Source organism: Streptomyces sp. AP-93 (genome assembly GCF_022808175.1).
Taxonomy (GTDB): domain Bacteria; phylum Actinomycetota; class Actinomycetes; order Streptomycetales; family Streptomycetaceae; genus Streptomyces.
This window is the reverse complement of the sequence record NZ_JALGBX010000002.1, coordinates 451,285-505,681: the sequence shown is the minus strand read 5'-3', so window position 1 is coordinate 505,681 and position 54,397 is coordinate 451,285. Positions and strand designations below refer to the sequence as shown.

Genomic DNA, 54,397 nt, shown 5'->3' with positions numbered 1-54,397 from the left:
GCACCCGTGGTGCCGGTGCCGGCAGGACCGGTCGCACCCGTCGCGCCGGTCGCACCCGTGGCACCGGTCGCGCCGGTCGCACCCGTGGTGCCGGTGCCGGCAGGACCGGTCGCACCCGTCGCGCCGGTCGCACCCGTGGCACCGGTCGCGCCGGTCGCACCCGTGGTGCCGGTGCCGGCAGGACCGGTGGCGCCCGTGTCACCCTTCGGACCGGTCGGACCCGTGGGACCTGTCGGACCCGTCGGGCCGGTCTGGCCCTTGCAGTTGTCGTCGTGCCCGTCGTGGGGGTCGCGCCCGTTGTCGTCCCAGCCGGGGCCGTCACCCTCGTCCCCGCCGCCCAGGTACCTGTCCAGCAGCGCGGCGTGCGGCGGCTTGCCGTGGGGCCCGTCGTGGGGCCCGTCGTGGGGTCCGCCGTGCGGCCTGCAGTCGTCGCCTCCGCCGCCCGACGGTGCCGCAGCTCTCACGGCCGAGACGGTCGGCTTGACCGCCGCGACGACGGGGCTGGCCATGCCCACGAGGACGAGGGAGAGCGAGGCCAGGGCGCCTCCCGCAATCCAGGCACGGTTGCGGGGGATGGGGCCAAGTGCCATGGCCTTGGTGCGGTGCTCACGACTCATGTACAGCGCTCCTTTGAAACAGAATGCGAGCCGGCACGGGTGACGCCCCGGCTCCAAGTCCGAGGTTCCTCCGGGGGCTACGGACGACAACTGGGGTGCCTTGAGTGTTTTTGGACCACATCAACAGATCGGCCTATCACGCCCCTACCAATGGATGCGTCTACCAGCGCGCAACGGTGCCTCCATCGGCGTGCCGCCACCCAATCGGTCGCCTCACTCCCTAAGGTCGCCCGCGATCCGTCCGACGAGAGGGTGCTGCGGTGAGGCCGACCATCTGCCTGAACATGATCGTCAAGAACGAGGCGCCGACGATCCGGAAGTGCCTGGAGTCGGTACGCCCCCTGATCGACACCTGGGTGATCGTGGACACGGGCTCGACCGACGGCACCCAGGACGTCATCCGGGACTGCTTCGCCGACCTGCCCGGCACTCTCCACGACCGGCCCTGGAAGGGCTTCGACGGCAGCCGCACCGAGGCGATCGAACTCGCACGCTCCAGCGCCGACTACCTGCTGTTCATCGACGGCGACGACGAAATGCAGATTCAGCACGGCTTCCGCATGCCGGACCTGACGCTCGACGCGTACCAGGTCGCGCTGCACGACGGCCCGATCGTCCACTGGCGGCCGGCGCTGGTCTCCACCCGGCTGCCCTGGCGGTACGTGGGCGTGCTCCACGAGTACATCGAATCCGGCACCGAGTACAGCCGCGGCGTGATCGAGGGCTTCAACATCCTCTCCGTCGGAGGTGGGGGCCGCCTCCGGGCGGAAGGCCAGCGGGCGAAGTACCTGCGCGACGCGGAGGTACTCACCGAAGGCCTCGCGAAAGAACCCGACAACGCCCGTTACGCGTTCTACCTCGCCCAGAGCTGGCGCGACGCGGGCGAGCCGGAGAAGTCCCTCGACGCCTACGACCACCGGGTGGCCATGGGCGGCTGGGCCGAGGAGACCTACTGCGCGCAGCTCTACGCCGCGCGGCTCGCGGTCACCCTCGAAAGGCCGTCGGGCGAGGTGATGGACCGCTACCTCCGCGCACACGAGAGCCGTCCCTCACGCGCCGAGGCCCTCGGCGACCTCGCCCGCTTCTGCCGCCTCGAAAGCCGCTGGCCCCTCGCCTACGTGTTCGCCCGGCAGGCCGTACGGGTGCCGTACCCGGACGACATCCTCTTCGTCGAATTCGCCTGGCACGACTGGCGCGCACTCGACGAACTCGCCGTGGCCGCCTACTGGACCGGGGAGTACCAGGAGTCATCGGACTGCTGCGAACGCCTGCTCCAGGACGGCAAGCTGCCCGACGACCAGCAGGACCGGATCCTCGCGAACCTCGAGTTCTCGCGGCGCAAGCTGGGCCTGGGCTCCCGGGCGTTCGCCTGACCGACCGTCCGCCCTCGTCACGCCCTCGTCACGCCCTCGTCAGCTCGATACCCGGAGAGCGCCCATGACCGTCACTGCCTCGACCCGTGCCGCATCACCCCTGCTAGACCTGGTGCAGCCGACCCGTCCGACCCACGTCGTCGACGTCGGCGCCAACCCGATCGACGGAGACCCGCCGTACCGGGGCATGCTCGAGGCCGGCCTGTGCACAGTGACCGGATTCGAGCCTCAGCCCGATGCCCTGGAGACGCTGCAACGCCGCAAGGGCCCGTACGAGACCTACCTGCCCCACGCCCTCGGCGACGGTGGCACCCACACGCTCTGCGTAGCCACCAGCTCCGGGATGACCAGCCTCTTCCGCCCCGACGCGAACCGGCTCGGGCTCTTCAACGGCTTCAGCGAATGGGGCCGGATCCGCGAAGAGGTCCGGGTCTCCACCCGACGACTGGACGACGTCGAAGCGGTCGGCGCCTTCGATCTACTGAAGATCGACATCCAGGGGGCCGAGCTGATGGTCTTCCAGGGCGCCCGGGAAAAACTGGCCGAGGCCGTGGCCGTGCACACGGAGGTCTCCTTCGTCCCGCTGTACGAGAACCAGCCGGTGTTCGGCGACGTGGACCAGGAGCTGCGCGGCCAGGGATTCATCCCGCACGCCTTCGCAGCCATCAAGCGCTGGCCGATCGCCCCCGTGGTCTTCGGCGGCGACTTCCGCACGGCCCGGCACCAGCTCCTCGAAGCCGATGTCGTGTACGTGCGCGACTTCGGACACCCCGAGTCCATGACCGACGAGCAACTCAGGCAGCTGGCCCTGGTCGCCCACCACGTCTACGACTCGACCGACCTCGCCTACTACTGCCTCAACCAGCTGAGCATGCGGAATCTCGCCGCCCCGGACGCACCGAACCGCTATCTCGCCGCGCTGGGCTGACACGACGTACCCCACAGCGGCCCGCGACTCCCCCCCCCCTCGGCGTCGCGGGCCGTCCGTGTGCCGGGACGGAGGGTCAGTCCGCCAGCGGCAGGTACACGCGGTTGCCCGCGGCCGCGAACTCGGCGGACTTCTCCGCCATGCCCGCCCGGATCTCATCGGCCTTCAGGCCCCAGCCGTCTCACGGCGAATATCCTGCGAGATGTTCATTGAGGAAAACATCATCAGAGCAGACATAAACTGGCTAGGCTGTTGCTCCCACCGCATCAGAACCACTCACGGGGAGCGGAGTTGAGCGACCGGGAAGCCATCGTCGGCCGGCACCAGGGAGTGCCGGACGGCCTGCCGACACCTGCCGACGTACGCGCCAAGCTGGCAGCTGACCCCACCCTCAAGTGCGTGGTGGCCTACGCCCGAATCTCCTTCGACGGCCGGAAGAAGGACGCGCACGGCATCGAGGACCAGCACCGCGAGATGACCGCCGCCGCCCGCTCGTTCGGCTGGCTGCTCGTCTACCGCTACACGGACAACGACAAGAGCGCGAGCCGCGAGGACGTCGTACGCGACGACTTCGAGCAGCTACTCAACGACCTGCGCACCGGGCAGACCCCGGAGGGCTACCCGATCCACGGCGTGATGGCCGCCAACGACGACCGCCTGTACCGGCGCCCCGCCGACTGGGAGCGCTACCTGAAGGCGTTCACCACCCACGAGGGCCGCGTCTATCACGACTCCAACGGCGTCCAGGATCTGTACGCGGAAGGCTTCGAGATCAAGGGCCTGGTCGGCGTGGCCATGTCCCTGGCCGAGACGAGGAAGAAGCAGCGCCGCGCCAAGCAGAGCCACCGCAGCCGCGCCATGCGCGGCGAGTCCGTGTCCGCCTGGCGTCCGTTCGGCTGGGACGACGACAAGATGACCCTGCGCCCCACGGAGGCCGACGCCATCCGGACCGCCGTCCACGACGTCATCAGAGGTGCATCGGTCGGGGAGATCACCGCCCGGTGGAAGGAAGCCGGGTTCATCACTGCCCGGAGCAACGCGTTCCAGTACAACAGCGTGAAGCAGGTGCTCACGAGCGCCCGCCTCTGCGGCTACCGGGAGATCAAGGGCGAGCTCGTCCGAGACGGCGACGACCAGCCGGTCGTGGGTGAATGGGAAGCCGTCATCACCCCGAAGCAGTGGTATGCGGTGAAGGCCACCATCAAGGAACGCGGCCGGGGAAGTGGAATTCCCACCGGCGGCACGGTCCACAAGTACTTGCTCACAGGAATCTTGCGCTGCGGGGCCACGCTGGACGACGGTTCCATCTGCAACAACAAGATGATCGGCATCAAGGCGAACGACTGGCTCACGTACAAGCACGCGTACATGTGCAAGAAGAATGTGGACGGCGGCTGCAACAAGACGTACAAGCGCGGAGACGAGACCGACAAGCACATCAAAAAGCTGGTCATCGCCAAGCTGGAACTCCAGGCCGCCGCAGCCGCGAAGGACATTCCGGAGTGGGGCCGCGCCGATGAACTGGAGCAGGCCCTGAAGCGCCGCAGCGAACTGGAGGGCCGCTGGCAGGCCGGCGAGGTCGAGGACGATGTCTTCTACCGCAACCTCCCGGGCCTGGACACCCGGGTCAAGGAGCTACGGGCGGAGCAGGCCAAGCACCTGGCCCTGAAGGCCGCCGCCGAGGAGGCGACGGCCGACGTGGCAACCGCGTGGGAGTCCCGCACGCTCACCCAGAAGCGGGCACTCATCAAGAAGACCCTGACCACAGTCATCGCGGAGCCTGGCGGCAAGACCGGTCGGGCGAAGTTCGATGTGGAACTCCTCACCCCGGTATGGGCTGCTAGCGGTCTTACGGGCGTGACTGACGTCTAGCAAAAACGAGCCGGCCCGCGACTCCCCCCTGAGGTCGCGGGCCTGTTTGGTTCGTCAGGTTCAGTCGGCCAGCGGCAGGTACAGCCGGTTGCCCGTGGCCGCGAACTCCGCCGACTTGCTGAGCATCCCCGCCTGGATCTCCTCATCAGTGGCCGAGTCGTCTCCACCGAACTGCTCTGTGATGCTTCTACTGATCTTCATGGAGCAGAACTTCGGACCGCACATGGAGCAGAAGTGCGCGGTCTTGGCCGGCTCGGCCGGGAGGGTCTCGTCGTGGAACTCACGGGCCGTGTCCGGGTCGAGGGCCAGGTTGAACTGGTCCTCCCAGCGGAACTCGAACCGGGCGTCCGACAGGGCGTCGTCCCATTCCTGGGCGCCCGGGTGACCCTTGGCCAGGTCCGCCGCGTGGGCCGCGATCTTGTACGTGATGACACCGGTCTTCACGTCGTCGCGGTTCGGCAGGCCCAGGTGCTCCTTGGGCGTGACGTAGCAGAGCATCGCGGTGCCCCACCAGGCGATCATCGCGGCGCCGATGCCCGAGGTGATGTGGTCGTACGCGGGCGCGACGTCGGTGGTCAGCGGGCCGAGCGTGTAGAACGGCGCCTCCTCGCAGATCTCCTGCTGAAGGTCGATGTTCTCCTTGATCTTGTGCATCGGGACGTGCCCGGGGCCCTCGATCATCGTCTGCACGTTGTACCGCTTGGCGATCGTGTTCAGCTCGCCCAGCGTCTTCAGCTCCGCGAACTGCGCCGCGTCGTTGGCGTCCGCGATGGAACCGGGGCGCAGGCCGTCACCCAGCGAGTACGTGACGTCGTACGCCGCGAGGATCTCGCAGAGCTCCTCGAAGTTCGTGTAGAGGAAGTTCTCCTTGTGGTGCGCCAGGCACCAGGCGGCCATGATCGAACCGCCGCGCGAGACGATGCCGGTCTTGCGGCGGGCGGTCAGCGGCACGTACGAGAGCAGCACGCCGGCGTGGACCGTCATGTAGTCGACGCCCTGCTCGGCCTGCTCGATGACCGTGTCCTTGTAGATCTCCCAGGTCAGGTCTTCGGCGCGGCCGTCGACCTTCTCGAGCGCCTGGTACAGCGGCACGGTGCCGATCGGCACGGGAGAGTTGCGCAGCACCCACTCGCGGGTGGTGTGGATGTTGCGGCCGGTCGAGAGGTCCATGACCGTGTCGGCGCCCCACTTGGTCGCCCAGGTCATCTTGTCCACCTCCTCCTCGATCGAGGAGGTGACCGCGGAGTTGCCGATGTTGGCGTTGACCTTCACCAGGAACCGCTTGCCGATGATCATCGGCTCGATCTCGGGGTGGTTCACGTTGACCGGCATGACCGCGCGACCTGCGGCGATCTCCTCGCGGACGACCTCGGGGGAGACGTTCTCGCGGATCGCGACGTACTCCATCTCCGGGGTGATCTCGCCTCGGCGGGCGTACGCGAGCTGCGTGACCACGGCGCCGCCACGGCCACGGCGGGGCTGGCGCGGACGGCCCGGGAAGACCGCGTCGAGGTTCTTGAGGCCACCGCGCGGCGAGGTGTGCTTGATGCCGTCGTCCTCGGGGCGCACGGGGCGGCCCGCGTACTCCTCGGTGTCACCGCGGCTGATGATCCAGTTCTCGCGCAGCGGCGGCAGGCCGCGGCGCACGTCGGTCTCGATCTGCGGGTCGGTGTACGGCCCGGACGTGTCGTAGAGCGTCACGTCCTTGCCGTTGGTGAGGTGGACCTGGCGAACCGGCACCCGGATGTCGGGGCGGGAGCCCGCCACGTATCCCTTGTGCCAGCCAGGCTGGCGCTCGGTCTGGCCATCGGCGTCCTGGCTGACGGCAGGCGTGCGTGCGTCCTGAATGGTCATGAGACCTAATCTCCCTACGCCGGCATTACCCGGTAACAGGTTCGGCGGTCGACGCAGCCTCCTCCCGTACGCATATTCGAATGCGAACGATGATCAGCGCCCTCTCAGCCCGGTGCTCCGAGCTCCCGCGTTGTGCAAAGTAGCCCCCACGCTAGCGTCATGTGTGGCGTGCTGAACAGTGGGCCCCCTCATCTGTTGCGATGATCAGTCAGTGACGTCCTCGCCGCAGCCCCCCATCGAGCCCACGGATCCCGCTGGTCACGCCGGCCACTCAGGCCACGCGCACGCAGACCCCGGTCACTCGCCCGACCCGTCTGCGGGGCACTCCCACGGCCATTCGCACAGCCATGGTCCGGCGGCCCCCGTCTCGAAGCACCTGCGCAAGGTGATCGCGGCCGTTCTGATCCCCTTCGCCGCCGCCGTGGTGATCGGCATGGCGGTGCTCTGGCCCGGTGGCGCGCCGGGCCACGAACGCACCGGGGTCGGCTTCGACCGGCAGACCCAGCAGGCCACGGTCGTCGCGCTCCAACACGTCGACTGCAAATCCGTGAACGCCGCGCAGGTGCCGGCCACCGGCGACACCTCCACCCCCGAGGGGCGCGAGGCCCTCGCCTCGCAGACCGGCGAGTGCAAGAAGGCCACCATCAGGGTCGGCAGCGGCCCCGACAAGGGCCGCGAGTTCGTCGAGATCGTCCAGCCCGGCGCGCCGAGACAGTTGACGGACGGCCAGGACGTGGTGGTCGCCTACGCCCCGGACGCGCCCCGGGATCTCCAGTACTCCGTGATCGACGTGAACCGCAAGCTGCCGATGGCCCTGCTCGCGGGCATCTTCGCCCTCGCGGTGGTCCTCGTCGGGCGGATGCGCGGGCTGTTCGCGCTCATCGCCCTCGCCGTCAGCTTCGCGGTGCTGACCCTCTTCATCCTCCCCGCGATCCTGCAGGGGTCGAATCCGCTGGTCGTGGCCGTGGTCGGAGCCAGCGCGATCATGCTGATCGCGCTCTACATGTGCCACGGGCTGACGGCCCGCACCTCGGTCGCGGTCCTCGGCACCATCATCTCGCTGCTGCTGATCGGCCTGCTGGGCTCGCTGTTCATCGACTGGGCGTTCCTCAGCGGCAACACGGACGACAACACCGGGCTGATCCACGGGCTCTACCCGGACATCGACATGAGCGGTTTGCTGCTTGCGGGTGTCATCATCGGATCGCTCGGCGTACTCGACGACGTGACCGTCACTCAGACCTCGGCGGTGTGGGAACTCCACCAGGCAGACCCGTCAATGGGCCCGCGCGGGCTCTACCGGGCGGGCATCCGCATCGGGCGCGACCACATCGCGTCGGTGGTGAACACCCTGGTACTGGCGTACGCGGGCGCGGCGTTGCCACTGCTCCTCTTGTTCTCGATCGCGAACAGCAGCATGGGTTCGGTGGCCAACAGCGAGCTGGTCGCGGAAGAGATCGTACGAACCCTCGTGGGCTCGATCGGACTGGTCGCCTCGGTACCCGTGACGACGGCACTGGCCGCGCTGGTGGTGTCCGCCGACCGCGCGGGATCCCCGGCGGCCACAGCGGCCTCGGGGCCGCTCCGCGCCGGCCGGGGTCGGCGACGCAAGCGCTGAAAGGCGGACCGGCGGGCGCGACTGGTCAGTTCGCGCGCACGGCCGGTCGTGAGGAACGGCAAGGTGGAGCGCTCAGCGCGTCGGCACGCTGAGCCGTGGTGCGTAGATGCAGTGATGCAAGTGGTGCAGTGGTGCAGGTGGTGCGGTGATGCAGTTGGTGCGTGCCGGCAGGCCCTGGTCAGCAGGCGTCCGGCCGGGCTCCGGTCAGCCCGCGTTCTGCTCGTTCTGCTGCGACTCGGCGAGGATCTTGTCGAGCGCCTCGTCGAGGTTCTCCTCGAAATCCCCGAGGTTGCGCTCCTGGCCGAGCGGGACGATCCGGTCGGTGCGGTCGAGGAACGCCACGAGTGGCGCCGCGCTCGCGCGGAAGAGTGCCCGGTCTGCGCCTACTTGCAGCCGGATGTGGACATCGGACAGTTCCTCCGGATCGGTCGGGGCGATGTGGACATCGCCGTCACCGCACGGCTTGTTGATGCCGTCCAGAAGGAGCTCCCGGCCGAACGCCCAGGTCACGGGCGCATCTCCGGGAAGGTGGAACGTCAGGCGGACTGCGTAGGGGTCACGAGCGTCGTACCGGAGTTCCACCGGGATCCGGAACGAGAGCTCCTCGGAAACGAGGAAACTCATCATGACCTCTGCCTGTACCGACTCGCGCATTGCCTACCCCGCTGTAGTGGAAGTGGCCAGGAATGATCCCCCAAGGCCCTCTTGACAAGAGTGGTGGAAGCGCTTGCAGATCACAAGGAGTGAGTTTTCAGATACTGATAGAGAACGAGAGGGTGCTCAACAGCGCGCCTACTTCACTCCGTAGCCGATCGACCGCATACAGCAATCGGTCTTCTTGGTTCAGAGGAAGAGAAATCGCCATGGTCGCGGCGGTGTCGCCGGCCGTGATGGGGATGGCCGCGCACACCGTGCCCAGGGCGTACTCCTGCCGCTCGGTCACCGGTTGCATCCGCTCCATGGAGCCGATCCGCTGCTCCAGAGCCGCCAGATCCCGCACGGTGTAGGCGGTGATGGCCTCGACCGGGTGACGGTCGTAGTAGTCCTTGCGGGCCTTCTCGTCGAGCTGGCCGAGCAGGCACTGCCCGATCGCGTGCGCGTGCCCGGTCTCGCGGAAATCGGCCCACTCTTCGCACGCCGGGTTCGCCGGGGTGTCCGAGACACCCACGACCTCGATTTCACCCTCGCGGTAGACCGCGAAGTAGACGGGGGCCCCGACCGCGTCGCGGAAGTGTGCGAGGGAGTCGACGATCATGCTGCGACGTTTCTGCTGAAGCCCGCCACCGGCCAGACGGCCCGCGGCGTCCCCCAGGACGAAGACCCCGCTCTCCCGTCGCAGATAGCCCTCGTGCGTCAGGGTGCGCAGCAGGTGGTACGCGGTGGGAAGCGGGAGCCCGGCCTCGCGCGCCAGTTGTTTCGCCGGGGCTCCCTCACTATGGGAACCCACCGCTTCGAGCAGCCTCAGTGCCCGCTGCACCGAACCGATCAGAGTCGGCACACCGGCATTGTGAACCGAAGACAAAGCTCACCCCCAGGCGTGGCGGCGAGCCTTGGGGGGGCCCGCCCTGCGGGGGCCGCCCCCGCGTGTGCCGTGACTCCTGGGGGTCGTGCTCGGCGGCTGTAACAAAGAACCGCAGGTCAGAGCGGCAGTACCGGCGTTCGGTGCCCAGGGAACGGCACAGATTGCCACTCTATCCGCCGATTCCCGGGCTGTGAGCGGTTTAGCGCTTCGCGTTCCCTCAGCTGGGTTAATCCCACTGTGACCCTGGTTGCGCCAGTTCTACCACTCCCCGGCGGAGGACTTCGACTCGGTGCCCTTGAACTTCCGGACGACGAAGATCAGGCCTCCGACGAGGGCCACGAGGAGCAGCGCCTTGAAGAGGAAGCCGATCAGCGCACCGATGATGCTGGTGATCACACCACCGAAGACGAACAGCACCAGCAGCGGGACGGCGACCCACTTGACCCACCAGGGCATGCCCTCGAATATCCCTCGGATGCCTTCCATGTCCTCGACCTCTTCTTCCTAGTCCGTCTAGCCGGTGAACTCCTGCTCTCGATGCTAGGAGGCCACGGCCCCCGGCGGGGGCCCGCGAGCCCCCGTAGTCCCCTGATCCGACCCCTAGGGGGACGGGGCCCCGGACCCTCAGCCCCGAGTCCGTTCACCCTTCCGGCGGAGAGAAGACGACCATTACCTTCAGGTTCTCGGTGATGTGGTGGAACTTGTGCGGCACCCCGGCCGGCACGTAGACCACGCTCCCGTTGGCGACCATCGTCGTCTCCTCGCCGACGGTGATCGAAGCCCGGCCGCTGACGACGAAGTACACCTCGTCCTGGCCGTGCGGCTGTTGGGGATCGTTCTGCCCGGCGTCCAGCGCGTACAGCCCGACCGACATGTTCCGCTCGCGCAGGAACTGCAGGTAGGCACCCTCGTTCGCGGCCCGCTCGGCCTCGAGCTCGTCCAGCCGGAAGGCCTTCATCCTCTTCGTACCCCTTGTGCTCTCTCGTCCGGCGAGCATCCGCAGATCAGCTGATGTTCCACCGGGACCTTCTCTGCAACGATCAGACACATGACGAATTTCGTAGTCAAGACCCTCGCCAACGCGGCAGCCCTGGGCGTCGCCATCTGGCTCGTCTCAGGCATCACGCTGGACGACGACAGCAGCACGGGCCACCAAGCGCTCTCCCTGATCCTGGTCGCGCTGATCTTCGGCCTGGTCAACCTCATCGTCAAGCCCGTGGTGAGGCTGCTCTCGCTGCCCCTGTTCGTCCTCACCCTCGGCCTCTTCACCATCGTGGTGAACGCGGCGATGCTGCTGCTGACCTCATGGCTGGCGAAGCAGTTCGAACTCAGCTTCCACGTCAACGACTTCTTCTGGTCGGCGATCGTCGGCGCCCTGATCATCTCCGTCGTCTCCTGGGCCCTGAACATGGTCCTGCCCGACAAGAACTAAAGCCGGGCGCCCATGTACCGCGTGTGCTTCGTCTGCACCGGCAACATCTGCCGCTCGCCCATGGCCGAGTCCGTCTTCCGCTCCCATGTGGCGGACGCCGGGCTCTCGGGCCTGGTCGAGGTCGACAGCGCCGGCACCGGCGGCTGGCACGAGGGGGACGGGGCCGACCCGCGCGCCGCAGCCGTCCTGGAGGCCGCCGGGTACGAGCCGGGCCACCGGGCCCGGCAGTTCCGGGCCTCCTGGTTCGCCGGCCTCGACCTCGTCATCGCACTCGACGCCGGGCACCTGCGCGCCCTCAGAGCGCTCGCCCCCACCCCTCAGGACGCTGCCAAGGTCCGGCTGCTGCGGTCCTACGATCCGGCCGCCTCCGCCACGCAGACCGACGTACCTGACCCCTACTACGGCCCCCTCGACGGATTCGAGGAGTGCCTGCACCTGGTCGAGTCGGCGAGCCCCGGCCTGCTGGCCGCCGTAAGCGAAGCCGTGAAGGAGCACACCCCATGAACGCCCCCGGCCCCGTGCCCGCGACGTCCGAGCGGCTCGGCGACGGCACCGTCGCCGTCCGCGCCGGTCTGCCGGAGCCCGTCAAGAACGAGCCGCCGCTGCCCGGCCCCGTCTTCGCCGCCCACTTCCACCTTCCCGGCGACGTCGAGGGCCCCTACGCCTACGGCCGTGACACCAACCCCACCTGGACCCTGCTGGAGCGGGCCATCGGGGAGCTGGAGGCCCCCGGCCTGGACGGGGTGGACACGGTCGTCTTCGCCTCCGGCATGGCCGCCGTGTCCGCCGTCCTGCTCTCCCAGGCACGCGCCGGCGACACCGTCGTCCTGCCCGACGACGGCTACCAGGCGCTGCCCCTCGTACGGGAACAGCTGGAGGCCTACGGGGTCCACGTGCGCACCGCCCCCACCGGCGAGGACGCCCAGCTCGCGGTTCTCGACGGAGCCCGGCTGCTGTGGCTGGAGACCCCGTCCAACCCGGGGCTCGACGTCTGCGACGTACGACGCCTCGTGGACGCGGCGCACGCCGGCGGAACCCTCGTCGCCGTCGACAACACCCTGGCGACCCCGCTCGGACAGCGCCCCCTCGAACTGGGTGCCGACTTCTCGGTGGCCAGCGGCACCAAGGGCCTGACCGGCCACGGCGACCTGCTGCTCGGGTACGTCGTCTGCCGCGATGCCGGGCTCGCCGCGGGCATCCGCCGCTGGCGCAAGGTGGTCGGCGCGATTCCCGGCCCCATGGAGGCCTGGCTCGCCCACCGGTCCCTGTCCACCATCCAGCTGCGCGCCCAGCGCCAGTGGGCCAACGCGCTCGCCGTCGCCGAGGCCCTGGCCGACCGCGGCGACGTCACCGGGCTGCGCTACCCGGGCCTGCCGGCGGACCCGTCCCACAAGACGGCCTCGCGACAGATGCGCGGCTTCGGCTCCGTGGTCTCCTTCACCCTGCCCGACCGGGCCCACGCGGAACGGTTCATGGCCGCCCTGCGGCTCGTCGAGGACGCCACCAGTTTCGGCGGGGTGCGGTCCACCGCGGAGCGCCGCCGACGGTGGGGCGGCGACAACGTTCCGGAGGGCTTCATCCGCTTCTCCGCCGGGGCCGAGGACACCGAGGACCTGGTCACGGACGTCCTGCGGGCACTCGACCTGGCGGCCGCGAAGAGCTGACCGCAGGCCCGAAGGCGGTCCGAGAACGCCGTCCTGCGGCTCGGACCGCCCGGATCCCCGCCCGGCGGGTTTCACCGGCACGCGTTTCAGAAGCGGAAGTCTGGGCCACTCTTCTCCCATGACCGAACGTCCAGTGGTCAAACGCACCGCCCGCGCGATCCTGCTCGACGGTGGCGACCTGATCCTCATCAAGCGGACCAAACCCGGCGTCGACCCGTACTGGCTCACCCCCGGCGGGGGCGTGGAGCCCTCGGACCTGACCGTCGTCGACGCCCTCCACCGAGAACTCCACGAGGAACTCGGCGCGAAGATCACCGATGTCGTGCCCTGCTTCGTCGACACCATCGAGCACATCGCCGACGGGGGAGTGACCGGCGTCAAGGTGCAGCACTTCTTCGTCTGCCATCTCGAATCCATGGACCCCAGTCAGCGGCACGGCCCCGAGATCGACGAGCCGGAGGGCGAGTACGAGATCGTCCGCGTGCCCTTCAGCCGCGTAGGCATCGCCGCGGTACATCTCGTCCCGCTGTCCCTGCGCCACTACCTCGACGGCAACATCGAGGGCGTGCGCGCGATGCACGCCCCCGACCTGGGCTGACCCACCGCACGCGGGCGCCGCCGTCGGAATCAGCCGGCGACGCCCGCCAGTTCCTCCACCTCGTCGTGCCGGATCCGCTCCCCGGGGATCCCGATCCTCTTCAGCGCGTCCACCCCACTGCGGATCATCGCGGCCGGCCCCGAGACGAACGCGTCGTACGAGCTCCAGGGCCCGTGAGTGCCGACGGCCTGGGGCAGTTGTCCGGCCAGGCCCTCGTCGCAGACCACCGGGCGCACCGACAGCCAGGGGTGCGAGCGCTGCAGCCTCAGCAGCGTGTCCTTGTCGTACAGGTCGTCGTCGCTGCGCGCCCCGAAGAACACCTCCACCGGGCGCCGCTCTCCGTGCTCGGCCACGTCCTCGATCAGCGCTTTGATCGGGGCGATGCCCGTGCCGCCACCCAGGCACAGCATCCCGTTGTCGGTGCTGTGGTCCACCACCATCGATCCCGCCGGGGGCCCGAGCCGCAGCACGTCGCCGGGGCGGGCGTGCCGGACGAGCGCGTTGGAGACCCATCCCGCCGGAACGGCCTTGACGTGGAAGGACAGCAGCCCGTCCGCGCGCGGCGCCGAGGCGAAGGAATAGTGCCGCCAGACCCGCGGCCACCACGGCGTCTCCAGGCTCGTGTACTGGCCCGCGAGGAAGGGGTAGGGCTGGTCGGGGCGGACGGTGAGCACCGCGATGTCCGAGGTGCGCAGATCGTGCGAGACCACCTCCGCGTGCCACCACGGCGGCGCCTTGGGCTCGTCCTCGGCCGCCGCGTCGATCATGATCTGGGAGATCGCGGTGTACGCCCGGACCCAGGCGGCCTCGGTCTCCGGCCCCCAGGTGGCCTCCGCGTACTTGGCCAGCGCCGCGATCAGGGCCTCTCCCACCGGCGGATAGTGCTCGGGCCTGGTTCCGTACTTGCGGTGCCCCGTGCCCAGCCTGCGCAGGTAGGCGGTGAGCACCTCTGGGTTGTCGATGTGCTCGGCGGCCGTCAGCAGCGCCTTCAGCAGCCGGTCGCGCTGCACGTCCATGGCAGCCGGGAACAGCCCCCGGAGGTCCGGGTATCCCGTGAAGACGACGGCGTAGAAGTAGGAGGTCACCTTGTCGGCGACGGGTGCGATCTCCGCGAGGGTCCGGCGGATGAGCACGGCATCGGGGGAGGGCTCGGGCGCCCCGTCCCCGGACGGTATCCGGGATGACCCCCGTCTTGCCGATCTGGTGGGCGGAGCGTCCATGCGGTGCCTCGCTTCGAGCATCTCGGTAGGTCTGCACGCGCCACGGCCTTCGAATCCGTGGTTCCGGGTTCCACAGCGTGCCAGTCCGCCCCAGAGCTTGCGGGGAAATGCGGGAAATCCGCGTTTCGAACCCACTTTCCCCTTAAGATGCCTCAACTCCCGTGCGCGCCACCCCTGTCAGCTGGTATGCCTCGCGCAGGTCCCGGCCCTCGTAGACGTGCGTCGCCCGCTCCACCAAGTAGGGCCGGGCGTTCACCGCGACCGAGAGCGGGACCGCTGCGAAGAGCGCCACGTCGGTGCTGGAGTCCCCGTACGCGACACAGTCGGCCCGCGTCACGCCGAACCGCGCGCACAGCCGGTCGGCGACCGTCACCTTCCCCTCCGGAGTCAGGATCCCGGCCACGTCCACCGGCCGGGTGAAGGGCACGTCCGGGAAGACCGAGCCGTGCGCGGCGTGCGCGCCCCACTCCAGCAGGAGTTCCACGAAGAAGGACGGCGACAGCGAGATGACCGCGCAGTAGTCCCCGCGCTCCCGGATCTCCTGCCAGACCTCCCGGATCCCCGACAGCCAAGGAGCCCCGTCGAACGCCGCCCGGACGTGTGCCGGAGTCAGGTCCGACCAGAGCTTCTGCGCCGCCAGCGCGAACTGGTGCGGCTGGAGCTCCCGTGCGGCGAAGGCCCGCTCCAGCTCGGCGATCTCGTCGGACAGCCCGAGCTGCCGCGAGATCTCGACCGGCGAGGCCGAGCCGTACATCAGCGTCCCGTCGAGGTCGAACAGGTGAAGGAGGGTCATAACCGTCGAGGCTAGTACGTTCGTTTCACGTGAAACAGTGGATGCCTCCCACCGGACCTCGCGTGGATGTTTCACGTGAAACATCCACCCCAAATCCCCTGGACCGGGTCACCTTCGATGAACCAGTCTGGGGCCGTGACACCACCACACCTCACCTCTCTCCCGATCCGCGCACTGACCGTGGACGACCTCCGCCACTGCGCCGATCTCTCCGAAGACCGCGGCTGGCCCCGCGAGGACCACAAGTGGGGCCTGCTGCTCGCCGCCGGACACGGCTACGGCATCGACGCCCCCGACGGACAGGGACTGGCCACGGCCTGCGTGGTCACCCGCTACGGACCGCCGATGGCCGATCCCGAGCTCGCCTCCATCGGCATGGTCCTCGTCGCCGAGCGCTACGCCCGCCAGGGTCTGGGCCGGCGCCTCATGACATACATCTGCGACGAGGTCCTCAAGGGCGTTCCGCTCACCCTGCACGCCACCCCGTACGGCCGCCCCCTCTACGAGGAGCTCGGCTTCGAGAGCACCGGCCGCGCCGAGATGCTGCGGGGCGCCTTCAGCCCGGATGCCGGCGCACCCGCACCGGACGCCGTCCGCGTCCGGCCCGCCGGCGCCGAGGACATCGCGGGGATCCTCCGGCTGGACGCCGAGGTGTTCGGCGTCGACCGGACCCACCTGATCACCCGGCTGCCCGCCTTCACGGATCGGCTGCTCGTCGCCGAGGACCCCTCCGGCGACCTGATCGGCTACGGAGCGATCTGGCCGAACATGGACACCCATGTCATCGGACCCCTGGTGGCCCGTGACACCGGCGCGGCCAGGGCGCTGGTCACCGCCCTCGCGGCGGCCACCGACCGGCACCTGCGCACCGATGTCGACGTACGCCACGAAGAACTGCTCGGCTGGCTCAAGGACCGCGGTCTCGGCTCCGTGGCCTTCAACACCGTCATGACCCGGGACATCCCCGGCCTGCCCGGTGACTGGACCCGCCGGTGGGCCCCGCTCACCGTGGCGGCCGGCTGAGCAAGGAGCACCAGACCATGACCGACAGCGACTCCGGCCTCCTCATCCGTCCCGCCACCGAGGAGGACCTGCCCGCGATCGTCGCGATGCTCGCGGACGACCCGCTCGGCGCCACCCGGGAGTCCCCGGACGATCTCACCCCCTACGCGGTGGCCCTCAAGCGGCTGACGGACGACCCCCACCAGCACGTGGTCGTCGCCGTCCGCGCGGGCCGCGTCGTCGGCACCCTGCAGCTGACGATCGTCCCCGGACTCTCCCGCAAGGGCAGCATCCGTTCGATCATCGAGGGCGTACGGGTCCACGCCGACGAACGCGGCAGCGGGCTGGGTACCCGGTTCATCGAATGGGCGATCGAACGATCCCGTGCCGAGAACTGCCAACTCGTCCAGCTCACCTCTGACGTGACCCGCACCGACGCCCACCGCTTCTACGAGCGGCTCGGCTTCACCGCTTCCCACGTCGGGTTCAAGCTCCAGCTCTGAGGCCCCGTGCGTGGGCCGGGTCGCTGTCGGCTGCCCGGCCTACGATCGGGAGGATGAGCAGCCTTCCCCTCCTCAGCACGGCGGAGCGCCGCCGACGCCTCGGCCACAGGCACCGCCTGTCCCCGTCGGCACACGCCACCACCGTGTCCGAGGCCGCGGACGCCGTCGTCGCCCTGCACGCCACCGATGCCGCGACCGTCTTCCTCTCCGCCCGCGCCAGGCTGAGCGAAGGCTCGCCCGCCGCGATCGAGCAGGCCCTGTACGAGGACGTGACCCTCGTACGGCTGCTCAGCATGCGCAACACGCTCTTCGCCGTCTCCACCGAGCTCGCCCCATACGTCGACGCCTCCACCGCCCGCGGCATCGCCGTGAAGGAGCGCCGCACCTTCCTCAAGCACCTGGAGGAGGACGGTCAGGGCCTCGACGCGGACTGGCTGGCCCACGTGGAGAGCTCCGTGCTGGACGCACTCGACGCCCAAGGCCCCTCCACCGGCAGCCAGCTCTCCGCCGCCGTCCCCGCACTGCGCCGGAAGTTCGTCTACGGCCGCGGCAAGAAGTACGAGACCGGGGTCGCCACGCGCGTCATCCGCCTGCTGGCCGCCGACGGGCGGATCCGCCGGGACCGGCCCCGGGGATCGTGGGCCTCCAGCCAGTACCGCTGGGTCCACACCGAACCCTGGCCGGCCGTGCCCGCGGCCGAGGCCCGCGCCGAGATCGCCCGGCGCTGGCTCCACTCCTACGGTCCGGCCACTGAGGCCGACCTCAAGTGGTGGACGGGCTGGACCCTCACCGAGGTCCGCAAGGCCCTCGCGGCCGTCGGCCCCGACGAGGTCCGGCTCGAAGACGGCACCACCGCGCTCGTCTGCCCCGGGGACACCGGGACCGAACCCGGCCAGGAGCCCTGGGCCGCCCTGCTGCCCGCCCTGGACCCGAGCGCGATGGGCTGGGCGGACCGGAGCTTCCACCTCGATCCCGCCCACCGCCCGCCGCTCTTCGACCACTCCGGCAACATCGGCCCCACCGTGTGGTGGAACGGAGAGATCGTCGGCGGCTGGGCCCAGCGCGGCGACGGCGAGATCGTCCACCGGCTGCTGGGCGACCCCGGCAGCGAAGCCGAGAAGGCCATCGCCGACGAGGCCGTCCGGCTCGCCGCATGGTTGGGGGCCGACCGGATCACCCCGCGCTTCCGCACCCCGCTGGAGCGCGAACTCGTAGCGGGGTGAGGACGGTGCGCTAGCCGATGCCCCGCCAGCCCTGCGGGTCGACCCCGCCGGGCACCGGGGACTTCGGGTCGTAGGGCTCGCGGGTGAACACGAACGAGGCGAGGTCGAGGTGGCTCACCGATCCGTCCGGCCGCCGTACGGCCCGCAGCGACTCACCCGCGTAGTAGCCGCCCAGTCCGGTCCAGCTGCCGTCCGGCTCCGGCCGGAAGCGGGCGGCCCGGCCGGTCGCGCCCACCGGACCCAGCTCCAGGAATCCGTCGTAGGTCAGCCGTACGGCCTGGGCCGACGTGCCCCAGTACCAAGGGCCGCACAGCTCCAGCGCGACGGGATCGGCCTCCCGCAGCGGCCGCCACGGCTCGGGGATCCGCGGCTCGGCCTCGGCGACGATGCCCACCAGATCGGCCGCCAGCGTCGAGACCGCCAGCCCCGACGTGCAGTTGGCCAGTGCCACCGCCGCCACGTCGTCCTCCTCGCTCAGCCACAGCCCGGCGAGGAAGCCCGGCAGCGAGCCGCTGTGGCCCGCGAGCCGGCGCCCGCCGCTCTGCGTCAGCTGGATCCCGAGCCCGTATCCGAGGTCGGCGATGCCAGGCTCCGGGGGAGTGGCCGACGTCCGCATCTCCCGTACGGACTCGGCGCTCAGCACGCGCGCGTCGCCCCGTACGAGGAAGGCGGCGAACTTCGCCAGATCACCGGTGGTGGACCACAGCTGGCCCGCCGGGGCCATGAGCCCGAGGTCCTCCAGCGGTTCCGGCATCATCACGTCCGCCCACGGGTGCACCGCCCAGCCGCCCGCGTGCGGGGCCACCGGCTGCGCCGTCGTGCGCTCCAGCCCCAGCGGCTCCAGCACCTCGGCGCGGAGCGCCTCCGCCCAGGGCCTCGCACGGACGGCCTCGACGAGCGAACCGAGCAGTGTGTACCCGGGGTTGGAGTAGTGGTGGCGCCGACCGGGCTCAAAGCGGAAGGGCTTCTCGCCCAGGACGTCCGAGAGCTCCGGGCGCAGCGTGCCCGCCGTGCGCTCCCACCACTCACCGGGCGTCTCCGCCGCCAGTCCGGAGGTGTGGGACAGCAGTTGTCCCACCGTCACCTCGCCGGCTCCCGTACCCGGAAGGAACTTCTCGATCGGATCGCCCAGTTCCAGCAGGCCCTCGTCCCGCAGCCGCATCACCAGCACGGCGGTGAACGTCTTGGTGATCGACCCGATCCGGTACTGCACGTTTCCGTCGGGACCGTGCCCCTCGACCATGGTCCGGGACCCCTCCCAGACCACCTCGCCACCCCGCACCACGGCCGCCACCAGGGACGGAGTCCGGCCTTCGCGCTGCGCGACCGCGATCCGGTGGCTCAGCGCACGCCGGGTCGCAGGCAGGAGGACAAGATCTTCCAGTGCGGTATCCATGCTGCGGATGCTACGTGTTGGCCATGTCCACGAACCGCGAATAGTGGCCCTGGAAGGCCACGGTGATGGTGGCCGTCGGACCGTTACGGTGCTTCGCCACGATCAGGTCCGCCTCACCCGCGCGGGGGGATTCCTTCTCGTACGCGTCCTCGCGGTGCAGCAGGATCACCATGTCGGCGTCCTGCTCGATCGAGCCGGACTCACGCAGGTCGGAGACCATCGGCTTCTTGTCGGTGCGCTGCTCGGGACCACGGTTCAGCTGGGACAGCGCGATCACCGGGACCTCCAGCTCCTTCGCCAGGAGCTTGAGGTTTCGGGACATGTCCGAGACCTCCTGCTGGCGGCTCTCGGGCCGGCGCGAGCCGCCCGACTGCATCAGCTGGAGGTAGTCGATGACGACGAGCGACAGGTCGTTGCGCTGCTTGAGGCGGCGGCACTTCGCCCGGATCTCCATCATCGACAGGTTCGGGGAGTCGTCGATGTAGAGCGGGGCGGCGGAGACGTCCGGCATCCGGCGGGCCAGCCTGGTCCAGTCGTCGTCCGTCATCGTGCCGGAGCGCATGTGGTGCAGGGCCACCCGCGCCTCCGCCGAGAGCAGGCGCATCGCGATCTCGTTGCGCCCCATTTCGAGGGAGAAGATGACGCTGGGCAGGTTCGCCTTGATGGAACAGGCACGGGCGAAGTCGAGCGCGAGGGTGGACTTGCCCATGGCGGGTCGGGCCGCGATGACGATCATCTGGCCCGGGTGCAGGCCGTTGGTCAGCGAGTCCAGGTCGGTGAAGCCGGTCGGGACGCCCGACATCTGGCCGCTGCGCGAACCGATCGCCTCGATCTCGTCGAGGGCGCCTTCCATGATGTCGCCGAGCGGCAGGTAGTCCTCGGAGGTCCGCTGCTCGGTGACGGCGTAGATCTCGGCCTGGGCGCTGTTGACGATCTCGTCGACGTCCCCGTCGGCGGCGTAACCCATCTGCGTGATCTTCGTACCGGCCGCGACCAGCCGGCGCAGGACCGCCCGCTCGTGGACGATCTCCGCGTAGTACTCGGCGTTCGCCGCCGTGGGGACCGACTGGACCAGGGTGTGCAGGTAGGGGGCGCCGCCGACCTTGCTGATCTCACCGCGCCGGGTCAGCTCGGCGCTGACGGTGATCGGGTCGGCCGGCTCTCCCTTGGCGTACAGGTCGAGGATGGCCTGGTAGATCGTCTCGTGCGACGGACGGTAGAAGTCGTGCCCCTTCAGCACCTCGACCACGTCGGCGATGGCGTCCTTGGACAGCAGCATGCCGCCCAGGACGGACTGCTCTGCGTCGAGGTCCTGGGGCGGGACCCGCTCGAAGCCGCCGCCACCGCCGTCCCAGGAGCCGCCCTCGCGGCCTCGGTCGCTCTGTTCGTCCCCGCGGCCACGGCCTTCGCCGTTGCGGCGCGTACGGGCGGGCAGACGGTCACCTGGACCGCTGTCGGCCCAGGGGTCGTCCATGGGCTCGGACATGCTCACCGGGCCGCCTCCTCCCGTCCGCAACGCGGACCTTGCCGTGTCACTCTTTCTACGACACGGCTCTGACATTTGGGGCACCCGAATCGGCTCTCGGCGAGTCGGACAACGAACAACGTTAGGGCCGGGAGCGACGTCAGCCAATCCTGTTATCCACAGGCTGTGTGGATGAGGTGTGGATGACGGCGCCAATGCTGTGGGTAACTCCCCGGAAGCTGTGCACGGACCGGGGGACGGCGCTGTGGACAAAATCACCTGGACCACCCGCTCACACCACCTGACCTGGGATTTCCCCCTCCACCGACTGTGGGGGAGAAAATTTTTGGCCACGGTCCCGAGATCGCCTCCAATGAGGTGGGACGAACGCTCGAATCGACGCATCGGTAAGGATCCAAGAGCCCTTGCGTCTATTACCTGTGGAAGATTAGATTGAGCACATGAGACTGGCCCCCACCGCACCGAAGGCTGCCCCGAGACGGCACGACCGCGAGATCCTCGCACTCGCCGTCCCCGCCTTCGGCGCCCTCGTCGCCGAACCCCTCTTCGTGATCGCCGACAGCGCCATCGTGGGCCACCTCGGCACACCCCAGCTGGCCGGTCTCGGCATCGCGGCCGCACTGCTCACCACGGCCGTGAGCATCTTCGTCTTCCTCGCCTACGCCACCACCGCGGCCGTGGCCCGCCGCGTCGGCGCGGGCGACCTCCAGGCCGCCATCCGCCAGGGCATGGACGGCATCTGGCTCGCCCTGCTCCTCGGCGCGGCCGTCGTCGCCGTCGTACTGCCCACGGCGCCCACCCTGATCTCCTTCTTCGGGGCCTCCGACACCGTCGCCCCGTACGCGATCACCTACCTGCGGATCTCCGCCCTCGGCATCCCCGCGATGCTCGTGGTGCTCGCCGCCACGGGCGTCATCCGCGGCCTCCAGGACACCCGGACCCCGCTCTACGTCGCGATCGGCGGCTTCGCCCTCAACGGAGTCCTGAACGTCGCCCTCGTTTACGGAGCCGGCCTCGGCATCGCCGGCTCCGCCTGGGGCACGGTGATCGCCCAGTGCGCCATGGCCGCCGCCTACCTCGTCGTGGTCGTCCGGGGCGCCCGCCGGCACGGCGCCTCCCTGAGGCCCGACGCCGACGGCATCCGGGCCTGCGCCCAGGCCGGTGCGCCCCTGCTGGTCCGCACCCTGTCCCTGCGGGCGGTCCTGCTGATCGCGACCGCTGTGGCCGCACGCCTCGGGGACGCCGACATCGCGGCCCACCAGATCCTGCTCGCCCTGTGGAGCCTGCTCGCCTTCGCTCTCGACGCGATCGCGATCGCCGGGCAGGCCATCATCGGCCGCTACCTCGGCGCGGGCGACACGGAGGGGGCCAAGGCAGTTTGCCGCCGCATGGTGCAGTGGGGGATCGTCTCCGGCATCGTCCTGGGCCTCCTCGTGATCGCGGCCCGCCCGGTGTTCATCCCGCTCTTCACCAGCGACCCCGCCGTCGAAGACGCCCTGCTGCCGGCCCTGCTCGTCGTGGCCGTCTCGCAGCCCGTCTCCGGCATCGTCTTCATCCTCGACGGCGTCCTGATGGGCGCGGGCGACGGCCGCTACCTGGCCTGGGCCATGCTGCTGACCCTCGTCGTCTTCACTCCGGCCGCCCTGCTCGTACCGTCCCTGGGCGGCGGGCTGACGGCCCTCTGGTGCGCCATGACCCTGATGATGCTGGTCCGCATGGTCACCCTCCAGCTGCGCGCCCGCTCGGGCCGCTGGCTGGTCGCCGGAGCCACCCGGTAGACCGAGGCGGCCCGCGGCAGACCGCCGGTTCCCGCTGTCGGCCTGGAGCGATGTTTCACGTGAAACAGGGCCGATGAACAAGCCCGTGTTTCACGTGAAACAACGAAGAAGGGCCGCACCCCCACAGGGGTGCGGCCCTTCATGCGCAGCCCTTAGGCGGCGACGACCTCGATGCCCACGGTCGCGGCCACGTCAGCGTGCAGACGCACGGAGACCTGGTACGAACCGAGGGTCTTGATCGGGGAGCCCAGCTCCACGCGGCGCTTGTCGACCTTCGGGCCACCGGACGCCTCGATCGCCGTGGCGATGTCGGAGGGCGTGACGGAACCGAAGAGACGACCGGCGTCACCCGCGCGGGTGGCCAGACGGACCTTGACGTTCTCGAGCTTGGCCTTGAACTCGTTGGCCTGCTCGATGGTCGCGATCTCGTGGATCTTGCGGGCGCGGCGGATCTGCGCCACGTCCTTCTCGCCACCCTTGGTCCAGCGGATCGCGAAACCACGCGGGACCAGGTAGTTGCGAGCGTAACCGTCCTTGACGTCGACGACATCGCCGGCGGTGCCGAGGCCAGAGACCTCGTGGGTCAGGATGATCTTCATTATTCGGTCACCCTTTCCTTATCGCGCGGTGGACGTGTAGGGCAGCAGTGCCATCTCACGGCTGTTCTTGACTGCCGTGGCGACGTCACGCTGGTGCTGCGTGCAGTTGCCGGTAACGCGGCGGGCACGGATCTTGCCACGGTCGGAAATGAACTTCCGCAGCATGTTCGTGTCCTTGTAGTCCACGTACGCGGTCTTGTCCTTGCAGAACGCGCAGACCTTCTTCTTAGGCTTGCGCACAGGCGGCTTCGCCATTGTGTCTCTCCTGTGAAATCAAGAAGTGGGGGTGCGAGCTGCCCTAGAAGGGCGGCTCGTCCGAGTAGCCACCGCCGGAGCCGCCGGAGCTTCCGCCCCAACCGCCACCGCCGCCGCCCTGCTGCTGGCCACCGGCCGGCGCACTGGACGCCCAGGGGTCGTCGGAGGGAGCTCCGCCGCCCTGGGGGGCGCCGCCACTGGGGGCTCCGCCCCAGTTGCCACCGCCGCCGCCCTGCTGCTGACCGCCGCCACCGCCGCCGTATCCACCCTGACCACCGCGACCAGTGGTCTTGGTGACCTTGGACGTGGCGTTCTTCAGGCTGGGGCCGACTTCCTCGACGTCCAGCTCGTAGACCGTGCGCTTGACACCCTCACGGTCCTCGTACGACCGCTGCTTCAGCCGGCCCTGCACGATGACGCGCATGCCCCGGGTAAGGGACTCGGCGACGTTCTCAGCCGCCTGGCGCCAGACCGAGCAGGTCAGGAACAGGCTTTCGCCGTCCTTCCACTCATTGGTCTGCTTGTCGAAAGTGCGGGGAGTGGACGCGACACGGAACTTCGCGACCGCCGCACCCGAGGGGGTGAAGCGCAGCTCGGGGTCGTCGACGAGATTGCCGACGACCGTGATGACGGTCTCGCCTGCCATGGATGAACCTCTCGGCGGGGATTGCTGCTGGGCTGCTGTGCTACTCGGTCCCGATTACCGCTGAACCGAAGTTCAGTGGGTCTCGGGGCGAAGGACCTTGGTCCGGAGAACCGACTCGTTCAGGTTCAGCTGTCGGTCAAGCTCCTTGACGACCGCAGGCTCGGCCTGGAGGTCGATGACCGAGTAGATGCCCTCGGGCTTCTTCTTGATCTCGTAAGCGAGACGACGACGGCCCCAGGTGTCGACCTTCTCGACCTTTCCGTTGCCCTCACGGACGACAGAAAGGAAGTTCTCGATCAGCGGGGAGACAGCGCGCTCCTCGAGATCGGGGTCGAGGATGACCATCACTTCGTAGTGACGCATGTGGAACCCACCTCCTTTGGACTCAGCGGCCACGGTCGTTCCGTGGCAGGAGGGTCGTGATGCGTGCGCACGGCATCTGCAGAGCAGACACCGCGCAGCTGTACAGACTACCTCCTCGACTCCTTCCGGTTGAAATCCGGCGCAAGGAGGCCACAATCTGTATGCATCGGGTGTGCTCGGTGCTAGGCCCCTGCTCCTGCCGGAGCCGGCCCCGCAGCACCGCTCTGCTGCAGCCAGGAGGTGCCTTCCGATGGCACAGGCAATGCGATCTCAGTCCTCCATCTCGCTCTTCGCGACCGACGGCAAGCCCCATCCGCTCCAGGACACCCTGGTGGCGGTCACCCTGGTCCTCGGCGCCGTGGCGTTCGTCACGGCCTTCTTCCACAACCTGCACCTGCTCAGCTCGTGGACCGGGCTGATCGGGATCGTCACCGGGCTCTACGGCCAGTTCATCTCCGCCACGACACGCGAACGCACAGCACTGATCATCGGCCTCGGAGCCGCGGCCATCGGCTTCTTCCTCGGCATGGCGCACGGCGGTCTCTTCGGCGGCTGGCTGGGCTGACCGGGTGCCTCCGCGACGGGGCGCCGGCCTCCACCGGCCCAGGCCCGGCCTGTCCCCCAGATGGGTGGCGCCCCCGTCGCAGTAGGCTTCGCGCCATAGCCAGCGAAGCCGCCGAGGAGACGCCCCGCATGAGCCTGTCCCTGAGGACCATCAGCCGAGAGCAGCACCTGGGCTACCTCCAGAGCCTGCCCTCGGCTAGCCACTGCCAGGTCCCGGCGTGGGCCGACGTGAAGAACGAGTGGCGTTCCGAGAACCTCGGATGGTTCGACCAGTCCGGCGAACTCGTCGGCGCCGCACTCGTGTTGTACCGGCAGCTGCCCAAGGTGAAGCGGTACCTCGCGTACCTCCCCGAGGGCCCGGTCATCAACTGGTACGCCCCCAACCTCGAAGAGTGGCTCCAGCCGATGCTGGCGCACCTCAAGCAGCAGGGCGCCTTCACCGTGAAGATGGGCCCGCCCGTCGTGATCCGCCGCTGGAACTCGACCGCCATCAAGGCCGGTATCCAGGACCCGGAGGTCAAGCGCCTGCGTGACGTGGAGGCCTCCGTCATCGAGCCCCGCGCCTTCGAAGTCTCCGACAAGCTGCGCCGGATGGGCTGGCAGCAGGCCGAGGACGGCGGCGCCGGCTTCGGCGACGTCCAGCCCCGGTACGTCTTCCAGGTACCCCTGGCCAACCGCTCGCTGGACGACGTCCTCAAGGGCTTCAACCAGCTGTGGCGCCGCAACATCAAGAAGGCCGAGAAGGCCGGTGTCGAGGTCGTCCAGGGCGGTTATGAGGACCTCCCGACCTGGCAGAAGCTGTACGAGGTCACGGCCGAGCGCGACAAGTTCCGCCCGCGCCCGCTCAGCTACTTCCAGCGCCAGTGGACGGCCCTCAACTCCGAGGACCCCAACCGGATGCGGCTGTACATCGCCACGCACGAGGGGGAGCCGCTGGCCGCCGCCACGATGCTCACCGTCGGCCAGCACGTCTGGTACTCGTACGGCGCATCCGCCAACCACAAGCGCGAGGTCCGTCCTTCGAACGCGATGCAGTGGCGCATGCTGCGCGACTCCTACGCGCTCGGCGCAAGCGTCTACGACCTGCGCGGCATCAGTGACACCCTGGACGAGAACGACCACCTGTTCGGCCTCATCCAGTTCAAGGTCGGCACGGGCGGCGAGGCCGTCGAGTACGTCGGCGAGTGGGACTTCCCGCTCAACAAGCTGCTGCACAAGGCACTCGACATCTACATGTCGCGTCGCTGACCCCGCCCCACCCACACACACCGCACCGCTGCACCACGCAGCTCATCGAGAGAGGCTCCGGACGGGCATGGCGCTCACGCTCTACGTCGACACCGCGCGCTGGCGTGCGCACCAGAAGCAGATCCAGGACCAGTTCCCCGGGATGATCCCCGTCTGCAAGGGGAACGGCTACGGCTTCGGTCACGAGCGGCTCTGCGAGGAGGCGACCCGGATGGGCGCCGACGTCCTCGCCGTCGGGACGACGTACGAGGCCGCCAGCATCAAGGACTGGTTCGGCGGTGACCTGCTCGTCCTCACCCCGTTCCGGCGCGGTGAGGAGCCGGTGCCGCTGCCGGACCGGGTCATCCGCTCGGTGTCCTCGCTTGACGGGGTGCGCGGCCTGGTCGGCGCCCGTGTGGTCATCGAGTGCATGAGCTCGATGCGCCGGCACGGGATCTCCGAGCAGGACCTCGGCCAGCTCCACACGGCGATCGAGGACGTCCGGCTGGAGGGCTTCGCCCTGCACCTGCCGTTGGACCGCCCTGACGGCTCCGATGCCGTCGAGGAGGTCATCGGCTGGATGGACCGGCTGCGCGCCGCCCGGCTGCCGCTGCACACGATGTTCGTCAGCCACCTGAAGGCCTCGGAGCTGGTGCGGCTGCAGCAGCAGTTCCCGCAGACGCGCTTCCGGGCCCGCATCGGCACCCGGCTGTGGCTGGGCGACCACGAGGCGACCGAGTACCGCGGCGCGGTACTCGACGTCACCCGCGTCGCCAAGGGCGACCGGTTCGGCTACCGGCAGCAGAAGGCCGCCTCCGACGGCTGGCTGGTCGTCGTCGCCGGCGGCACCTCCCACGGAGTCGGCCTGGAGGCCCCCAAGGCCCTGCACGGGGTGATGCCGCGCGCCAAGGGCGTCGCCCGCGCCGGACTCGCCACCGTCAACCGGAACCTGTCGCCGTTCGTGTGGGCGGGCAAGCAGCGCTGGTTCGCCGAGCCGCCGCACATGCAGGTGTCCATCCTGTTCGTGCCGTCGGACTCTCCCGAGCCGAAGGTCGGCGACGAACTGGTGGCGCACCTGCGCCACACCACCACGCAGTTCGACCGGGTGCTCGACGCCTGAGTCACTCCCCGGGGCGCGCGCCCCACTCCACCCGCTGACCCTCCGAAGGCGCCGCGTCCTGCGGCGCCTTCGGCGTCCGCGAGAGCGTGAAGACGTCCTCGGCGCCGTCCAGGACGCCCCCGGAGGGGTCGTCCGATCCGTCGCGCCGCACCACGTCCCGCTCGGGCAGCAGGATGTCGCGTACGACCACCGCGCACAGGTAGAGCGTGCACAGCAGGTGGGCCGCGATGGCCAGCTGGTAGCCCTCCAGGGGCAGGCCCTGGTGCTTGTCCCCGCTGGTCGTGTAGGCGAGGTAGAACCAGATCCCCAGGAAGTAGACGACCTCGCCGGCCTGCCAGATCAGGAAGTCCCGCCAGCGCGGCCTGGCCAGCGCGGCGAGCGGGATGAGCCAGAGCACGTACTGGGGCGAGTAGACCTTGTTGACCAGGATGAAGGCCGCCACCAGCAGGAAGGCCAGCTGTGCGAAGCGGGGGCGGCGGGGCGCGGTCAGGGTGAGCAGCCCGATGCCCGCGCACAGCAGCAGCGTCAGGCCCGTCGCGTAGGTGTTGGCGCCTTCGAGGGGGTTCCCGGAGCGCTGGGAGATCAGCAGCCACACGGATCCGAAGTCGATGGGCCGCTCCTGGCTGAAGGTGTAGAACTTCTGCCAGCCCTCCCAGGCGAAGAGCATCACGGGCAGGTTCACCACGAGCCAGGCGACCAGAGCGCCGCCGACCGCCTCGCCGAACGCACGCCACTTCCCGGCCCGCCAGCAGAGCACGAACACGGCCCCGAGCAGCAGGACGGGATAGAGCTTGGCCGCGGTGGCCAGGCCGATCAGGACGCCGAAGGACCGCGCCCCGCCCCGCGACCACATGAGCATCGCGGCGGCGGTCAGGGCGATGGCCAGCAGGTCCCAGTTGATGGTAGCGGTGAGCGCGAAGGCGGGTGCGAGGGCGAAGAGCAGCGCGTCCCACGGCCGCCGGCGGTGGGTGCGGGCCACGCACACCGCGATCACGGCGGCGCAGACCATCAGCATGCCCGCGTTGACCATCCAGTACATCTGCTCCCGGTGCTGCATGGAGCCGCTGCCGGGGGTCATCCAGGAGGCGATCTCCATGAAGAGCCCGGTGAGCACCGGGTACTCCAGGAACTGCATGTCGCCGGGGATCCGGTCGAAGTACGGGGTGAGGCCGTCGGCGAAGCCGCGTACGACGTAGAGGTGCGGGATGTCCGAGTAGCAGGCGTGGGTGTACTGGGAGCCGGCCCCGCGGAACCACGCCCAGTCGTAGCAGGGCAGCTTCTGCACCATGCCGAGCGCGAACATCCCCAGGGCGACGAGCACGACGACCCGCACCGGGGTCAGCCAGTGACCGCCCAGCCGGGCGTAGCGGCCCAGCGGCCCGCCGATGAACTCGCTCCCCGCGGCGGCCACCTCGTCCTGCTGGGTGGGCAGTACGGGGCTGTCCTCGTGCACCTTCGTCATGCGCACATCCTGCCGTACGGCGCCGCCCTCTCCCATGGGACAGGGGAGAGGGCCGCCGCACTGGGTGCGACGGCCCTCTCCGTCCGTGCGTGGGGCGTCCGGTCAGCCCCCCGTAGAGCCCCCTATCGGGAACTCTCCGGTACCGCCGCTCGGCCTGTCGCGCGTCTTGCTGGGCGAGGGCGAGGGCGACCGGGACGAACTGGGGCTGGGGTCCGGCTCGCAGATGGCCCACGGCTTGCAGGTCGGCTTGCCGCCGCCGCGCGTAGGACTCGGGCTGGGGGACCGGGACGGGGACGGGGACGGGGAGTTCGACGGAGACGGCGAGGGGGAGGGGGACATGGAGGGGGAGGGCGACGGAGCGCCCGAGGCGTCCGCGACGACACCGAGCTCGTCGGGCTCCGGGAAGTCCGACTTCGCGACGCCGTTCAGCGCCTCCTTCATGTACTTGGTCCAGATCTCTGCCGGGATGTCACCACCGTGGAGGGAGGGAATGCCCGCCACGCCCCTCATCGAGATCAGTTCCTTCTTCTTCGCGCTCGGGTCCGAGCGGAACAGGGCCACGGAGGTCGACAGCTCGGGGGTATAGCCGACGAACCAGGCCGACATGTTCTTGTCGGTGGTGCCGGTCTTGCCCGCGGCGGGCCGGCCCAGCTTCTTGGCCTTGGTACCGGTGCCCTTCTCGACGACGTTGCGCAGGACCTTGGTGATGTTGTCCGCGATGGAGTTGTCCATGGCCCGCGAGCCCTTGGGGGGCCCGAAGCCGGGCAGGTCCTTGCCGTTCTTCTGGACGCTGCTCACCGAGTACGGATCGTGGTGGATTCCGGAGGCGGCGAAGGTGGCGTAGGAGTCGGCCATGCGGATGGCGCTGGGGGTCGAGGTGCCCAGAGCGAAGGAGGCGTTGTCGTTCGGGTCGAAGGACTCCGGGAGGATGCCGGTCGACTCGGCGACTTCCTTCACCTTGCTGTGGCCGACGTCGAAGACGAGCTGGGCGAACGGCACGTTGATGGAGTCCTCCATCGCCTTGTTCAAGGTCACGTAGCCGTAATCCTGCGGGCTCTCGTTCTTCTGCCGGAACGGCTTGCCGGAGCCGTCGCGCAGCGGCTGGCCCGCACGGTTGTTGATCACCGTGAGGTCGCTGGCCATGTACTTGCTGTCGGCCGAGATCCCCTCGCCGTCCGAGTTCTGCGTGCCGTACTGCATGGCCGCGGCCAGCACGAACGGCTTCCAGGTCGAGCCGACCTGGACGCCCGAGGTGTTGGCGTTGTTGTTGAAGTGCTTCTTGTCGATGCCGGGGCCGCCGTACAGGGCCACGAGGGCGCCGGTCTTGACGTCCACCGAGGCCGCGCCGAACTGGACGAAGGTGTCCGTCTCGGGCCGCTTCTTCTCGTCGAGCATCCCGTCCCGGGTCCCCTCGACGGCCTTGACCAGCGCGTCCACCTTCTTCTTCTGGAAGGTGGTGTGGATCCGGTAGCCGCCCTTGGCCAGGTCCTCGACCTTGATGCCCTTGGTCTTCGACAGGTAGAGGTTGGCGGTATCGACCAGGTAGCCGATCTGCCCGGACATGCCGGCGGCCTGAGCGGATTCGATCAGCTGGGGGAAGGTTTTGAACTGGTCCCGCTCCGCCTGCTGCATGCGCCCGACCTTGACCTCGCGGTCCAGCACCCATTGCCAGCGGTCATGGGCCCGCTTGGTGTTCTGCTCGGGCGTGGCGGTGGCGCCGATGCCGCCGTCGGGGTTGTAGAGGTTCGGGCCCTTGAGCACGGCGGCGAGGAAGGCGCTCTCGGAGGGGTTCAGCTTTTCGCTGTCCTTGCCGAAGTAGGCGCGCGCGGCCGCCTGGATCCCGTAGGCGTCGCGGCCGTAGTAGGCGGTGTTCAGGTAGCCGGCGAGGATCGTGTTCTTCTCCTCGTTGACACCCAGCTTTATCGAGATGAAGAGCTCGGTGACCTTTCGCTTGAGCGTCTGGTCCGAGTCCAGGTACTGGTTCTTCACGAACTGCTGGGTGATCGTCGAGCCGCCCTGGGTGGATCCGCCCTTGGCCATGTTCCACACGGCGCGGGCGATGCCCATCGGGTCGACGCCCTTGTCCGACTCGAAGGACTCGTTCTCCGCCGCGATCACGGCGTTCTGCATGGACCGGGGGATCTTTCCGATGGGGACGATCTGGCGGTTGACGGACCCGCCGGTCGCGACCATCTGGGTGCCGTCCGCCCAGTAGAAGACGTTGTTCTGCGCCTTGGCCGTCTTGTTCACGTCGGGTGTGCCCACCGAAGCGATGCCGATGCCGGCGCCGGCCGTGATGATCGCGCAGAAGCCCAGGGCCGTACCGCTGACGAGCTTCCAGGAGGGGACGAAGCGCTTCCAGCCGGCCTTTTCCCCGCGGGGATAGTTGATGAACCGCTTGGGACGGCCGGCGCCCGCGGCCGCGGCGGCGCCCCTGCCCCGTCCCGCCGAGCCGCGGCCGGCGGATCTCCGGGCGTCCGACCGGCTGCCGTGACCCGGCTGCGGTGCATACGGCCCGCTGGGTGACGCGGTGGGGACGTCACGCCCGGAACCGGCGCCCCTGGCAGGGCGCTGCTGGGCAGCCTTGCGGGCGGCGGCGCGGCCACCGCTCTGGGGCTGTTGCGGTTTGCGGCGGTGCTCGCTCATCGAACGACTACTCCTCGGGCAGGCGAGTGGCCTGGAAGCGGCAGGTGAGTTCCGGTCCCCCCGGTGTCATGGCGCACAGACTACGCACGCCCAAAAGCCAATCAGTGCCGAAGTTCACCCCAAATCAGGCAACTTACCTCGCGCAAATCGGTGATGTGACGCCGGTCACCGTGTCACCACTTGTAGCTGAGGGCTACCCGTTCTATCGTCTGGATGTATCGAGCCGATACATCAGCTCGACATAAAGACTCCGAGACTGGGGAAGGGCAAGCGGATGAGCAGGCGCTCAGGCATCCTCGAGTTCGCTGTTCTCGGCCTGCTTCGCGAATCCCCCATGCACGGTTACGAGCTGCGCAAGCGGCTCAACACCTCGCTGGGGGTGTTCAGAGCGTTCAGCTACGGGACGCTCTACCCCTGTCTCAAGACGCTCGTCACCAACGGCTGGTTGATCGAAGAGCCGGGCAATGCCCCGGAAGACGCTCTCGCCGCTTCACTCGCAGGGCGCCGCGCCAAGATCGTCTACCGGTTGACGGCAGCAGGTAAGGAGCACTTCGAGGAGCTCCTCTCCCACACGGGCCCCGATGCCTGGGAGGACGAGTCCTTCGCCGCCCGCTTCGCCTTCTTCGGTCAAACCGAACGAGAAGTGCGCATGCGGGTGCTGGAGGGCCGTCGCAGCCGCCTTGAGGAGCGCCTGGAGAAGATGAGCGCCTCGCTGGCTCGCACACGCGAGCGGCTCGACGACTACACGCTCGAGCTGCAACGCCACGGCATGGAATCCGTGGAGCGCGAAGTGCGCTGGCTGAACGAGCTCATCGAGAGTGAGCGGGCGGGACGGGATCAGAGACGACCCGGTCCGTCCGACGAAACGACACAGTGAGGTCTGCATCTCGCAGGCCTCGTCCGAGAACAAACAGGGAGCAACCGGAATGGGTTCGGTTCGCGTAGCCATCGTCGGCGTAGGCAACTGCGCCGCCTCGCTGGTGCAGGGCGTCGAGTACTACAAGGACGCCGACCCGGCGGCCAAGGTCCCCGGTCTGATGCACGTCCAGTTCGGCGACTACCACGTGCGCGACATCGAGTTCGTCGCCGCGTTCGACGTCGACGCGAAGAAGGTCGGCCTCGACCTTTCGGACGCCATCGGCGCCAGCGAGAACAACACCATCAAGATCTGTGACGTCCCGAGTGCGGGCGTGACCGTTCAGCGCGGCCACACCCTGGACGGTCTGGGCAAGTACTACCGCGAGACGATCGAGGAGTCGGCCGAGACCCCGGTCGACATCGTCCAGACCCTCCTGGACCGTCAGGTCGACGTCCTGATCTGCTACCTGCCGGTCGGTTCCGAGGCTGCGGCGAAGTTCTACGCCCAGTGCGCCATCGACGCCAAGGTCGCCTTCGTCAACGCCCTCCCGGTCTTCATCGCCGGCACCAAGGAGTGGGCCGACAAGTTCACCGAGGCCGGTGTCCCGATCGTCGGCGACGACATCAAGTCGCAGGTCGGCGCCACCATCACGCACCGCGTGATGGCGAAGCTGTTCGAGGACCGCGGTGTCCGTCTTGAGCGCACCATGCAGCTCAACGTCGGCGGCAACATGGACTTCAAGAACATGCTGGAGCGCGACCGCCTCGAGTCGAAGAAGATCTCCAAGACTCAGGCCGTCACCTCGCAGATCCCCGACCGCGAGCTCGGCGAGAAGAACGTCCACATCGGCCCGTCCGACTACGTCGCGTGGCTCGACGACCGCAAGTGGGCCTACGTCCGCCTCGAAGGCCGCGCCTTCGGCGACGTCCCGCTGAACCTCGAGTACAAGCTCGAGGTATGGGACTCCCCGAACTCCGCCGGTGTCATCATCGACGCCCTGCGCGCCGCGAAGATCGCCAAGGACCGCGGCATCGGTGGCCCGATCCTGTCGGCTTCGAGCTACTTCATGAAGTCCCCGCCGGTGCAGTACTTCGACGACGAGGCCTACGCGAACGTCGAGAAGTTCATCAAGGGCGAGGTCGAGCGCTAGTCGAACCCAGGCGTCCTTAAGGACGCCTGGACTTCGGCTGTTCTTCCGCGGAGGGTCCCCGGGCAATGTGCCCGGGGACCCTCCGCGTGTGTGACCCTTTCCCTCATGGCCGTCGTACGTGATCTGCGCGTACTCCTGCGTCTGCGGGACTTCCGCAACCTGCTCGCCGTACGGCTGCTCTCCCAGGCCGCCGACGGGGTCTACCAGGTCGCACTGGCCGCCTACGTCGTCTTCTCCCCGGAGAAGCAGGCCTCTCCCGCGGCCATCGCCTCCGCCATGGCGGTGCTCCTGCTGCCCTATTCGGTGATCGGCCCCTTCGCGGGAGTCCTGCTGGACCGCTGGCGCCGCCGCCAGGTGTTCCTCTACGGGAACCTGCTGCGGGCCTTCCTCGCCTGCGTCACCGGCATGCTGATCGTCGCGCGCGTCCCCGACTGGCTCTTCTACGCCTCGGCCCTGTCCGTGACCGCGGTCAACCGCTTCATCCTGGCCGGGCTCGCCGCCTCCCTGCCGCGGGTCGTCGCACCCGGCCAACTGGTCACCGCGAACGCACTCTCACCCACTGCGGGAACGCTCGCCGCCGTCGCCGGCGGGGGCCTGGCCTTCCTCGTCCGTGTAGTGGCCGACGACTCCGACGCCCTGGTCGTCCTCCTCGGAGCCGGCCTCTACCTGTGCGCGGCCCTGGTCTCCCTGCGCATGGCCGTGGATCTCCTCGGACCCGACCACCCTCCCGGCCGGATCAACCCGACGGTCCGCCAGGGGATCGCCCTCACCGTGCGGGGCCTGGCCGAGGGCCTGCGGCACTTGGCCTCCCGGCGCGAGGCGGCCCGGGCGCTCACCGCCATGACCGTCATGCGGTTCTGCTACGGGGCCCTGTTCGTCATGCTGCTCATGCTCTGCCGATACGCCTGGTCGGACAACGAGGCCGACGGGCTGGCCCTGCTGGGGCTCACGGTCGGCGTTTCCGGGGCCGGCTTCTTCGCAGCCGCCGTCATCACTCCCTGGCTGGCGGGCCGGCTGGGCGCCCTGGGCTCGATCACCCTCTGTGCCGCGAGCGCCGCGGTGCTGGTGCCGGCGCTCGGCCTGTTCTTCGCGCCCGGACCGATGCTGGCAGCCGCCTTCGTGCTGGGCCTGGCCACCCAGGGGGCCAAGATCTCCACCGACACCATCGTGCAGTCCCAGGTGGACGACGCCTTTCGCGGCCGCGTCTTCTCCGTCTACGACGTGCTCTTCAACGCCGCCTTCGTCGGCGCCGCCGGGGTGGCCGCTCTCGTGCTCCCCCTCGACGGACACTCCGTCCCCTTGATCCTCGGGGTGGCGACGCTCTATGCCGCTACCGCGGCTCTCCTCATGCGTCAGGGCGATGTTTCACGTGAAACATCGCCCTGACCGGAGCACGACCGGGTCTCCGTCCCGATGTTTCACGTGAAACATCGGCACGCTCAGACCTTCAGACGCTCAGAGCTTCAGGCGCTCAGGCCTTCAGCCCTGTGCGGCCCACCACTCCTTGAGGGCGGCGACCGCCGCGTCGTGCTCCATGGGGCCGTTCTCCAGCCGCAGCTCCAGCAGGAACGCGTAGGCCTTGCCGATCACCGGGCCGGGACCCACGTCGAGGACCCGCATGATCTCGTTGCCGTCGAGGTCGGGCCGGATCGCGTCCAGCTCCTCCCTCTCCTGCAGCTGCGCGATGCGTTCTTCCAGCCCGTCGTAGGTACGGGAGAGCGCGCTCGCCTTGCGCTTGTTGCGCGTGGTGCAGTCGGAGCGGGTCAGCTTGTGCAGGCGGTCCAGCAGCGGACCGGCGTCGCGGACGTAGCGCCGCACGGCCGAGTCGGTCCACTCCCCGTCCCCGTAACCGTGGAAGCGCAGGTGCAGCTCCACCAGCCGGGACACGTCCTTGACCATGTCGTTGGAGTACTTGAGCGCGGTCATGCGCTTCTTGGTCATCTTCGCGCCCACCATCTCGTGGTGGTGGAAGGAGACCCGTCCGTCGCTCTCGAACCGGCGGGTCCGGGGCTTGCCGATGTCGTGCAGCAGTGCCGCGAGCCGCAGCACCAGGTCCGGGCCGTCCTGCTCCAGCGCGATCGCCTGCTCCAGCACGATCAGCGAGTGGTCGTAGACGTCCTTGTGCCGGTGGTGCTCATCGCTCTCCAGACGCAGCGCCGGCAGCTCCGGCAGCACGTGCTCGGCCAGCCCCGTGTCCACGAGGAGGCCCAGGCCCTTGCGCGGGTGCGCGGACAGCAGCAGCTTGTTCAGCTCGGCCTGGACCCGCTCGGCCGAGACGATCTCGATGCGGCCGGACATCTCCGTCATCGCCGCCACCACGTCCGGGGCGACCTCGAAGTCGAGCTGAGCGGCGAACCGCGCCGCCCGCAGCATCCGCAGCGGATCGTCGGAGAAGGAGTCCTCGGCAGTGCCCGGGGTGCGCAGCACGCCCGCGCGGAGGTCCTCCAGGCCGCCGTACGGGTCCACGAACTCCTTCTCGGGGAGCGCGACGGCCATCGCGTTCACCGTGAAGTCGCGGCGGACGAGGTCTTCCTCGATGGAGTCGCCGTAGGAGACCTCGGGCTTGCGCGAGGTCCTGTCGTAGGACTCCGAGCGGTACGTGGTCACCTCGATCTGGAAGCTTCGCTCAGCGTCTCCGACGCGGGCGTCCTTCTGCGCACCGACCGTGCCGAAGGCGATGCCGACGTCCCACACCGAGTCGGCCCACGGCCTGACGATCTTGAGAACGTCCTCGGGGCGGGCGTCGGTGGTGAAATCGAGATCGTTGCCGAGGCGCCCGAGCAGCGCGTCGCGGACGGACCCGCCGACCAGGGCGAGGCGGAATCCCGCCTCCTGGAAACGGCGGCCGAGCTCGTCGGCGACAGGGGCGATCCGCAGCAGTTCACTCACCGCGCGGGCCTGCCCGTGATTCAGGACACTGGGGTTGTCTTCGTTGGCGTTCGGCACAACAGAAAAGGGTACGTGCCCGGCCCGCCCGGAGCTCCCGTGTTTTGCGGCCACCCCGGCCCGCGGCCCCTCCGGGGCGGACCCGATCATGTGGAGCAAGGCGCGGCACTCGCGCACAGCGGGCCTCGTTACCATGCGTGGACGCACAAACGACGACCACTGACACTTCGAGGGACGGGCGAGCGCGTTGGCCGAGGCGGCAGACATCCAGGGGGCACCGCTCGCTCCTGCCCGGCGACGCTGGCTGCGGCGCGCGGTCGTCCTGCTCGCCGGGACACCGGTACTCGCCGGCCTGGTCTACTCGCACGCCCCCGAAGCCCAGGCAGCCGAAACGGCGGCCACCGCCGTCGACGTCCAGCTCGACACCATGACACCGAGCGCCCCGGTCAAGGGCGACACCCTCACCATCTCGGGCGCCGTGATCAACAACGGCCCGGAGGAGATCACCGACGCGCACGTCGGCCTGCGGGTCGGGCCGGCCCTCGGGGACCGCAGCTCCATCGACGAGGCCGCGGAACGCGGCCGGTTCCGGGCGGGTACCGACCCGGCGGAGGTCGGTGCCGAGTTCGCCGTGAAGATCGATTCGCTGCCTTCGAAGGTCAGCCAGCCGTTCACCCTCAAGGTTCCGGTGAACAAGCTGGAACTGGACGAGGACGGCGTCTACCAGCTCGGCGTCTCCCTGTCCGGGGAGACCGAGAGCCGCCAGTACGAGCAGGTCCTCGGCATCAAGCGGACCTTCCTGCCCTGGCAGCCGGAGGCGGCCGCCAAGCGGTCCCAGCTCGCGTACGTGTGGCCGTTGATCTCCACCACGCACTTGACCTCGGAGACCGGCTCGGACGAGGTGCAGACCCCCGTCTTCCTCGACGACGGCCTCGCCGACGAGCTGAGGCCGGGCGGCCGTCTGGAACAGATGGTCACCCTCGGCAAGGACCTCCCCATCACCTGGGTCATCGACCCGGATCTGCTCTACACCGTCGACGCCATGACCAAGGGCTACCGGGTCCGCACCCCGGACGGCCGGACCGTCCAGGGCAAGAACAAGGCCATCGCCGAGCAGTGGCTGAGCTCGCTGGAAAGCGCCGTCCAGGGCAAGAAGGTCGTCGCACTGCCCTTCGCCGATCCGGACATCGCCTCGCTCGCCCACCGCGGCAAGGACGTGTCCGGCACCCTGGGACAGCTGCGGCCGGCCACCGACAAGGCGAAGCAGGCCGTCGAGACGGTCCTGCACGTGCCCGCGAGCACCGACTTCTCCTGGCCCGTGGACGGGGCGATCGACCCGTCGATCGTCAACGTCGCGACCTCGGCCGGCGCCCACAACGTCCTCACCCGCAGCGACAGCCTCCAGGAGACGGGCGCCCTCGGCTACACCCCGTCGGCCGCCCGGCCCATCGGCGCGGGCACCACGGCGGTCGTCGCCGACGCCGATCTCTCCACCGCCTTCGAGGGCGACGTGCTCCGCTCGGGGAACTCCACCCTCGCGGTGCAGAAGTTCCTCGCCCAGACCCTCGCCCTGAACCTGCAGGAGAGCGACAGCCAGCGCAGCTTCGTCGTCGCCCCGCAGCGGATGCCCAGCGCCAGCCAGGTACAGACGATGGCCGCCGCCATACGGGGTCTGCAGGCGGGCCGCTGGAGCCAGGCCGTGGACCTGGAGGCGGCGGCCGCCGCGACTCCCGACCCCCGCGCCGCGACGCAGGTCCCGGGAGCCGGCCAGTACCCCGAGGCGCTGAGCAAGCAGGAACTGCCGGTCTCCGCCTTCGAGAAGATCCGCACCACCGAGACCACCCTCGACGACTTCAAGGTGATCCTGACCGCGCCCGACCGCGTCGAGATCCCCTTCGGCAACACCACCAACCGGGAGATGTCCGCCTCCTGGCGCGGCCGCCCCGATGCTGCGTGGGACTACCGGGACCAGGTGCAGCGGTACCTGATCGGGCTGACCGAGAAGGTCAAGATCATCCCCAAGTCCGATGCCACGCTCTCCGGACACAGCGCGACCATCCCCGTCAGTGTCCAGAACAGCCTCGTCCAGGACACCCACAACCTGGTCCTCCGGGTGCGGTCCGCCAACCCGACCCGGCTGATGTTCGGCGACAGCGGGGAGTCCCAGCAGGAAGTCGCGGTCCAGGGCGGGCACAGCCAGACCGTGAAGTTCCCCGCCAACGCCACCGCGAGCGGCCCGGTCGAGGTGACGGCCCAGCTCTTCACCACCGACGGCGTGGCCTACGGGAAGGCCCGCACGTTCACCGTCGAAGCCACCGAGGTGACCCCGACCGTCATGCTCGTCATCGCGGGCGGTGTCCTCCTCCTCGTGCTGGCCGGCATCAAGATGTACGCCAGCCGCAAGCGTGTCGCGGCACGTGCCGCCGCCGAGGAGAGCACGCAGCAGAGTGACGAGTCCCCGGACACCGGACCGCAAAGCGCGGACCCGTCCGGCACGGGTGAGACAGTGGACCGTTGAGCGATGCCGTGGCCGGTCGGCCTGGGGACGATGAGGTGGGGTTTCGATGAACGCGCCGTACGAAGGTGACCGTGCGCAGGGCACTGGCGGGCCCGCGCCCTCCCAGGGCACTGCCCCCGGCACCCCGGTGCCGGGACAGGTTCCCGCGCCCGCACCTGCGCCGGACCACGACCCCTATGTCCAGGACGCCTACGCCTACGACCCGTACCGGGCTCAGGACCTGTCCGCCCAGGACCCGGTGGCAGAGGTCCTGTACGACCGGGCCTCGCACCCACCGCCACCGCCCGGCACCTTCCAGGAGCCCGGGCCGCTCTACGCGGCCCCGCCGGCTCCCGCGTACGCCCCGGACCCCCGGGTATGGGCCCAGACCCCGCCGCCGGAGCCGGACGGTCCGTCACGGCACCTGCCCTACGGCGACCACGCCACGACCACGCAGTTCGTCGGCGTGGACTCCCTCGTGACCAAGGCCGCCGACGAGGACCCCCGCCCCGACGCCTTCGCGCACCTCTACCGGGACCAGGACGCGGCACCCCGCACCCCCGCCGAGGACGCGCCCGTGGCCGCCCCGGCACCCAGCAAGCCCGCCGGACGCGCCTCCAGCCTGCTCAAGTCCAGCGCCCTGATGGCCGCCGGCACCATCGTCTCCCGCATCACCGGCTTCATGCGGACCCTGGTGATCGCCGGAGCCATCGGCGTCGCCACCCTCAACGACAGTTACCAGGTCGCCAACACCCTGCCGACGATGATCTACGTCCTGGTCGGCGGCGGCGCCCTCAACGCCGTCTTCATCCCGCAGTTGGTACGCGCGATGAAGAACGACGAGGACGGGGGAGAGGCGTACGCCAACCGGCTGCTGACCCTCGTCATGGTCCTGCTGGGCGCCGTCACCGTGGTCTGTGTGCTCGCGGCCCCGCTGTTCATCGGCATGATGTCGCAGACGATTGCCGACGACCCGCAGCGGCTGGACGTCGCCGTCGCCTTCGCGCACTACTGCCTGCCCACCATGTTCTTCATGGGTGTGCACGTGGTCCTCGGTCAGATCCTCAACGCCCGCGGCCGGTTCGGCGCGATGATGTGGACCCCCGTCCTCAACAACATCGTCGTCATCGCCACCTTCGGCGCTTTCATCTGGGCCTTCGGCGGCTTCACCACCACGGGCGTCACCGAGGCCGGCATCACTCCCGAGGGCGTCCGGCTGCTGGGCCTGGGCACCCTGCTCGGCCTCGTCGTCCAGTCCCTGGCGATGCTTCCCTACCTGCGCGACGCCGGCTTCAAGCCGCGCCTGCGGTTCGACTGGAAGGGCCACGGCCTCGGCAAGGCCGCCGGCCTGGCCAAGTGGACGTTCTTCTTCGTCCTCGCCAACCAGCTCGGTCTCATCGTCGTCACCCAGTTCGCCACCTGGGCGGGCGAGCTGGCCGACAAGCAGGGCCACGGCGGTACCGGCATCACCGGCTACAACTACGCCCTGCTGCTCTGGCAGATGCCGCAGGCCATCATCACCGTCTCCGTCATGACCGCCGTCCTGCCGCGCATCTCCCGGTCCGCCCACGACGGCGACGCCGCCGCGGTCCGTGACGACATCTCCTACGGACTGCGCACCTCCGCCGTCGCGATCGTGCCCTGCGCCTTCGCGTTCCTCGCCCTGGGCGTCCCGATGGCCGGCCTGCTCTACGCCGGTTCCGGCGCGGAGAGCGCCCAGAACATCGGTTTCATCCTGATGGCCTTCGGCCTCGGACTGATCCCGTACTCCGTCCAGTACGTGGTCCTGCGCGGCTTCTACGCCTACGAGGACACCCGGACGCCCTTCTACAACACGGTCATCGTGGCCGCCGTCAACGCGGGCATGTCCGCCGTCGCCTTCTTCGTGCTCCCATCCCGCTGGGCCGTCGTCGGCATGGCCGCCGCCTACGGCCTCGGCTACGCCGTGGGCGTCGGTGTCGCCTGGCGCCGGCTGCGCACCCGCCTCGGCGGCGACCTCGACGGGGCGCACGTGATGCGCACTTACACCCGGCTCATCGGCGCCTGCGTCCCCGCCGCCGCCGTGGCCGGCGCCGTCGCCTACGCCGTCCTGCACTTCATCGGCAGCGGAGCCCTCGGCTCCCTCACCGCGCTGGTGGCCGGCGGCATCTCCCTGGCGGCGGTGTTCCTCGTCGCCGCCAAGCGGATGCGCATCGAAGAACTCAACGCCATGGTCGGAATGGTCCGCGGACGCCTGGGCCGCTGATGCGTACAACCATCCTGCTCCCTGGCGTGTCGTGCAGATCGGTGGACTGTGGGCACAATTGGCATGGCTTCGCAGACTGGCCGACAGCGCGCAACGGATGGGGAGGCGGGGACGACGGTGGCGGAACGTAGCACGGCTGCCGTCGACGTGGCCGACAACGGCGGCGACGAGCCGCTGGCCGCGGAGACGGCCCAGGCCACGGCCGACGGGGTGGACACCCAGAACGGACGAGCCGCGGACGGAACCATGCCCGAAACGGACGGCGATCGCAGGAACGCGGCACCCGCTGCCGCGCCCGAGCTGCACAGCGGCCACAAGCTGGCCAGGCGCTACCGGCTCGAAGAGTGCGTCACCCGTCTGGACGGATTCAGCAGCTGGCGTGCGATGGACGAGAAGCTGCGCCGGGCCGTGGGCGTCCACCTGCTGCCCGCCGACCACGCGCGGGCCCGCGCCGTCCTGGCCGCCGCCCGCTCCTCGGCCCTGCTCGGCGACCCCCGGTTCGTCCAGGTCCTGGACGCCGTGGAGGAGAACGACCTCGTCTACGTCGTCCACGAGTGGCTCCCCGACGCCACGGAGCTCACCGCGGTCCTCGCCGCCGGCCCCATGGAGCCGCACGAGGCCTACCAGCTCGTCAGCCAGGTCTCCCAGGCCATGGCCGCCGCGCACCGCGAGGGCCTGGCGCACCTGCGGCTGACCCCCAGCGCGATACTGCGCACCTCCACGGGCCAGTACCGCATCCGCGGCCTCGCCGTGAACGCCGCCCTGCGCGGCATCACCAGCGAGACCCCGCAGCGCTCGGACACCGAGGCCATCGGCGCCCTCCTGTACGCCTCGCTGACCCAGCGCTGGCCGTACGAGAGCGACGCCTACGGCCTCACCGGCCTGCCCAAGGGCGTCGGCCTGATCGCCCCCGACCAGGTCCGCGCGGGCGTGCACCGCGGTCTGGGCGAGCTGGCCATGCGTGCCCTCGCCAACGACGGGGCCACCGCATCGCGGCAGGAACCCGCCTGCACCACCCCGGAAGAGCTCTCCAAGGCCGTGGCCGCGATGCCCCGCATCCGGCCGCCGGAGCCCACCTTCACCGCGCCTCCGGAGTACCAGCACACCACCTACCAGCAGGGCAGCTACGGCAGGCCCCAGGGCCCCGGCATGCCCACCGCGCAGGTCCTCACCGTCGTTCCCCCGCCGCCGCCCCTGCAGAGCCGTACCGGCCGCGTCCTCAAGTGGGGCGTAGCAGCCCTGCTGATCGCCGCCCTCGGACTGGGCAGCTGGCAGCTCGCCGACACCCTGCTCAACCGGAACAACCAGGGCAGCACCAGCGGCAGCCAGACCACGCACGAGAAGACCGACGGCACCCCGGAGAAGAAGGAGCCGGTCCAGCTCGGCATCACGGATGCCCGCGAGTACTACCCCGACGGCACCGCCCAGGACCAGGCAGGCGTCAAGAACACCTTCGACAAGGACGTCACCACCTTCTGGAAGACCAGGAGCTACTACGACGGCCCAGAAATGAAGGCGGACTTCAAGGCGGGCGTCGGCATCGTCTACGACGTCGGCTCCGAGCAGGACGTCAGTGGCGCCTCCGTAGCGCTCAAGTACGCCGGCAACCACACCACCATCACGCTCTACAGGGCTCCCTCTTTGTCCTCGTCGACTCCGGTCTCCGCCATGCAGAAGATCGCCGGCAACAAGACCTCGACCAGCACGCTCGCGCTGACCGCCGAAACTCCGGTCAAAGCACGCTTCGTCCTCCTCTGGATCACCGCGATGCCGGAAGCGGGCAGCGATGCGTTCAGCGGCGGCACGTTCAAGCAGGCCATCTCGGACGTGAAGTTCACGGGCTGACGGACAGCAGGGGAGGGGGCCAGCGTTGGACGAAGCCACACCCGGCCGCAGCGACCAGGAACTCCTGGCGCTGCACGCCGCCGGAGATCCGGACGCCTTCGGCGAGCTCGTACGCCGGCACCGCGACCGGCTGTGGGCCGTGGCCCTGCGCACCCTCGGCGACCGGGAGGAAGCCGCCGACGCCGTGCAGGACGCCCTGGTCTCCGCCTACCGGGCCGCGCACACCTTCCGCGGTGAATCCGCCGTCACGACCTGGCTCCACCGCATCACCGTGAACGCCTGTCTGGACCGGGCCCGCAAGGCCGCCTCCCGCAGGACGTCCCCCCTCGACGACACGGACCGCCTGGAGCGCCTTCTGGAGCCCCACGAGTCCGCCGAGGCACCCGCGGAGCGCCAGGACCTCCACCGGCAGCTGCTGGCGGCCCTGAGCACCCTCCCGGCCGATCAGAAGGCCGCTCTGGTCCTCGTCGACATGCAGGGCTACCCCGTCGCCGAGGCCGCCCGCATCCTCGACGTCCCCGTCGGCACCGTGAAGAGCCGGTGCGCACGCGGCAGGGCGAAACTCGTCCCGCTCCTCACTCATCTGCGCACGCCCACCGGGGATAACACCGACACCGAGCGGGGAAGGAACCGGACACCGGGGACAACCGTCCCACCGACGGCAGACCGCGGGGTCCCGGCCCCGGACCCCAACGCAGTGAAGGGCGGAGGTGGACGAGCGTGAACCCCACAACCGGCGCGACCGGCACGATCGGGCACCCCGACGTCTCGGAGATCTCCGAGCTGGCGGAAGGCCTCCTCTCCCCGTCCCGCACGGCGGAGGTCCGCAGCCATCTCGGCGACTGCCCCCTGTGCGCGGACGTCCGTGCCTCCCTGGAGGAGATCCGGTCCCTCCTCGGCACCCTGCCCGGGCCGGCCCGGATGCCCGTCGACATCTCCGGCCGGATCGACGCGGCCCTCGCCGCCGAGGCACTCCTCGACTCCACCACCCCGCACGGGAAGTCCGGACCCGGCCACCCGGACCGGCCGGCCACAGGGGTCCCCGGTGCCGATCTTTCAGCCGATGTTTCACGTGAAACCGCCCCCGGACCGCTCAGTGAGACCGGCGCCCTGCGGCCCTCCGGTCACCCGGCCGGCCCAACCGGCCCCGGACGGCGTCGCGCACGCCGCCGGATCGCTCTCGCGGGCGGACTGCTCGCGGCGTGCGCCGCCGGCGTCCTGGTGGCCGGCCTGATGTCCGGCGACCGCCCCGCGCAGGACATGTCCGCGCGGAGCGAGGCGTCCGCCGCCCAGCCCAGGTCCGCCGCGCCCGAGTACACCGCCCAGGGGCTCCCCGCCACGGTGCGCGAGCTCCTCGCGTCCGGCGGCCCGGGGGACAAGGCCGCGGGGGAGGGGAACAACACCTTCGGGGTGGAGAACAGCCCTCCGGCCCAACCGAGCCCCGCCCCTGCCGATGGCTGGGCGCTCGGGGCACCCGCCTGCGTCCAGGAAGCCACCGGCCGCACCGAGACCCCCCTGGGCTTCGAACCCGGCACCTACGAGGGCAAGGACGTCTTCCTCATCGTCCTGCCGCACCCCGGCGACTCCACCGTCGTGGACGCCTATCTCGTCGGCTCCGCCTGCGTCACCGACCCCTCGGCCGTTCCCGGAAAGCCCCTGCTCACCCGCACCTACCCGAGGAGCTGAGCGGCCGGGAAGCCCGGGGGGACAACTCGGGAATGCGGGCGCCGTAGGATCCGTTGGGTGGGGTGAGAGTCCACACCGGCCCCCCGGTAGGCAGCAGGCAGTCCGCAGAGACGAGGAATCAACCCGTGAGCGACGTACGAAACGTGATCATCATCGGCTCCGGGCCGGCCGGTTACACCGCCGCCCTGTACACCGCACGCGCTTCGCTCAAGCCCCTGGTCTTCGAAGGCGCCGTCACCGCCGGTGGCGCACTGATGAACACCACCGAGGTCGAGAACTTCCCCGGCTTCCAGGACGGCATCATGGGGCCGGACCTCATGGACAACATGCGTGGCCAGGCCGAGCGCTTCGGCGCCGAGCTGATTCCGGACGACGTCATCGCCGTGGACCTCACCGGTGAGATCAAGACCGTCACCGACACCGCCGGCACCGTGCACCGCGCCAAGGCCGTGATCGTGACCACCGGTTCCCAGCACCGCAAGCTCGGCCTGCCCAACGAGGACGCACTCTCCGGCCGCGGCGTCTCCTGGTGCGCGACCTGCGACGGCTTCTTCTTCAAGGAGCACGACATCGCCGTGGTCGGCGGCGGTGACACCGCGATCGAGGAGGCCACCTTCCTCTCCCGGTTCGCCAAGTCCGTGACGATCGTCCACCGCCGCGACTCCCTGCGCGCCTCCAAGGCCATGCAGGACCGCGCCTTCGCCGACCCGAAGATCAAGTTCGCCTGGGACAGCGAGGTCGCGGAGATCCACGGCGAGCAGAAGCTCACCGGCCTCACCCTGCGCAACACCAAGACCGGTGAGACCTCCGAACTGCCCGTGACCGGCCTCTTCATCGCCGTCGGCCACGACCCGCGCACCGAGCTGTTCCAGGACCAGCTCGACCTCGACGCGGAGGGCTACCTCAAGGTCGACGCCCCCTCCACCCGCACCAGCCTCACCGGTGTGTTCGGCGCGGGCGACGTGGTCGACCACATCTACCGTCAGGCCATCACCGCCGCGGGCACCGGTTGCTCCGCGGCCCTCGACGCCGAGCGCTTCCTCGCCGCCCTCGCGGACGCCGAGAAGGCGCACGCAGCGGTCTGACACCCTCAAGCAGCACCACACCCCACTCCCCGCAGGAAAAGAAGGAGGCCGCTGTGGCCGGCACCCTCAAGACCGTCACCGACGCAAGCTTCGATGACGACGTCCTCAAGAGCGACAAGCCCGTCCTGGTGGACTTCTGGGCCGCCTGGTGCGGTCCGTGCCGCCAGATCGCTCCGTCCCTCGAGGCCATCGCCTCCGAGTACGGTGACGAGATCGAGATCGTCAAGCTCAACATCGACGAGAACCCGGAAACGGCGGCCAAGTACGGCGTCATGTCCATCCCGACGCTGAACGTCTACCAGGGCGGCGAGGTCGTCAAGACCATCGTCGGCGCCAAGCCGAAGGCCGCCATCCTGCGCGACCTCGACGCCTTCGTCACCATCAAGGCCTGACGCACCCGCGTCCGAGACCGGACGCGATCGCGTGACACGGGGCCGCCCCCTGCCAGGGGCGGCCCCGTTCGCATGTCATGCGCGTCCGGGAGCAGGCTGCTCCCGTCTCACAGCGGACGCAGCGCCGGTTCCTTCCGGGCCGCGCCCAGCAGCCGGTCCAGGGCCAGTTCCACGTCTTCCTTCCACGACAGCGTGGAGCGCAGCTCCAACCGCAGCCGGGGACGCGTCGGATGCGGGCGTACCGTCTTGAAGCCCACCGCCAGCAGATGGTCCGCCGGCAGCAGACAGGCCGGGCCCTCCCACCGGGCATCGCCGAACGCCTCGATCGCCCGGAACCCCCTGCACAGCAGATCCTTCGCCACCGTCTGGACCATCACCCGCCCCAGCCCCTGGCCCTGGTACCCCGGCATGATCCACGAGGTGATGAGCTGTACCGCGTCCGGGGACACCGGGCTGGTCGGGAACGCCGTCGCACGCGGCACGTACGCCGGCGGCGCGTAGAGAACGAACCCCACGGGAACCTCGTCCACGTAGACCACCCGGCCGCACGAGCCCCACTCCAGGAGGACGGCGGAGATCCACGCCTCCTTCTCCTCGGCAGCGTTCCCCGCCTTCACGGCGGCATCGCCGCTGACGGGGTCCAGCTCCCAGAAGACACAGGACCGGCAACGCCGGGGCAGGTCTTGGAGGTTGTCCAGCGTGAGCGGTACCAGCCGACGACCCATGACCGCATCGTATCCACAGCTCGAATCACCCGAAACCGCAACAAGGCAAAGGGGGCGGGCCGCACCGGTTCACACCGGCACGACCCGCCCCCGGGCTGTGGGTTACTCCCCGGCAGCGCCTTCGCCCAGCACCTTGCCCTCGCCCGGCGCCAGAGTCCCCAGGATCCGCTCCAGGTCCTCCATCGACGCGAACTCGACGGTGATCTTGCCCTTCTTCTGGCCGAGATCCACCTTCACCCGCGTCTCGAACCGGTCCGACAACCGCGTCGCCAGCTCACTGAGCGCCGGGGCGACCCGGGCACCCGCCCGCGGACCCTTCGGCTTCACCGAACTCGGCGACTCCGACCCCATCAGCGCCACGATCTCCTCGACCGCACGCACCGAGAGGCCCTCGGCCACGATCCGGTGCGCCAGCCGGTCCTGCTCCTCGGAGTTGTCCACCGACAGCAGGGCCCGCGCGTGCCCCGCCGACAGCACACCCGCCGCCACCCGCCGCTGTACGGGCGGGGAGAGCTTCAGCAGGCGCAGCGTGTTCGAGACCTGCGGACGGGAACGCCCGATCCGGTCCGCCAGCTGGTCGTGCGTGCAGTTGAAGTCCTGGAGCAGCTGGTCGTACGCGGCCGCCTCCTCCAAGGGGTTCAGCTGCGCCCGGTGCAGGTTCTCCAGGAGCGCGTCCAGCAGGAGCTTCTCGTCGTCCGTGGCCCGGATGATCGCCGGGATCCGGCCCAGGCCGGCCTCCCGGCACGCCCGCCAGCGCCGCTCGCCCATGATCAGCTCGTAGCGGCCGGGGCCGGACTGGCGCACGACCACCGGCTGGAGCAGGCCCACCTCCTGAATGGAGGTCACCAGCTCGGCCAGCGCGTCCTCGTCGAACACCTCACGCGGCTGCCGCGGGTTCGGCGTGATCGAGTCCATCGGGAGCTCCGCGAACGTAGCCCCCGCCACCTCACCGGCCGCCGGAGCGGCAACCGGCTCCGGCTCGCTCACGGACACGGCGACCGGCGATGTTTCACGTGAAACATCGGCCTGCGCCAGCGAAGCCAGCTTCGCCGCCGCGATGCCCCGCTCCGAAGGCAGCACCGGAACCGCCGACGGAGACGTCGACCCGGCACCGATCACCGGCGGCACCTTCTCCTGGGGAGCAGCGGGAATCAGCGCGCCGAGCCCCCGCCCCAGACCCCTACGTCGCTCACTCACTGGATCCCCTCCGCCATGCTTTGCGTGTTGTTCATGCCCGCACCCTGATGGGGATGCTGGGGGTCGTACTGGAATCCGGCCCCGCGCAGCGCGATCTCCCGCGCCGCCTCCAGGTAGGAGAGGGAACCGCTGGAACCGGGGTCGTAGGTCAGCACCGTCTGCCCGTAGCTCGGAGCCTCGGAGATGCGGACCGACCGCGGGATGCTCGTGCGCAGCACCTCCTTGCCGAAGTGGGTGCGCACCTCCTCCGCCACCTGCGAGGCCAGCCGGGTCCTGCCGTCGTACATCGTCAGCAGGATCGTGGACACGTGCAGCGTCGGGTTCAGGTGCGCCCGCACCAGGTCCACGTTGCGCAGCAGCTGACCGAGTCCCTCCAGTGCGTAGTACTCGCACTGGATCGGGATCAGCACCTCCGCGCCCGCGACCAGGGCGTTCACCGTCAGCAGGCCCAGCGAGGGCGGGCAGTCGATCAGGATGTAGTCGAGCGGCTGCTCGTACGCCTGGATGGCCCGCTGGAGACGGCTCTCCCGTGCCACGAGGGACACCAGCTCGATCTCGGCACCCGCCAGGTCGATCGTGGCCGGCGCACAGAAGAGCCCCTCCACGTCGGCCACCGGCTGGACGACCTCCATCAGCGGCCGGCTGTCCACGAGCACGTCGTAGATGGACGGCACGTCCGCGTGGTGGTCGATGCCCAGCGCCGTCGAGGCGTTGCCCTGCGGGTCGAGGTCGACCACCAGGACCCGCGCACCGTGCAGGGCCAGGGATGCGGCCAGGTTCACGGTCGACGTGGTCTTGCCCACGCCGCCCTTCTGGTTGGCCACCACCATGATCCGGGTCTTCGGGGGCCTGGGCAGGCCCTCGCCCGCACGTCCGAGGGCCTCGACCGCGATCTGGGCGGCACGGCCGATGGGCGTGTCTTCGTTGTCCACTAGGGGCGGGGCCGATGTTTCACGTGAAACATCGTCGCCCGGGAATTCGGAGCGGGGACCGGGGACCGGATCGGCCATCGGCCCCGCAAGGTTGGCGTCTGACCGCACGGTGTCACTCTCCTCGGCATCAGGCTCGCGATGAACAGAGCCTGCCATGTCACCGGGGCTGCGAACCAGCGGGGCCCGTACTCCTGTGGATGAATCCACCGATGTGGACAACTCCGTCCCCCCTTCGCCCTTGCGGAGACGGGGGGACGTGGCCGCACGACCGCGGCTGATGATTCCGTGCAGCAGAGAGCGACGTTTCACGTGAAACACGATGCCCGGACGGAGTCATCCGGCCGCTACGACACTCCGAAATCCATACCTATAGGGCTCAACACCCCTGCGATACGCCTGCGAGCCCTGCCCGGCAGGGGCTCAGCGACGGCGGCGTGTACGGCTCGTACGGGCGGCCTTGGCCCGCTTCGCCGCGAACCGCACCCCGCCGGGGCTTTCCCCGACCTCGACCCGCACCACGGTGGAGAGCGGGTCCACGATCCCTTCGCCGACGTGCAGCACCGAGGTCTTCACCACACCGAGTTTGGTCAGCGCGGCCTTCGCCGCCACCAGCTCCTCCTCGGCGGTGTCGCCCTTCAGCGCCAGCATCTCGCCGTACGGGCGCAGCAGGGGCACGCCCCATCCGGCGAGCCGGTCCAGCGGAGCCACCGCGCGTGCCGTCACCACGTGCACCGGCTGGAGCTTGCCGAGGACTTCCTCGGCCCGCCCGCGCACGACCGTCACGTGGTCGAGCCCCAGCAGCTCCACGACTTCCTGGAGGAAGTTCGTGCGGCGCAGCAGCGGCTCCAGCAGCGTGATCTTCAGGTCCCTGCGCACGAGGGCCAGCGGAATGCCGGGGAGGCCGGCACCCGAACCCACGTCGCACACGGTGACGCCCTCGGGCACCACTTCCGAGAGCACGGCGCAGTTCAGCAGGTGCCTCTCCCAGAGCCGCGGCACCTCGCGCGGCCCGATCAGGCCCCGCTTGACACCCGCGTCCGCCAGCAGCTCCGCGTACCGCACAGCTTCCGGGAAATACTCACCGAACACCGCATGCGCCTCTTCAGGTGCCTCGGGCGCTTCTTCGGGCATCGGGGGAAGCTCAGCTGCCTCCGTCACGGGGACCGTCCTTCCGTACCGCATGGTTGTGGCCGTGCCGTGCCGCGGGCCACGTCGTCACTGCCAGGCTGACAAAGATCGGCCCCGCCTGCGACACAGACGGGGCCGGACACTCAGGCTTCCGGTCAGGCCGGAAGCACGACGACGAAGCGCTGCGGCTCCTCGCCCTCGGACTCGCTCCGCAGACCGGCGGCCGCCACGGCGTCGTGGACGACCTTCCGCTCGAAGGGGGTCATCGGGTCCAGCTTCAGGGGCTCGCCGGACGTCTTCACGTCCTCCGCGGCCTTGGCGCCGAGGGCCGTCAGCTCCTCGCGCTTCTTCGCCCGGAAGCCGCCGATGTCGAGCATCAGCCGGCTGCGGTCCCCGGTCTCGCGGTGCACGGCGAGACGGGTCAGCTCCTGCAGAGCCTCCAGCACCTCGCCGTCACGGCCCACGAGCTTCTGCAGGTCGCGCGCGGATTCGCTGACGATGGAGACAGAGGCGCGGTCCGCCTCGACGTCCATGTCGATGTCGCCGTCCAGGTCGGCGATGTCCAGCAGACCCTCAAGGTAGTCAGCCGCGATCTCACCCTCCTGCTCGAGGCGGGTCAGGGTGTCGCCACTCTCAGCGGCGGCGGTGGTGGTGCCTTCCGTCACGGGAGGGACTCCTTCTTACTTCTTGGGAGAGGGCTTGCTGGGGGGCGTCTGACGCTGCGACTTCGACTGCCGCTTGGGCTGCTGGCGCTTCTGTCCGCCACCGCCGGCCGCATCGGAATCCACGGTCGCCTCGACGCTCTTCGCCACGGAGCCGTCCGCCTGCGCGGCCAGGCCCTGCTTGGTGAGACCGGTGATGAACTTGCGCTCGTTGTCGTTGCGGTCCGGGCCCTTGGCCACGATCGCCGCGACGACCTTCTTCTTACCCCGGCCCTTGAGCGTGCCGTGCGCACCGATCTGCTTCAGCAGACGCGTCAGGTACTCGTCCTGGGCCAGGCTTCCCGGGGTGGGGTTCCGGCTGATCACGAACATCTGCTGGCCCATGGTCCACAGGTTCGTGGTCAGCCAGTAGACGAGGACACCGACGGGGAAGTTGATGCCCATGACCGCGAAGATCACGGGGAAGATGTACATCAGCATCTTCTGCTGCTGCATGAACGGCGTCTTGACCGAGAGATCGACGTTCTTCTGCATCAGCTGGCGCTGCGTGTAGAACTGCGACAGCGACATCATGATGATCATGATCGCGGTGACGATGCGCACGTCAGTGATCGAGGCGTTCAGAGCCGCGACCTTCTCAGGGCTGTCCATGAACTTGGAAGCCAGCGGGGCACCGAAAATGTGCGCGTTACGCGCGCTCTCCAGCAGCGGGCCGTCGATCTGGCCGATCGGCGTGCCGTTGGCGATGGAGGCAAGCACGTGGTAGAGCGCGAAGAAGAACGGGGACTGCGCCAGGATGGGAAGGCACGAGGAGAGCGGGTTGGTACCCGTCTCCTTGTACAGCTTCATCATCTCTTCGGACTGGCGCTGCTTGTCGTTCTTGTAGCGCTCCTGGATCGCCTTCATCTTCGGCTGGATCGCCTGCATGCCGCGCGTCGCCTTGATCTGCTTCACGAAGAGCGGGATCAGGCAGATGCGGATCAAGATCACCAGGGACACGATGGACAGGCCCCAGGCCCAGCCACTGTCCGCGCCGAACATGGCGCCGTACACCTTGTGGAACTGGACGATGATCCACGAGACGGGCGTGGTAATAAAGCTGAACAGACTGGCAATCGTGTCCACTAATCAGGCTCCTTGAGCATTGCGAGATCTACGCAACGCACTGCGCAGCTGCTCGTGCCAACGCGGGCGTTTCCGGGGTGGGACGTGGTCCACGCCGCCCGGGGACCACGGATTGCACCGCAGGATCCGCCAGGCGGTCAGAGCCGTCCCCTTCACCGCACCATGCCGGTCGATGGCCGTGTACCCGTAGTGCGAACACGAGGGGTAGTAGCGGCACACCGGCCCGAGCAGCGGACTGATCGTCCACTGGTACAGCTTGATCAATGCGAGCAGCGGGTACTTCATCGAGCCACGCCTCCCAAGAGCCGCAGCAATGCGGCATCGAGGTCCCGGGCCAGCTCGTCGAGACCGGCATCACCCGCTCCGGGCAGAGCCCGTACCACCATCAGGCTACCTTCGGGCAGCTGAGACAGCCGCTCGCGGACGAGATGGCGCAAACGGCGCTTGACCCGGTTGCGTACGACGGCGATGCCGACAGCCTTGCTGACGACGAAACCCGCACGCGTCGAGGGATCGATCTCCCCCGGCTCGTGCGGGTCCGTTGCACCGCTTGTACGTAGGTGGACGACGAGGAGCGGGCGACCAGCCCGGCGACCTCGACGTACCGCGCTCGCGAAGTCCTCGCGCCGCCTCAGCCGATTGTCGGGAGACAGCACGACGTCACGATCCGCCCGTCAGTTACGCGGAGAGTTCGGCGCGGCCCTTGCCACGACGGTTCGCGAGGATGGCGCGGCCGGCACGGGTACGCATCCGGAGACGGAAGCCGTGGGTCTTGGCACGACGGCGGTTGTTCGGCTGGAAGGTGCGCTTGCTCACTCGGGGGCTCCAGAGAATAAATCGTTTAGGCGGGACATCGCCTGGCTGTCACCGTGCGCCCACGAGGAGAAAACTCGCGTGTTCGCCCGAGTGGCACCGCAAAACGATCACAATCAGTGATCTTCGCCCATCGGTAGGCAGGCGGCAGCAGCCATCGACAACTCGACCTCGTTACGGTACGCGCGGCTACGCCATCCGGTCAAACCGAGCCGACGGTGCCCCACACTGTGCACAGGCTGTGGACAACGACTTGAACCGTACCCGCTGGCCTGACTACCGTTGCCTGACCCCGGTTTTTTTGTCCCGACCGTCCCAAAGAACCACACATTCGTGGGACCCCCTCTGAGAGAGCGTGCTCTGTGGCTGACGTACCTGCCGATCTTGCCGCAGTGTGGCCAAGGGTGCTCGAAAAGCTCCTCGGGGAGGGACAGAACAGCATCGAGCCCAAGGACAGGCAGTGGGTCGAGCGCTGTCAGCCCCTGGCCCTGGTGGCGGACACCGCCCTGCTCGCCGTCCCCAACGAGTACGGCAAGCGCGTCCTCGAGGGCCGGCTCGCCCCGCTCATCAGCGACGCCCTCAGCCGTGAATGCGGCCGCCCCATCCGGATCGCCATCACCGTCGACGACTCCGCGGGCGAGCCCTCGCCGCCGGCCCCGTCCTCGTCTTCCTCCCGCGACGGCTACGAACCGTACGGCGGCCAGCGCCCGGGCGGACACGCCGGCCCCGGGGGGCACACGGGACCCGGCGGCCACACCGGCCCCGCGGACGACCAGCTCCCCAGCGCCCGCCCCGCCTACCCGGACTACCAGCAGCCGCGCTCCGAGCCCGGCGCCTGGCCCCGCGGCGGCCAGCAGGACGACTACGGCTGGCAGCAGCCCCGCCTCGGCGGCTTCCCCGAGCGCGACCCGTACGCCTCCCCGCAGCCGGGCTACATGCAGCAGTCCGAGCCCTCCTCCTATGACCAGGGCTCCTACGAACAGCAGAAGTACGAGCAGCAGAGTTACGAGGGTCAGCAGCAGCGCTCCTCCCGCCAGTACGAGCAGCAGCAGTACGACCAGCCGCCCGCGCGGCAGGTGCCCAGCCGGCCCGCGCCCTCGGCCCCGTCCGGCGGATCCACCTCGGGCCCGCTGGAGCCGACCGCCCGGCTGAACCCCAAGTACCTCTTCGACACCTTCGTCATCGGCGCCTCCAACCGCTTCGCGCACGCCGCCGCGGTGGCCGTCGCCGAGGCGCCGGCGAAGGCGTACAACCCCCTCTTCATCTACGGCGAGTCGGGCCTCGGCAAGACGCACCTGCTGCACGCCATCGGGCACTACGCGCGGAGCCTCTACCCCGGCACCCGGGTGCGGTACGTGAGCTCCGAGGAGTTCACCAACGAGTTCATCAACTCGATCCGCGACGGCAAG

Annotated in this window: 50 protein-coding genes, 2 pseudogenes and 1 riboswitch (1 of these 53 cut by a window edge); of the genes and pseudogenes, 26 read left to right on the top strand and 26 right to left on the bottom strand. The window is 69.4% G+C overall.

Going from position 1 to position 54,397, the window contains the following annotated elements; translation table 11 throughout:
- Positions 1-617, bottom strand: a pseudogene (locus MTF69_RS05545) (hypothetical protein); the annotation flags it as partial.
- 260 nt (positions 618-877) lie between these two features.
- Between MTF69_RS05545 and MTF69_RS05540 the strand changes: the two are divergent.
- The 3 genes from MTF69_RS05540 (at position 878) to MTF69_RS05530 (ending at position 4,790) form a co-directional block, all read left to right on the top strand.
- Positions 878-1,990, top strand: coding sequence for a glycosyltransferase (locus tag MTF69_RS05540; RefSeq protein WP_243331188.1), 1,113 nt, complete (start codon positions 878-880; stop codon positions 1,988-1,990).
- Positions 1,991-2,054: 64 nt separating this feature from the next.
- On the top strand, positions 2,055-2,918 hold the full coding sequence (locus tag MTF69_RS05535; RefSeq protein WP_243331185.1) for an FkbM family methyltransferase: 864 nt from the start codon (positions 2,055-2,057) through the stop codon (positions 2,916-2,918).
- A gap of 291 nt (positions 2,919-3,209) precedes the next feature.
- Positions 3,210-4,790, top strand: a complete 1,581-nt coding sequence (locus MTF69_RS05530) for a recombinase family protein (protein WP_243331182.1) — start codon at positions 3,210-3,212, stop codon at positions 4,788-4,790.
- Between the two features lie 60 nt (positions 4,791-4,850).
- Here the strand turns inward: MTF69_RS05530 and thiC are convergent, their stop codons facing one another.
- Positions 4,851-6,644, bottom strand: coding sequence for a phosphomethylpyrimidine synthase ThiC (thiC, locus tag MTF69_RS05525; RefSeq protein ID WP_243331180.1), 1,794 nt, complete (start codon positions 6,642-6,644; stop codon positions 4,851-4,853).
- Positions 6,639-6,783: riboswitch (TPP riboswitch) on the bottom strand. It overlaps the preceding gene by 6 nt.
- 72 nt (positions 6,784-6,855) lie before the next feature.
- On the opposite strand from thiC, the gene MTF69_RS05520 reads away from it, so the two are divergent.
- A complete protein-coding gene (locus MTF69_RS05520) occupies positions 6,856-8,262 on the top strand; it encodes a YibE/F family protein (protein ID WP_374322141.1) in 1,407 nt (468 codons plus the stop codon).
- Positions 8,263-8,466: 204 nt separating this feature from the next.
- On the opposite strand, the gene MTF69_RS05515 is transcribed toward MTF69_RS05520, so the two are convergent.
- The 4 genes from MTF69_RS05515 to MTF69_RS05500 form a co-directional block, all read right to left on the bottom strand.
- Complete coding sequence (locus MTF69_RS05515; RefSeq protein WP_243331178.1) at positions 8,467-8,916, bottom strand: SsgA family sporulation/cell division regulator; 450 nt, start codon at positions 8,914-8,916, stop codon at positions 8,467-8,469.
- 97 nt (positions 8,917-9,013) lie between these two features.
- Positions 9,014-9,751, bottom strand: a complete 738-nt coding sequence (locus MTF69_RS05510; RefSeq protein WP_243331369.1) for an IclR family transcriptional regulator — start codon at positions 9,749-9,751, stop codon at positions 9,014-9,016.
- Positions 9,752-10,042: 291 nt separating this feature from the next.
- On the bottom strand, positions 10,043-10,261 hold the full coding sequence (locus MTF69_RS05505; RefSeq protein WP_243331368.1) for a DUF5326 family protein: 219 nt from the start codon (positions 10,259-10,261) through the stop codon (positions 10,043-10,045).
- A 163-nt stretch (positions 10,262-10,424) separates the two neighbouring features.
- On the bottom strand, positions 10,425-10,742 hold the full coding sequence (locus tag MTF69_RS05500) for a cupin domain-containing protein (protein WP_243331175.1): 318 nt from the start codon (positions 10,740-10,742) through the stop codon (positions 10,425-10,427).
- Positions 10,743-10,832: 90 nt separating this feature from the next.
- Here MTF69_RS05500 and MTF69_RS05495 point away from each other — a divergent pair, with 90 nt between their 5' ends.
- The 4 genes from MTF69_RS05495 (at position 10,833) to MTF69_RS05480 (ending at position 13,478) form a co-directional block, all read left to right on the top strand.
- A complete protein-coding gene (locus MTF69_RS05495; protein ID WP_243331173.1) occupies positions 10,833-11,216 on the top strand; it encodes a phage holin family protein in 384 nt (127 codons plus the stop codon).
- A gap of 12 nt (positions 11,217-11,228) precedes the next feature.
- A complete protein-coding gene (locus tag MTF69_RS05490) occupies positions 11,229-11,720 on the top strand; it encodes a low molecular weight protein-tyrosine-phosphatase (protein ID WP_243331171.1) in 492 nt (163 codons plus the stop codon).
- On the top strand, positions 11,717-12,880 hold the full coding sequence (locus tag MTF69_RS05485) for a cystathionine gamma-lyase (RefSeq protein WP_243331170.1): 1,164 nt from the start codon (positions 11,717-11,719) through the stop codon (positions 12,878-12,880). Before MTF69_RS05490 ends, MTF69_RS05485 begins: the two co-directional genes overlap by 4 nt.
- 118 nt (positions 12,881-12,998) lie before the next feature.
- On the top strand, positions 12,999-13,478 hold the full coding sequence (locus tag MTF69_RS05480) for an NUDIX domain-containing protein (protein WP_243331168.1): 480 nt from the start codon (positions 12,999-13,001) through the stop codon (positions 13,476-13,478).
- Positions 13,479-13,507: 29 nt separating this feature from the next.
- Here MTF69_RS05480 and MTF69_RS05475 read toward each other — a convergent pair whose 3' ends face one another.
- Entirely contained in the window at positions 13,508-14,719 is a 1,212-nt protein-coding gene (locus tag MTF69_RS05475) for a globin domain-containing protein (protein ID WP_243331165.1), read from the bottom strand.
- Positions 14,720-14,840: 121 nt separating this feature from the next.
- Positions 14,841-15,491, bottom strand: coding sequence for an HAD family phosphatase (locus MTF69_RS05470; RefSeq protein ID WP_243331163.1), 651 nt, complete (start codon positions 15,489-15,491; stop codon positions 14,841-14,843).
- Between the two features lie 135 nt (positions 15,492-15,626).
- Between MTF69_RS05470 and MTF69_RS05465 the strand changes: the two genes are divergently transcribed.
- From MTF69_RS05465 to MTF69_RS05455, 3 genes are read left to right on the top strand one after another with little or no spacing between them, the layout of a single operon-like run.
- On the top strand, positions 15,627-16,514 hold the full coding sequence (locus MTF69_RS05465; RefSeq protein ID WP_243331161.1) for a GNAT family N-acetyltransferase: 888 nt from the start codon (positions 15,627-15,629) through the stop codon (positions 16,512-16,514).
- A gap of 17 nt (positions 16,515-16,531) precedes the next feature.
- The gene (locus tag MTF69_RS05460) at positions 16,532-16,996 is read left to right on the top strand and encodes a GNAT family N-acetyltransferase (RefSeq protein WP_243331159.1); all 465 of its coding nucleotides are present in this window, start codon (positions 16,532-16,534) and stop codon (positions 16,994-16,996) included.
- A 53-nt stretch (positions 16,997-17,049) separates the two neighbouring features.
- Entirely contained in the window at positions 17,050-18,219 is a 1,170-nt protein-coding gene (locus tag MTF69_RS05455; protein ID WP_243331158.1) for a winged helix DNA-binding domain-containing protein, read from the top strand.
- Between the two features lie 10 nt (positions 18,220-18,229).
- On the opposite strand, the gene MTF69_RS05450 is transcribed toward MTF69_RS05455, so the two are convergent.
- Entirely contained in the window at positions 18,230-19,615 is a 1,386-nt protein-coding gene (locus MTF69_RS05450) for a serine hydrolase (protein ID WP_243331157.1), read from the bottom strand.
- 10 nt (positions 19,616-19,625) lie between these two features.
- Positions 19,626-21,089 carry a replicative DNA helicase gene (gene dnaB, locus MTF69_RS05445; protein WP_243331367.1) on the bottom strand — a complete coding sequence of 488 codons (1,464 nt, stop codon included), beginning with the start codon at positions 21,087-21,089 and terminating at the stop codon, positions 19,626-19,628.
- A 452-nt stretch (positions 21,090-21,541) separates the two neighbouring features.
- On the opposite strand from dnaB, the gene MTF69_RS05440 reads away from it, so the two are divergent.
- Positions 21,542-22,879, top strand: a complete 1,338-nt coding sequence (locus tag MTF69_RS05440) for an MATE family efflux transporter (protein ID WP_243331153.1) — start codon at positions 21,542-21,544, stop codon at positions 22,877-22,879.
- A gap of 152 nt (positions 22,880-23,031) precedes the next feature.
- Here the strand turns inward: MTF69_RS05440 and rplI are convergent, their stop codons facing one another.
- The 4 genes from rplI to rpsF all read right to left on the bottom strand — a co-directional run bounded on the left by rplI (position 23,032) and on the right by rpsF (position 24,742).
- A complete protein-coding gene (gene rplI, locus MTF69_RS05435; RefSeq protein ID WP_243331152.1) occupies positions 23,032-23,478 on the bottom strand; it encodes a 50S ribosomal protein L9 in 447 nt (148 codons plus the stop codon).
- Positions 23,479-23,496: 18 nt separating this feature from the next.
- Positions 23,497-23,733 (bottom strand): 30S ribosomal protein S18, encoded by a 237-nt coding sequence (gene rpsR, locus MTF69_RS05430; RefSeq protein WP_005315025.1) that lies wholly within the window; start codon positions 23,731-23,733, stop codon positions 23,497-23,499.
- A gap of 43 nt (positions 23,734-23,776) precedes the next feature.
- Positions 23,777-24,379, bottom strand: a complete 603-nt coding sequence (locus MTF69_RS05425) for a single-stranded DNA-binding protein (RefSeq protein WP_243331151.1) — start codon at positions 24,377-24,379, stop codon at positions 23,777-23,779.
- Between the two features lie 72 nt (positions 24,380-24,451).
- Positions 24,452-24,742 (bottom strand): 30S ribosomal protein S6, encoded by a 291-nt coding sequence (rpsF, locus tag MTF69_RS05420; protein WP_015034882.1) that lies wholly within the window; start codon positions 24,740-24,742, stop codon positions 24,452-24,454.
- 250 nt (positions 24,743-24,992) lie between these two features.
- Here rpsF and MTF69_RS05415 point away from each other — a divergent pair, with 250 nt between their 5' ends.
- From MTF69_RS05415 to MTF69_RS05405, 3 genes are all read left to right on the top strand, one after another.
- Positions 24,993-25,307 (top strand): hypothetical protein, encoded by a 315-nt coding sequence (locus tag MTF69_RS05415; protein ID WP_243331148.1) that lies wholly within the window; start codon positions 24,993-24,995, stop codon positions 25,305-25,307.
- Between the two features lie 128 nt (positions 25,308-25,435).
- Positions 25,436-26,554 carry a peptidoglycan bridge formation glycyltransferase FemA/FemB family protein gene (locus tag MTF69_RS05410; protein WP_243331146.1) on the top strand — a complete coding sequence of 373 codons (1,119 nt, stop codon included), beginning with the start codon at positions 25,436-25,438 and terminating at the stop codon, positions 26,552-26,554.
- 67 nt (positions 26,555-26,621) lie between these two features.
- Positions 26,622-27,653 carry an alanine racemase gene (locus tag MTF69_RS05405; RefSeq protein ID WP_243331145.1) on the top strand — a complete coding sequence of 344 codons (1,032 nt, stop codon included), beginning with the start codon at positions 26,622-26,624 and terminating at the stop codon, positions 27,651-27,653.
- Between the two features lies 1 nt (position 27,654).
- On the opposite strand, the gene MTF69_RS05400 is transcribed toward MTF69_RS05405, so the two are convergent.
- Both MTF69_RS05400 and MTF69_RS42770 read right to left on the bottom strand, forming a co-directional pair.
- Entirely contained in the window at positions 27,655-29,115 is a 1,461-nt protein-coding gene (locus MTF69_RS05400) for a glycosyltransferase family 87 protein (protein ID WP_243331143.1), read from the bottom strand.
- A 102-nt stretch (positions 29,116-29,217) separates the two neighbouring features.
- Positions 29,218-31,761, bottom strand: a complete 2,544-nt coding sequence (locus tag MTF69_RS42770) for a transglycosylase domain-containing protein (RefSeq protein ID WP_279345354.1) — start codon at positions 31,759-31,761, stop codon at positions 29,218-29,220.
- A gap of 274 nt (positions 31,762-32,035) precedes the next feature.
- Here MTF69_RS42770 and MTF69_RS05390 point away from each other — a divergent pair.
- The 3 genes and pseudogenes from MTF69_RS05390 to MTF69_RS05380 form a co-directional block, all read left to right on the top strand.
- Positions 32,036-32,635: pseudogene (locus MTF69_RS05390) on the top strand (PadR family transcriptional regulator); the annotation flags it as partial.
- Between the two features lie 52 nt (positions 32,636-32,687).
- Positions 32,688-33,770 carry an inositol-3-phosphate synthase gene (locus tag MTF69_RS05385; protein ID WP_243331138.1) on the top strand — a complete coding sequence of 361 codons (1,083 nt, stop codon included), beginning with the start codon at positions 32,688-32,690 and terminating at the stop codon, positions 33,768-33,770.
- A 105-nt stretch (positions 33,771-33,875) separates the two neighbouring features.
- On the top strand, positions 33,876-35,156 hold the full coding sequence (locus MTF69_RS05380; protein ID WP_243331137.1) for an MFS transporter: 1,281 nt from the start codon (positions 33,876-33,878) through the stop codon (positions 35,154-35,156).
- A gap of 93 nt (positions 35,157-35,249) precedes the next feature.
- Here MTF69_RS05380 and MTF69_RS05375 read toward each other — a convergent pair whose 3' ends face one another.
- A complete protein-coding gene (locus MTF69_RS05375) occupies positions 35,250-36,716 on the bottom strand; it encodes a CCA tRNA nucleotidyltransferase (protein ID WP_243331136.1) in 1,467 nt (488 codons plus the stop codon).
- 187 nt (positions 36,717-36,903) lie between these two features.
- Between MTF69_RS05375 and MTF69_RS05370 the strand changes: the two genes are divergently transcribed.
- The 7 genes from MTF69_RS05370 to trxA all read left to right on the top strand — a co-directional run bounded on the left by MTF69_RS05370 (position 36,904) and on the right by trxA (position 46,406).
- A complete protein-coding gene (locus MTF69_RS05370; protein ID WP_243331135.1) occupies positions 36,904-39,174 on the top strand; it encodes a DUF6049 family protein in 2,271 nt (756 codons plus the stop codon).
- Positions 39,175-39,220: 46 nt separating this feature from the next.
- Positions 39,221-41,398 (top strand): murein biosynthesis integral membrane protein MurJ, encoded by a 2,178-nt coding sequence (gene murJ / locus MTF69_RS05365; RefSeq protein ID WP_243331134.1) that lies wholly within the window; start codon positions 39,221-39,223, stop codon positions 41,396-41,398.
- Positions 41,399-41,515: 117 nt separating this feature from the next.
- On the top strand, positions 41,516-43,243 hold the full coding sequence (locus tag MTF69_RS05360; RefSeq protein ID WP_243331133.1) for a protein kinase family protein: 1,728 nt from the start codon (positions 41,516-41,518) through the stop codon (positions 43,241-43,243).
- Between the two features lie 25 nt (positions 43,244-43,268).
- Positions 43,269-43,967, top strand: coding sequence for an RNA polymerase sigma factor SigM (gene sigM / locus MTF69_RS05355; RefSeq protein ID WP_243331132.1), 699 nt, complete (start codon positions 43,269-43,271; stop codon positions 43,965-43,967).
- Positions 43,964-44,929 (top strand): anti-sigma factor, encoded by a 966-nt coding sequence (locus tag MTF69_RS05350; RefSeq protein ID WP_243331130.1) that lies wholly within the window; start codon positions 43,964-43,966, stop codon positions 44,927-44,929. Before sigM ends, MTF69_RS05350 begins: the two co-directional genes overlap by 4 nt.
- 125 nt (positions 44,930-45,054) lie before the next feature.
- Positions 45,055-46,014, top strand: a complete 960-nt coding sequence (gene trxB, locus MTF69_RS05345) for a thioredoxin-disulfide reductase (RefSeq protein WP_243331128.1) — start codon at positions 45,055-45,057, stop codon at positions 46,012-46,014.
- A 53-nt stretch (positions 46,015-46,067) separates the two neighbouring features.
- On the top strand, positions 46,068-46,406 hold the full coding sequence (gene trxA, locus MTF69_RS05340; RefSeq protein ID WP_243331126.1) for a thioredoxin: 339 nt from the start codon (positions 46,068-46,070) through the stop codon (positions 46,404-46,406).
- A 107-nt stretch (positions 46,407-46,513) separates the two neighbouring features.
- On the opposite strand, the gene MTF69_RS05335 is transcribed toward trxA, so the two are convergent.
- The 9 genes from MTF69_RS05335 to rpmH form a co-directional block, all read right to left on the bottom strand.
- Positions 46,514-47,131 (bottom strand): GNAT family N-acetyltransferase, encoded by a 618-nt coding sequence (locus MTF69_RS05335; protein ID WP_243331125.1) that lies wholly within the window; start codon positions 47,129-47,131, stop codon positions 46,514-46,516.
- A 102-nt stretch (positions 47,132-47,233) separates the two neighbouring features.
- The gene (locus MTF69_RS05330; protein WP_243331123.1) at positions 47,234-48,328 is read right to left on the bottom strand and encodes a ParB/RepB/Spo0J family partition protein; all 1,095 of its coding nucleotides are present in this window, start codon (positions 48,326-48,328) and stop codon (positions 47,234-47,236) included.
- Complete coding sequence (locus tag MTF69_RS05325) at positions 48,325-49,416, bottom strand: ParA family protein (protein WP_243331121.1); 1,092 nt, start codon at positions 49,414-49,416, stop codon at positions 48,325-48,327. The genes MTF69_RS05330 and MTF69_RS05325 overlap by 4 nt, the downstream gene beginning before the upstream one ends.
- Positions 49,417-49,680: 264 nt before the next feature.
- Positions 49,681-50,391, bottom strand: coding sequence for a 16S rRNA (guanine(527)-N(7))-methyltransferase RsmG (gene rsmG, locus MTF69_RS05320; RefSeq protein WP_243331118.1), 711 nt, complete (start codon positions 50,389-50,391; stop codon positions 49,681-49,683).
- 152 nt (positions 50,392-50,543) lie between these two features.
- Positions 50,544-51,053 (bottom strand): R3H domain-containing nucleic acid-binding protein, encoded by a 510-nt coding sequence (locus MTF69_RS05315; protein WP_243331117.1) that lies wholly within the window; start codon positions 51,051-51,053, stop codon positions 50,544-50,546.
- Positions 51,054-51,068: 15 nt separating this feature from the next.
- On the bottom strand, positions 51,069-52,175 hold the full coding sequence (yidC, locus tag MTF69_RS05310) for a membrane protein insertase YidC (protein ID WP_243331114.1): 1,107 nt from the start codon (positions 52,173-52,175) through the stop codon (positions 51,069-51,071).
- 3 nt (positions 52,176-52,178) lie between these two features.
- Positions 52,179-52,460, bottom strand: coding sequence for a membrane protein insertion efficiency factor YidD (yidD, locus tag MTF69_RS05305; RefSeq protein ID WP_076043740.1), 282 nt, complete (start codon positions 52,458-52,460; stop codon positions 52,179-52,181).
- On the bottom strand, positions 52,457-52,831 hold the full coding sequence (gene rnpA, locus MTF69_RS05300; RefSeq protein WP_243331112.1) for a ribonuclease P protein component: 375 nt from the start codon (positions 52,829-52,831) through the stop codon (positions 52,457-52,459). Before rnpA ends, yidD begins: the two co-directional genes overlap by 4 nt.
- Before the next feature lie 22 nt (positions 52,832-52,853).
- Positions 52,854-52,991 (bottom strand): 50S ribosomal protein L34, encoded by a 138-nt coding sequence (gene rpmH, locus MTF69_RS05295; protein WP_100597229.1) that lies wholly within the window; start codon positions 52,989-52,991, stop codon positions 52,854-52,856.
- A gap of 359 nt (positions 52,992-53,350) precedes the next feature.
- Between rpmH and dnaA the strand changes: the two genes are divergently transcribed.
- Positions 53,351-54,397 carry the 5' portion of a chromosomal replication initiator protein DnaA gene (dnaA, locus tag MTF69_RS05290; RefSeq protein WP_308401365.1) on the top strand. 762 nt of this gene lie beyond the right edge of the window, so 1,047 of the gene's 1,809 nt are visible here — the first part of the coding sequence; it begins with the start codon at positions 53,351-53,353; the stop codon falls past the right edge of the window.

Coding starts and splice junctions, on each gene's coding strand:
- rplI (WP_243331152.1), bottom strand. CDS start 23,478: ATGAAGATCATCCTGACCCACGAGGTCTCTGGCCTCGGCACCGCCGGC.
- MTF69_RS05400 (WP_243331143.1), bottom strand. CDS start 29,115: ATGACGAAGGTGCACGAGGACAGCCCCGTACTGCCCACCCAGCAGGAC.
- MTF69_RS05415 (WP_243331148.1), top strand. CDS start 24,993: ATGGCACAGGCAATGCGATCTCAGTCCTCCATCTCGCTCTTCGCGACC.
- MTF69_RS05385 (WP_243331138.1), top strand. CDS start 32,688: ATGGGTTCGGTTCGCGTAGCCATCGTCGGCGTAGGCAACTGCGCCGCC.
- MTF69_RS42770 (WP_279345354.1), bottom strand. CDS start 31,761: ATGAGCGAGCACCGCCGCAAACCGCAACAGCCCCAGAGCGGTGGCCGC.
- MTF69_RS05450 (WP_243331157.1), bottom strand. CDS start 19,615: ATGGATACCGCACTGGAAGATCTTGTCCTCCTGCCTGCGACCCGGCGT.
- murJ (WP_243331134.1), top strand. CDS start 39,221: ATGAACGCGCCGTACGAAGGTGACCGTGCGCAGGGCACTGGCGGGCCC.
- rpsF (WP_015034882.1), bottom strand. CDS start 24,742: ATGCGTCACTACGAAGTGATGGTCATCCTCGACCCCGATCTCGAGGAG.
- MTF69_RS05470 (WP_243331163.1), bottom strand. CDS start 15,491: ATGACCCTCCTTCACCTGTTCGACCTCGACGGGACGCTGATGTACGGC.
- thiC (WP_243331180.1), bottom strand. CDS start 6,644: ATGACCATTCAGGACGCACGCACGCCTGCCGTCAGCCAGGACGCCGAT.
- yidD (WP_076043740.1), bottom strand. CDS start 52,460: ATGAAGTACCCGCTGCTCGCATTGATCAAGCTGTACCAGTGGACGATC.
- MTF69_RS05455 (WP_243331158.1), top strand. CDS start 17,050: ATGAGCAGCCTTCCCCTCCTCAGCACGGCGGAGCGCCGCCGACGCCTC.
- MTF69_RS05490 (WP_243331171.1), top strand. CDS start 11,229: ATGTACCGCGTGTGCTTCGTCTGCACCGGCAACATCTGCCGCTCGCCC.
- MTF69_RS05500 (WP_243331175.1), bottom strand. CDS start 10,742: ATGAAGGCCTTCCGGCTGGACGAGCTCGAGGCCGAGCGGGCCGCGAAC.
- MTF69_RS05480 (WP_243331168.1), top strand. CDS start 12,999: ATGACCGAACGTCCAGTGGTCAAACGCACCGCCCGCGCGATCCTGCTC.
- MTF69_RS05515 (WP_243331178.1), bottom strand. CDS start 8,916: ATGCGCGAGTCGGTACAGGCAGAGGTCATGATGAGTTTCCTCGTTTCC.
- MTF69_RS05460 (WP_243331159.1), top strand. CDS start 16,532: ATGACCGACAGCGACTCCGGCCTCCTCATCCGTCCCGCCACCGAGGAG.
- dnaB (WP_243331367.1), bottom strand. CDS start 21,089: ATGGACGACCCCTGGGCCGACAGCGGTCCAGGTGACCGTCTGCCCGCC.
- MTF69_RS05405 (WP_243331145.1), top strand. CDS start 26,622: ATGGCGCTCACGCTCTACGTCGACACCGCGCGCTGGCGTGCGCACCAG.
- MTF69_RS05440 (WP_243331153.1), top strand. CDS start 21,542: ATGAGACTGGCCCCCACCGCACCGAAGGCTGCCCCGAGACGGCACGAC.
- MTF69_RS05410 (WP_243331146.1), top strand. CDS start 25,436: ATGAGCCTGTCCCTGAGGACCATCAGCCGAGAGCAGCACCTGGGCTAC.
- MTF69_RS05475 (WP_243331165.1), bottom strand. CDS start 14,719: ATGCTCGAAGCGAGGCACCGCATGGACGCTCCGCCCACCAGATCGGCA.
- MTF69_RS05380 (WP_243331137.1), top strand. CDS start 33,876: ATGGCCGTCGTACGTGATCTGCGCGTACTCCTGCGTCTGCGGGACTTC.
- MTF69_RS05425 (WP_243331151.1), bottom strand. CDS start 24,379: ATGGCAGGCGAGACCGTCATCACGGTCGTCGGCAATCTCGTCGACGAC.
- MTF69_RS05485 (WP_243331170.1), top strand. CDS start 11,717: ATGAACGCCCCCGGCCCCGTGCCCGCGACGTCCGAGCGGCTCGGCGAC.
- MTF69_RS05325 (WP_243331121.1), bottom strand. CDS start 49,416: ATGGCAGGCTCTGTTCATCGCGAGCCTGATGCCGAGGAGAGTGACACC.
- rpsR (WP_005315025.1), bottom strand. CDS start 23,733: ATGGCGAAGCCGCCTGTGCGCAAGCCTAAGAAGAAGGTCTGCGCGTTC.
- rsmG (WP_243331118.1), bottom strand. CDS start 50,391: ATGCCCGAAGAAGCGCCCGAGGCACCTGAAGAGGCGCATGCGGTGTTC.
- MTF69_RS05335 (WP_243331125.1), bottom strand. CDS start 47,131: ATGGGTCGTCGGCTGGTACCGCTCACGCTGGACAACCTCCAAGACCTG.
- MTF69_RS05495 (WP_243331173.1), top strand. CDS start 10,833: ATGACGAATTTCGTAGTCAAGACCCTCGCCAACGCGGCAGCCCTGGGC.
- MTF69_RS05535 (WP_243331185.1), top strand. CDS start 2,055: ATGACCGTCACTGCCTCGACCCGTGCCGCATCACCCCTGCTAGACCTG.